The organism is Micromonospora rhizosphaerae, assembly GCF_900091465.1.
In the GTDB taxonomy this organism is placed as follows: Bacteria; Actinomycetota; Actinomycetes; order Mycobacteriales; family Micromonosporaceae; genus Micromonospora; species Micromonospora rhizosphaerae.
In genome coordinates this window covers 4,238,222-4,294,753 of the sequence record NZ_FMHV01000002.1, presented here as the reverse complement: position 1 = coordinate 4,294,753, position 56,532 = coordinate 4,238,222, and the positions used below count along the sequence as shown (strand labels likewise).

The window sequence follows — 56,532 nt, the reverse complement described above, 5'->3', positions numbered from 1 at the left end:
GGGGCGTGAGCCAGCCGCCGGGTCGGCATTCCGCTGGGTGGGGCCTGTCGGAGGGCCGGGGTAGCGTCCCGCGCGTGACTGGCCCTGGAGATGTCGCACCCGAGATCCTCGACCGGCTTCGGCCCGTCTGCCTCGGGCTGCCGGAGACCTACGAAGAGCCAGCGTGGGTGGGCACGCGCTGGCGGATCCGCAAACGCACCTTCGCCCACGTGCTCACGGTCGACCCCGACCACCAGGCGGCCTACGCCCGAGCTGCCGCGACCGACCAGCCACTCTGCGTGCTGACGTTCCGGTCACCGGGCGACGAGATCGCCGGGCTGATTGCCGGCGGCCACCCGTTCTTCAAGCCGGGCTGGGGAGCCGACGTCGTTGGCATGGTGCTCGACAACGGCGTTGACTGGGACGAGGTCGCCGAGCTGCTCACGGAAAGCTACTGCGTCCTGGCGCCGAAGAGGCTGGCCGCCCTGGTCGACCGGCCGTTCGAGCTCGGGTAGCGGCAGCCGCCCCCCTGGTGCCCATGGCACGAAGCGGGGACACCAAACCCCGCTTGGACCTGGAATGCTGGCCCCCATGCATGAGACCGCCCGACTGGCCGGGTTCTTTGCCGCCCACGGCATCTGGAGCGTCTCCGACGGAACGACACTGACACCACTGCTGGGCTATGAGCACGCCGGCGGTGATCGCGGCATGGACCGCTTCGCCTTCGACGACGTCGGCGCCGGCGCACAAGCCGGCCAGGAAGCGTTGCAAGCGAACCGGTACGATGCCGTTCGCGCGGTGCTGGTGGTCGACGGGTACCTGCACCTGCCAACCGGACGGACCGATGCATTGATCGTCGACGCCGTCGAGTACGGGCCGGCTCGTCGGTCCTTCAAGATGGGCGTGCCCTACCGTCCCCAGCCGAGTCCCCAGGGCTTCGCCGTGCACCGGCCCAAGTTCATTGAGGTCGTCGGCGTCAACAGGCAGGACTATCCCGAGTTGGCCGACGCCTTCTTCGCCGGAGTTGATGCCCACGAGCGCGCGGCACCTGTCTGGAACGCAAACCTCGACCCCTCCATCTGACGCCACCACATCAGCGGCGCAACCGGCGGAGAGGGAGATGCGGCATGACTGACCTGACCGGCGCCGTCTGGCGCAAGAGCACCCGCAGCGGCGGCCACGGCGGGGACTGCGTCGAGGTCGCCGACAATCTTCCCGGCATCGTCGCCGTTCGCGACTCGAAGGATCCGGCCGGTCCCACGCTCACCTTCGCGCCGGCTGCTTGGTCCGCGTTCACTGCCGCAGCCGCGCGCGGTGCCCTCGTACAAGGAACGGGCGCATGACGGTCACGACCGGCCAGGTGATCGCGTTCGCCGCGGTGATGGCGGTGGGCGCGCTCTCCCCCGGGCCGGACTTCGCGATCGTCGTACGCCGAGCTGCCGTCTCGGGACGGACGCGCGGGATGGCGACGGCGGCCGGGATCGCGGCGGGAGTCTTCATCTGGGCGGTCGCCGCCGCAACCGGCGTGGCCACACTGCTGGCGGCCTCGGCAGTCGCCTTCACGGCCGTCAAGGTCGTCGGCGCCGCCTACCTCGCCTGGCTCGGCGTCCGCGCGCTGGTCGCCGCGGCCCACGGCGGCGGTGGGACGCTCGGCGAGCCGGACGGCCGGGATGACACCACGCTACCGGCGGCGTTCCGGCAGGGGCTGTTGTGCAACGTGCTCAACCCGAAGGCGGCGGTGTTCTTCGTGGCGCTGATGCCGCAGTTTCTGCGCCCCGACGCGACGGTGGTCGACGCGGTGGTGCTGGCGACGGTCGCTGCGGCCGTCGCCCTACTGTGGTTCCTCGGCGTGGCCAACCTGGTGGCGGCGATGCGGCGGCTGCTCGACCGGCCACGGGTACGCCGGGCGATCGACGCGGTCACCGGCGTCGCGCTCATCGGACTCGGCGTCCGGCTGGCGGCGACGCGTTTCTGAGACACGACCGACCATCCGCCCAATGCAGTAAAGCGAGCTGCGGGGGCCGCCAGCACGAGGAGCCGATCGACCGGTAACCGCCCGCCGGGGCGCCCACGAACCCGGAATGGGCGTGGGCACGCCGGCGGGGCGCAACCGAGCGGCCGGCCGGGCCGGCGGTTCAGACGACGTCGAGGCGGTTGAGCTCCTCGGGCGACAGTTCAAGGTCGGCTGCGGCGACCGAGTCGCGGATCGTCCCGGGTCGCGAGGAGCCCGGAATCGGGATCACCACCGGCGCTTTCGCGAGCATCCACGCCAGGCAGACCTGTTGCGGGCTGACGCCGTGCGTTCCTGCCACGTCGGCGAACGCGGCGAACCGGGTGCCGAGGTCGGCGGCGTTGGAGATGCCGCCGAGCGGGCTCCACGGCAGGAACGCGATGCCGAGCTCCGCGCACAACTCCAGCTCCGGCTCGCTGGTGCGGAACGCAGGCGAGAACTCGTTCTGCACGCTGACCAGCCGACCGCCGAGAATCTCGTTGGCCAGCCGGATCTGGTCCGGGTTGGCGTTGGAGATCCCAGCGAGCCGGATCTTTCCCGCGTCGAGCAGGTCCCGGATCGCGCCGACGGACTCGGCGTAGGGGACGGCGGGGTCCGGCCGGTGGAACTGGTACAGGCCGATGGCGTCGACCCCCAGGCGCTTCAGCGACGCGTCGCACGCCTGCTTCAGGTACTCGGGAGATCCGTTCAAGGTCCACGAGCCGTCACCCGGGCGCAGGTGTCCACCCTTGGTGGCGATCAACACGTCGGACGTGTCGCCGCCGTAGCTTGCCAGGGCGCGGGCGATCAGTGACTCGTTGTGCCCGACCTCGTCGGCGTCGCGGTGGTAGGCGTCCGCGGTGTCGATCAGGGTGACGCCGGCGTCCAGCGCGGCGTGGATCGTCGCGATCGAACGCTGTTCGTCGGGGCGGCCTTCGATCGACATCGGCATGCCGCCGAGGCCGATCGCGCTGACGGATCTGTCGCCGATACGGCGGGTTTGCATCGCGGGCTCCTCTTCGGGCTTGTCGTCGCTGTTCCACCCTCCGCCGCCGTGGTTAAGCTGTCAAACAGAAGAATCTGATCCAAGCAATCGGCGTTGGTGATAAGTCGTGGAGCTACGTCAGCTGGAGTACTTCGTGGCGGTCGCCGAGGAGCGCCACTTCACCCGGGCCGCCGTACGGATGCACGTAGCGCAGTCCGGCCTTTCCGCGTCGATCCGCTCCCTCGAGCGCGAGCTCGGCGCGAGCCTGTTCGTGCGCAACACGCGCAGCGTGGAACTCACCGACGAAGGGCACGCGCTGCTCACCCAGGCACGCCACGCACTCGCCAACGTCGCCGCCGCCAAGGACGCGGTGGCCGCGGTGCAGGGGCTGCTGCGCGGCACCCTGGCGGTCGGCACCCTGCAGTGCCTCGGCGCCGTCGACCTGCCCGCGGTACTGGCCCGCTTCCACGCGGCCCACCCCGGCGTCGAGATCCGGTTGCGGCAGGGCGGTTCACCCGACCTGATCGAGCGGGTCCGCACCGGCGACCTCGATCTGGCATTCGTTTCCGCACCCGCAGGCGGCGCACCCGGGGTGACGTTGACGCCGATCGCGGCAGAACCGATGGTGCTGGCCTGCGGACCGGCCCATCCGCTGCGCGAGCGCGGCACCGTGGACCTGCGGGACCTTCAGAACGAGACTTTCATCGACTTCTCCCCCGGCTGGATCACCCGGGACGTCGTCGAGCAGGCAATGGCCGCCGCCGGCGTCGAACGGCGAGTCGCCTTCGAGGTCAACGACGTGCACTCGCTGCTCGACCTCGTCAGCCACGGGCTGGGCATCGCCGTCGTCCCACAGGTCTTCGCCGCCAAGAAAACGGCCGCCCGGTTCGTTTCCGTCACCGACCCGCCCCACTGGCACATCGCCGTCGCCACCGCGACCGGCCGTCACCCCAGCGCCGCCGCCAAGGCGCTGCACGCGATCTTCGCGGAGCGGGGTACGACGACGTAGTGACCTACGGCGTGTTCACCATCCGACAGCTGCGCTGACAGGCCCGCTCGTGCGTTGCGACAGTGGCGCGGCCTGGGCGCCAGCTCACCGGCTGCGGTGACGAGGCGCCGGCGGCCAGAGGGTCAGCCGGCGCGGTGGCTGAGGTGACTCTCCACCGACTCGACTGAGGGCGCCGTGTGGTGCTGGCTCGCGGTGCCTCCGAAGTACATCTGCGCGATGTCGGGGTCGGACAGGATCGCGGCGGCCGGTCGCTGTGTCACGACCCGACCGCTCTCCATCACGATGCCGTCCGTGGCCATACGCATGCCGAAGCGGACATTCTGTTCCACGATAAGGATCGTCTTGCCGCTGTCCCGCAGCACCATGACCGACTCGAACAACGTGTGCAGCGCCTTCGGGTCGAGGCCGAGTGACGGCTCGTCGAGCAGCAGCAGCACCGGATCGAGCATCAAGGACCGGGCGAACTCCACCATGCGCCGCTGGCCGCCCGACAGGTTGCCCGCCTTGTCGTTGCACCGCTCCGCCACGATCGGGAAGAGCTCCGCCACCTGGTCGTACCGCTTGCGGACACGGGAGCGGTCCCGCCGGATGATGTACGCGCCGAGAAGGACGTTCTCCTTCACGGTGAGGTTGGGGAAGAGGGCATTCGCCTGCGGCACCTGGGAGATCCCCCGCTGGAGGATCTCCGACGGCGAGCAGTGCCCGATCCGCTCTCCCTTGAGGGTGATCTCCCCTAGGCGGGGTGTCAGCAGTCCGCTGACGGTCCGAAGCACGGTGGACTTCCCGGCACCGTTCGGCCCGACGATGCAGGCGATGGCGCCCTTCTGCACCTCGATGTCGACACCTTGCAGCACGTCGCCGCCGCCGTAGCCGGCGACCACACCCTTCAGCTGAAGCATCAGTTCGCCACCTCCTGCGCCAGCTTGAAGTCGTCGCCGAGGTAGGCGTCGATCACGGCTGGGTCGGTCTGGATCTGGGCGGGCGTCCCACTCGCCATGGTCGCACCACGGCTCAGCACATGGATTGGGTCGCACAGGTCGAGGACGAACGGCATGTTGTGCTCCACGATCAGGAAGGTCTTCCCGTAAGAGTTCAGCTCGCGGATCATCTCGCCCATCCGCTCGATCAGCACCGGGTTGATGCCCCCGGCAGGCTCGTCGAGCAGGATGAGCTTCGGGTCGAGCATGAGCACCTGAGCGAGCTCGACGAGCTTCTGCTGCCCATAGGAGAGGGCGTGCGCCTTCTGGTCACGGAACGCGCGCATCCCGACGAACTCCAGCAGCTCCTCGGCCGCCTTGGCCTCCTTGCCGCTCACCGCGATGCGGCCCAGCTGCGAGAAGGAGAAGGATCGCTGCGCGGCCACCACATTCTCGAGCACCGTCATCTCGCCGAACAGCCGGGTGATCTGGAACGTGCGCCCCAGCCCTCGGTGCGCGCGCTGCCAGGATGGCAGCTTCTCGATGTGCTCGCCGTCGAAGACGATCTCGCCGGCATCAGCCGTGATCGTGTTGTCGATCAGGTTGAAGACGGTCGTCTTGCCGGACCCGTTGGGCCCGATCAGGCCCGTGATCGTGCCCTCCGGCACCACGAACGAGCAGCCGTCCACGGCCTGGAGACCGCCGAAGTGCTTCCGGAGCCCCCGTACCTCGAGGAGCGGACGAGGCTCCGCCGTGGTCCGGTCCACAACGTGCACCCGGTCGGTGAGCGAGGCGAAACTTCCGCCAGTGCCGATCCGCGCGCCCACCAGACCGGCCTTGCCGGCGGTACGACGACGCTGGAGCAGCGACTCGATGGCCGGCAGGATGCCCTTGGGCAGGAAGATCACGACGAGCACGAGCAGACCGCCGAAGAGGTACAGCCGCGCGTTGCCGCCACCGAAGTCGTTGTTGGCGATCTCGTTCAGGGGCTCGATCAGGAACGCGCCGAGCACCGGCCCCCACAGCGTCGCCTTGCCGCCGACCAGCAGCGACAGGACGAGCTGCACGCTGATCAGGATGCCGAACATTCCGCGCGGGTCGATGAAGGTCAGGTAGTAGCCGTAGACGGCGCCGGCCATGCCGACGAAGACGGTGCTCGCCACGAAGGCGATCATCTTCTCGACCGGCAGGTTGATCCCGATCGTCGCCGCCTTGGTCTCGTCCTCCCGGATCGCGATGAGCCCCATGCCGAGCTTGGTCCGGCGGATCCACCACGTCATCAGCAGCTGCAGCGCCAGGATGGCGATGAGGGCGTAGTAGAACGGCCAGTTGATGATGTCCCGGTCCCAGGACGGGAGCGGCAGGGTCAGGCCGGCCGTCCCGTTGGTCAGGCTCACCCAGTTGATCGCGATGACCTGGACCAGGAACAGGAACGCGACCGTGATGATGACGAACGATGGTCCGCGCGAGCGCAGCGAGACCAGACCGAGCACGACGGCGACGGCGGCGGCGACGAGGCCCGCCGCCGGCACCCACACCCAGGGGGAGACCGACTCGAACCGGGCTGCGAGCACGCCGATGGTGTAGCCGCCCAGGCCGATGAAGGCCCCTTGCCCGAGAGACACGTAGCCGGCGAAGCCCGTGATGATGTTCAGTCCGCTCGCACCGATCGCGAACACCAGGGACAGGATCACCATGTTCTGGTGGAAGGCGTCATCGGTGAGCAGCGGGAACGCCAGCAGCAGGACGGTGGCGACCGCCACCAGCAGGCGCCCGATCCAGAGCGGCTGGGTCAGAAGGCTGAGAGACTTGTTCACGCCGGCACCGCATCCTCACGCATCCGGGTTCCGAGCAGTCCCTGCGGACGGATCAGCAGGACGGCGAAGACGATCGCGTAGGGCACCGCCGTCGCCCACGAGGGCGAGACGTACGCCGCGGTCAGTGTCTCCGCCACACCGAACATCACCGCTGCCAAGATCGCTCCGTTCAGACTTCCCATGCCACCGAGCACGACGATCGCCAGCAGCCGCGCGATCCACTGGTAGTGAGCGCCGGCGACGAACGGGTAGAGCACTCCGACGATCGCTCCACCCGCTCCCGCCGCGGCTATCCCGAGGGCGAAGACGAGGGCCGCCACCGCGGCCACCTTGATCCCGACCAGCTCGGCGCCGGCCGGGTTGATGGCCGCGGCGCGGATCGCCCGTCCGAGCCAGGTCTTCGTCAGCACGAGACCCAACGTCACCAGAACCAGCACCGCCACGAGTCCGCCGTACACCTGGGCCTTGGGCAGGAACAGACCTGCCACCGTGAACGACTCGTCCGCGTAGCCGGGACGAATCGCGGTGGAGTTGTTCCCCCAGATGGTGCCCATCGCCGCTTCGATGACCAGGGCCAGGCCGAAGGTGAGGAGCACCGTCGACGCCATCGGCGCCGTCCGGATGGGCGCCACCATGAGCTTGTAGGCGACCCACCCGATGGCGCCGACAACCGGCGCGGTGACGAGGCTGGCAAGCAGCGGGTCGATACCGAGCGCGCTCCACAGCGTGTAGGTCAGGTAGGCTGCGAGGATCAGGAAGGCACCGTGGGCGATGTTGATCACTCGCATTACCCCGAAGATCAGGGTCAGGCCTCCTGCCACGAGGGCGTAGACCCCGCCCAGGAGCAGGCCCAGGATCAGGTTCTGGATGAACTGGATCATCAGCCAGCGCCTCCCGGCTTCCAGCCCATGATGATGTTGTCGGTGGTCGCGCTCTCCTTGGGAAGGACGAACTCGACCTTGCCCTTCTGCCACTGACCGATCAGGAACTGACCGATCGGGCTGCCGTCGTCGTTCCACTCGAGCTTGCCGAGGATCGTCTCGACGCTGTTCTTACGAAGCCAGTCCGCCATGGCGGCCTGGTCCTTGACGTTGCCGACCGCCTCGACGGCTGCCTTGAGTACCTGGCCCGCGGCGAAGGCGTCGGCCGCGTCCTCCGGCGGGAGACCACCGAACATCTCCTGGTACTTCGCCACGAACTCCTTGTTACCGGGGGTGTTCGCCTGGGGAGCATGGCTCACCGCGTACATGACGCCCTCGGTGTTCTCGACACCCACAGCGCTGGAGTACTGGTCACCGTTCGAGGGGGTGCTCGTCTGGTACAGCCAGTGGGGCTTGAAGTTGGCCTTGAGCATCGCGCGGGTCATGCCGACCCCGTCCTCGAAGACCGCGCCGTGCACCACCAGGTCCGGTGCCTTCGCCTTCATCGCGTTCACGATGGTGTCGAAGTTCTTGGTGTCGATCGCGTACGTCTGCTCGTACACGGTCTGGATCCCGGCCTTCTCGAGGATCGCCTTGATGCCCTCGACCGTAGGCACGGCGAACGGATCGTCGATGGTCGGGTAGGCCGCCGTCTTCGGGCGCTGGTCCGCGGGTAGGCCGGCGATCCAGTTGGCGAACACCTCGCCCTGCTTGTCGGCGGTCGCCTGCTGACTGAAGAAGACGTACTTGAAACCGCGGCTGAAGATCTTCGGAGAGGCACCGGCCGGCTCGACGTAGAGCATCTGGTTGCGCTCGGCGACGGCCGACGCGGGGAGGTTCAGTAGCGAGGAGAACGTCCCCAGCAGGAGGTCGACCTTGTCCTGGCTGATCAGCGCGTTGTAGTCCGCGACGATGGTGTTCTGGTTGGACGCGTCGTCCTTGATGACCAACTCCACCTTACGGCCGCGCAGACCGCCGTTCTCGTTGATCATCTTCTGCCAGACCTCGTAGCCCTCCTTGGCGGCCTTGCCCGGCTGGGAGAACTCACCGGTCAGCGGGAGCGACGTACCGATCTTGATCGGTTCGTCGGTGTTGTCGCTGCCCTTACCTTCACCGCCACCACAGGCGGCTAGTCCGAGCGCAAGGAGAGTGCTGAGCGCTACCGCCCTCACCCGACGGCTGGTCGCGGGATTCACCATTCTTCCTCCTAGGTGTCCGCAATCGATTGCGGTCTCGATGCAGTCTTGTGAAGCCCACCACACGCTGTCAAGCATCTTCACGGACCCATTTCGTTGCAAACGCTTGCACAGTCCGGCATCGTGACAACACAACTTCAAGGCGCTGAGGCAGGAGGTCGGCATGGTGATGGGCCACAACGGAGCGGGGGGCTCGGCGCCGGAGGTCGCCGACGTCGTCGTCATCGGCGCAGGGCACAACGGGCTCGCGTGCGCGGCCTACCTCGCGCGCGCCGGCCTCGACGTCGCCGTCCTCGAAGCAGCCGACCAGCTCGGCGGGAACACGCGCACCGAGGAGCTGACCCTGCCCGGGTTCGCGCACGACTCCTGCTCGAGCGCGCACGTGCTGATCCAGTCCAATCCGATGATCCGGGACGACGAGCTCGGGCTGCTCACGAAGTACGGGCTGAAGTACCTCCACACCGATCCGGCGGTGGTGCTGCCCCAGCCCGACGGCACGAGTCTGGTGATGCACCGCGATCTGGACGGGACCGCGGCGGAGATCGCGCGGTTCTCGTGGCAGGACGCCCGCGAGTTCACCGCGATGGTGACCGAGTGGGGCGCCGGCCTTGCCGCGGTGCACGGCCGCTGGAGCTCCGGGCTGGCGCTGGGAGCCGGCGCGGCGGCATCCCGCTATCGGGACCTGCGGCGGCAGAGCGCCTGGGACGTGGTACACCGGCGGTTCGCGCATCCCGCGGTCCGCTCGTTCGTGCTCTGGCTCTCGATGGCGACGATCCAGGACCCGCGGCGGCCCGGCACAGGCGTGCTCCCCTCGTCCTTGACGGCGGGCCGGCTGAGCTTCGGTTGGGCGACACCGCTCGGGGGTTCCCAGGCTCTTCCCGACGCCCTGACGGCCCTCATTCGAGATCACGGTGGAACGGTGGTGACCTCGGCCGGGGTCGACCGCATCGAGGTGGCGCGTGGGCGGGCCCGAGCGGTACGAACCACCGACGGTCGGCGTGTCGAGGCGCGCCGGGCCATCGTCTCCAGCGCCCACCTGGCCAACCTCGCGGACATGCTCGAGGGCGCCGGAACGCCGGGGGACCTCGCGGACGCGCGTGACCGGTGGCGGCCCGGACTCAGCGTGTTCGCGGTGCACGCAGCGCTGCGGCGGGACCTCGAGTACCCGTCGGCGGGCGGGCCGCTTCGCTCGCCGGCGGCAGGGCTGGGCACCACCGACGGAATGGTGGCCCAGATCGATGCGCACCACCGCGGTGAAGCCGACGCCCGGGACCCTTGGCTTCTCGTCGTCGGGCAGAGCGCCGTCGACCCGAGCCGGGCGCCCGACGGCCAGGCGACCTTCAAGATCCTCACCATCGCGCCGCACGCGCTCGCGGATGGACGGAACTGGGCCGACGCCAAGGAGGAGTACGCCGACGCGCTCGTGGAGCTGGTGCGCCGTCGAGTCGACGGGCTCGCGCCGGACGACATCCTGGCGCTCCGCGCGGAGTCGCCCGTCGACGTGGCACGGCACAATCGCCACAACGTCGGCGGGTCCTGTCACGGCGGCGAGTTCGTCACCCCCGACGGAGGCGTCATCCCGGGCTGGCCGACGTACACCACGTCGGTGCCCGGCCTCTTCCTCACCGGCGCCACGACTCATCCCGGCGGCTCGGTCTCCGGACGGCCCGGGCGCAATGCGGCTCGGGCCGTCCTGTCCGCGCTCGGCGTCGACCCGTCCACCGTGATGGGGCCGACGTAGCCGGCTTAGGCCAGGATCCGCAGGGGCCTTTCGAGCAGGCCCACGAACGCCTCCATCCACCTCGCCGCCACGACGCCGTCCACCGGCCGGTGGTCGACGGAGAGCGTCACGCGCATGACCGGTCGCACCCGCAGCTTTCCCTGGCGTGCGACCGGCTCCTCGCGGACCGCGCCGACCGCGAGAATTGCCGCCTGCGGCGGGTTGATGATCGCCGCGAACTCCTCCGTACCGAACATCCCGAGGTTCGTCACGCTGATCGTTCCGCCCTCCAGCTCCTCCTGGCGGAGCCGGCCGTCCCGGGCCCGCTCGGCGAGCTCGCGGGTCGCGCGGGACACCTCCGTCACCGTCATGGCTTCCACGCCTCGCACGACCGGGGTCAGCAGCCCGCGCTCGGTGGCGACCGCGACCGAGACGTCCACGGCGGCATACTGACGGACCGCGTCCGGCGACCAGGTCACGTTCATCTCCGGCACCAGGGCGTGGGCCCGGCCGACCGCCGTGACCACGAGGTCGTTGAGCGACACCTTCACGTCGGCGCCGTCGTTGAGCTCGGCGCGGAGCTTCACCAGCCGACGTACGTCGATGGTCGCGCGGAGGTAGAAGTGCGGGGTGCTCTGCTTGCTCTCGGAGAGCCGAGTCGCGATGGCGCGCCGCATCCTCGAGTGCGGGATCTCCGTGAAGCCGCCAGCAGCCGCCACCGCAGGCTGTGTCGAGGGCTGCTCCGCCGGTGCTCGGAGCGGTTCGTCGGAGCGGGCACTCATCCGTTCGGCAAGGGCGGCTTCCACGTCCCGTCGGAGGATGCGGCCCCCGGGGCCGGTCCCGCGGATCGTCTCGGTGGCCAGGCCCGCCTCCCGGGCGAGCCGCCGGGCGAGCGGGCTGGCGAAGATCCGGGCCCGGTGCTCGCCGTTGGGCGTCGTCACCTGTTCGGCCAGCGCGGGTTCGGGCAGGGCGCCGGCACCGGTGTTCGCCGTGCCGCCCTCGGGATCGAGACGAGCCGCCGGCTCAGCAACCGGCCCGGCTGCGTCCGCGGCGCCGACCCCGAGCTTTGTCAGGAGCGCCTCGAGGTCGCCGACCTGCTCGCCCGGGTCGCCCAGCACGGCGATGGGGGCCCCGACGTCGACCTTCGACCCCGGCGCGACCAGCCGCTTGAGGACCGTCCCGTCGGCATCGGCCTCGATGTCGACCAGCGCCTTCTCGGTCTCCACGGTGGCGATCGAATCCCGTGCCGAGAACGCGGTCCGCTCCTCCACGGTCCAGTCCTGCAGGATCGCCTCGGTGGCGTTCGCCGCGATTTCGGGCATGCGCAGCAGTCTGGCCATGTTCAGTACCTCGCCATCTCGGTCAGCTTCGCCACGACCTCCTCGGTCCGGGCGATCGCGGCCCGTTCCAGCACCTTGCTGATGCTCGGTGAGGCCTCCCCGCCCGTGACCCGTTGCACCGGCTGGTCGAGCCAGTCGAAGAACCGCCGGTGGATCTCGTCGGCGAGCCAGCCGCCGTACGACGTACCGACCGCTCCCTGTTCGGCGATCAGCACGTTGTTGGTCTTCTTGATGCTCTCGCCCAGGGTGTCCCAGTCGAGGCTCGCCCGGTCGAGCCAGCGAAGGTCCACCACCTCGGTGTCGATGTCGACCTGCTCGACCGCTTCGAGCACGTAGCGCACCATCGCGAGGTAGGAGATGACCGTGACGTCGGAGCCACTGCGCCGCACGGCTGCCTTGCCGACCGGCAGGCAGTAGTCCAGGTCGTCGACCGGGCCGAGGCCGGTGGAGCCGTAGAGGTCGACGTGCTCGAGGACGACGACCGGGTCCTTGCACCGCAGGGCACTGTTCATCAGGCCCACGTAGTCGAACGGCGTCGTGGGCGCCACGATCCGCCAGCCGGGCGCGGTGACGAAGATGCCGGCCGGGTCCATCGAGTGCTGGGAGCCGTAGCCGGTGCCCATGGCGACCTTGCTGCGGAGCACGAACGGCACGTCGCCGGCGCCGCCGAACATGTGCCGGGCCTTGCCGATCTGGTTGAACAGCTGGTCGGCCGCCACCCACATGAAGTCGGCGTACATGAACTCCACCACCGGCTTGTAGCGGCCGTCCAGGGCGATGCCGCCGCCAAGTCCCGCGAACGCGTTCTCGCTGATCGGGGTACCGAGCACCCGGTCGGGGAACCGCTCCTTGAGCCCCCGCGTGGCTCCGTTGGTACCGCCGTTGAGCCGGTGCACGTCCTCGCCCATCACCACGACGGACGCGTCGGTCTCCATCCGGCGGGCCATGACGCCGGCAACGGCGTCGATGAACTTCTGTTCGCCGAGCGCCCCGGTGAACGAATCCACGTCGGCCAGCGGGGCATTGTCGAACTCGCTCAGGTCGCCCCGCACGCCGACGTCGACGAACGCGGGGTCGGGCCACTCGCTGTCCTTGATCCGGCGCTGGCCCGGCTTTCCCCCGGGCACGGGCTCGAGCAGGACATCGGTGGTGTCGGCCATGGCCTTCCTGGCACGGGCCACGACGTCGTCGATCTCGGCTTGCGTCATGATGCCGCGCCGGAGGAGCTGAGCGGACAGCTGCTTGATCGGGTCGCGGTCGCGCCAGCGCTTTTCCTCCGCCTTGCTGCGGTAGCCGAAGGCGCTGCCCGGAAAGCCGCCGTTCTGGTGGAAGTACCGGTAGGTGTCGGCCTCGATGATCGTGGGCCCCTTACCGGCCCGCATGTGCGCGACCGCCTCCTGCATCGCCAGGTAGACGGCCAGCGGGTCCATCCCGTCGACCTTCCAGCTGGCGATGTTGAACCCCGGCCCACGAGCGGAGAGCCGGGGCTCACCGGTGGCCTCCAATACGCTGGTGGAGACGGCGTACTGGTTGTTCTCGATGAAGAAGCAGACCGGCAGCTTCCAGGCGGCCGCCAGGTTGAAGGTCTCCAGCGTCGAGCCGATGTTGACGGCTCCGTCACCGAAGTAGGTGACCGAGACCGCGTCCGTGCCGGCCTGCCGGTGAGCCCAGGCGAACCCGGCCGCCTGCGGCACGCCGCCGCCCACGATGGCGTTCGTGCCCATCGCGCCGGCTTCCTTCCACTGCAGGTGCATGGAGCCGCCGCGGCCGTGGCTGAAGCCGCGGTCCAGCCCGCAGATCTCGGCCAGCGTGCGTAGCAGCACCGCACGGATCTCGTCGGTCAGCTCCTTGGCGGGGTCGAGCCCCTTGGGCGCGACGTGGTGCAGCGCCTTCGCGAGGAACTGGTGGTGACCACGATGGGAGCCGTTCACCGCGTCCTGGCTGGTGAGGGGCAGCGCGGAGCCGACCGCTCCGGCCTCCTGACCGATGCTCGAGTGCGCCGGCCCATGGATCAGACCTGCTCCCGCAAGCTCGAGCACCGTCTCCTCGAACGTCCGGATCAGCACCAGCTGGCTGAGCATCGTGGTGAGCAACGCGGGCTCGGCGGCGTCCCAGTCCTCCGTGGTCACCACGAGCTCGACCCACGGCGCCGCGGGCTCCAGCCTCCTGTGGTCGGTCATCTACGCCTCCTCCGGTGTCTGGCGACAGACTGGCACAGCTTTGGATCCAAATCCAGATCCTGCTGGACGCTAGACATATGGCTTGCACGTGATTCAGTATCGGAGACACCGCAGGTGTGGAAGGAAGGGATCCAAAGTGGGGTTGCCCGGGCTGCGTCGACTGGACCACGTCGGCTTCACCGTGCCGGACCTCGAGGAGGCGACGCGCTTCCTCGTCGACGTACTCGGCTGTGAGTACCTCTACTCGCTCGGCCCCTTCCGGAGCGCTGACGACGACTGGATGACCGAGCACCTGAACGTGCACCCGCGGGCCGAGGTGGTGGAGAACCGGTTCTTCCGCTGCGGAGAGCAGGCGGTGTTCGAGGTCTTCTCCTACACCTCGCCGGACCAGCGGCACGCGATCCCCCGCAACAGCGACATCGGCGGCCACCACGTCGCCTTGTACGTCGACGACCTCGACGAAGCCATCGCGCACCTGGAGCGGCACGGGGTCAGGGTGCTGGGCGGACCGACGGCGAGCAAGGGTCCGGCGGAGGGCAATCGCTGGGTCTACTTCCTGTCGCCGTGGGGGATGCAGTTCGAGCTGGTCTGCTACCCGAACGGCAAGGCGTTCGACCGGGAACGTGCCGAGCAGGAGGCGACGGCATGACCGAGGGCATCATCCTGCCGGCCTCTCCCGCTGAGCCCGCCACCGGGGCAGCGAGCGCCCGGGTCGCCGACTTCCTCCGCACGGCGATCTTGAACGGAGACATCGCCCCAGGAGAACGGATTCGTCAGGAGGAGGTGGCCGAGCGCCTCGGTGCGAGCCGGCTACCGGTCCGCGAGGCCCTCCGGATCCTGGAGGCCGAGGGGCTCACCGAGCACGAGCCGCACAAGGGCGCGCGCGTGCCCAAGCTCTCCATGCACGAGGTGGACGTGATCTACCAGATGCGCGAGCGGCTGGAGCCGCTGGCGCTGAGCGAGAGCATCCCCCACCTGGGAGCCGCGGAGCTGGAGCGGCTCGAGGAGATCCAGAGCCGGATCGAGGCCGACACCGACGTGCGGTCGTTCCTCGCGCTGGACCGCGAGTTCCACCTGCTCAGCTACACCGGTTGCGGCATCGAGCAGCTGACCGGCATGGTGACCAGGCTGTGGAACTCCACCCAGCACTACCGCCGGGCGTTCATGGCGCTCGGCGGACCGGGCCGGATGTGGGTGGTCAACGCCGAGCACCGGCTCCTGCTGGACGCGATCGAGCGCCGCGACACCGTGGACGCGGAGCGCTACCTGGGTGGGCACATCCGACGTACCCGGATCGAGCTGCAGCGGCATCCCGAGGTGTTCGACGGAGAGCGGCGATGACCAGCACGTTCCGCTTCACCGTCAACGGCGAGCCGGTCACGGTCGAGGCCGACCCGGACACGACGCTGCTGTCGCTGCTGCGCAACCACCTGGACCTCAAGGGCAGCCGGTTCGGCTGCGGCTTGGGACTGTGCGGCGCCTGCTTCGTCCGCGTCGACGGCAACGTCGTACCGTCCTGCGACACGCCCCTGTGGTCCATGGACGGCCGATCGGTCGTCACCGTCGAGGGGCTCGGGTCGGACGGGCAGCTGCACCCCGTGCAGCAGGCGCTGCTCGACGAGCAGGCCGCACAGTGCGGCTTCTGCATCTCGGGCATCGCGGTGAGCGCGGCAGCGCTGCTGGCGGACAACCCGCACCCGTCGGCTGAGGAGGTGGCGCAGGCCCTGGACCGGAACCTCTGCCGCTGCGGGGTCCAGCGCCGGATCGTCGACGCAGTGGTGAAGGCGGGTGAAGCCGGGTCATGACGCTGACCGACCAGACCACGACCGGGCTGCCCCGGGACCTCGCCGCCAACCCGCGACTGTCGCGGTGGATCGGCGTCACCGCGGACGGCCGCATCGGGCTGAGGGTCGGAAAGGTCGAGCTCGGCCAGGGGATCCTGACCGCCCTCGCGCAGGTGGCCGCCGAGGAACTCGCCGTACCGCTCAGCTGCATCGACCCGCTTCCCGCGCACACCGGCCTCGGCCCGGACGAGGGACTCACGGCGGGAAGCACCTCGATCTTCGACGCCGCTCCGGCGGTCCGGCTCGTTGCGGCGCACGTGCGGGCGATCTTCGTCGCCGAGGCGGCCCGGCGCTGGGGGGTCGACCCGGCGGATGTGGTCGTCGAGGACGGAACGTTCAGCTGCCTGACGGACGAGCGGCGAACGTCGTACGCGGAGCTGGTTGGCTCGGTGGACCTCGACCGCGACGTGGATGCCGGTGTCGCGCTGATGAGGACGCTCGACATGCGGCTGGTCGGCACCAGCGCGGCGCGGATGGACCTGCCCGACAAGGTGGCCGGCCGGCCCCGCTACATCAGCGACCTCAGGCTGCCCGGCATGCTGTTCGGCCGCGTGGTGCGGCCACCGTCCCCGGGGGCGCGGCTCACCGCCGTGGGTGACGTGCTTTCCGGGCGCGCTGAGCTGCAGGTGGTCCGGGACGGGTCCTTCCTCGGTGTGGTGGGCCCGGACGAGTTCCAGGTCGCGCGCGCCGCAGTGCAACTCCGCGACGCGACCGAGTGGGACGAGCAGGACACGCTGCCGGACGAGCCCGACGTGAGCGCCTTCCTGCTGCGCGGCCCGCATGAGGACATCCCGGTGCTGGCGGAGGACATCGGCGTCACCGCACCCACCCGTCGGGTGGCGGCACGGTACAGCCGGCCCTTCCTGGCGCACGCGTCCATCGGCACGAGCTGCGGCGTCGCCCGGTGGGACCGCGGCGGAAGGCTCTTCGTGTGGAGCCACAGCCAGGGCATCCACAAGCTCCGCGACGCCATCGCTCAGGCACTCGGGCTCGACGCCGAGAAGGTCACCGTGGAGCACGCCGAGAACGCCGGCTGCTACGGCCACAACGGCGCCGACGACGCGGCCTTCGACGCCGTCCTGCTCGCGCGCGCGGTGCCGGGCGTGCCCGTCCTGGTCCAGTGGACCCGCCAGGACGAGCTCGGCTGGTCGCCCTTCGGATCCGCAATGGTGGCCGAGGTGGCGGCGGAGCTCGCCGAGACGGGGCAGGTCGCCGGGTGGACCTACGACGTGTACGGCCAGGGGCACACGGCCCGGCCCGGCTACCGGGGAACTCCCGGCCTGCTGGCCGGCGCCTACCTGGAGCGACCGCTGCCCAGCCCGGTCGCCGACGACCCGCCCCTGGCCGCCGGTGGTGGCACCACCCGCAACGCCGTTCCGATCTACGCAGTAGGCGCACGCCGGATCACCGGGCACCGTCTCATCGAGACCCCGATCCGCTCCTCCGCGCTGCGTGCGCTCGGGGCCTTCATGAACGTGTTCAGCATCGAGTCCTTCATGGACGAGCTCGCCGCGGCGTGCGAGGAGGACCCGCTCAGCTTCCGGCTCCGCCATCTCCAGGACGACCGGGCGCGGGCGGTCCTGGAGACCGCTGCGACGGTCGCCCGATGGGGCACGCCGGTTCCCGAGGGACGTGGGCGCGGCATCGGCCTCGCCCGGTACAAGGACCGGGGCGCCTACTGCGCGGTGGTCGCGGACGTCGAGGCCGAGGAGCGGGTCGTCGTCCGCAGGCTGACCGTCGCGGTCGACGTCGGCCGGGTGATCAACCCGGACGGCGTCCGCAACCAGATCCAGGGCGGCGCCACCCAGGCCACGAGCTGGACGCTCAAGGAGCGGGTGCGCTTCGACCGGCGACGGGTGACCAGCGTGGACTGGGAGACCTATCCGATCCTGCGGTTCAGCGAGGCGCCGGAGGTCGACGTACACCTGCTCGACCGGCCCGATCTGCCGTCCGTGGGCGCCGGCGAGGCGACCCAGGGCCCTACCGCAGCAGCCATCGGCAACGCGGTCGCGAGCGCCCTCGGCGTTCGCGTCCGTGACCTACCCATCACGACCGAGGCCGTGATCGCAGCCATCGAGTCACAGACCGACTGAAACTCCGCCCACCCAGAGAGGGAGTACCACCATGGCCGACCCGTACCTCAGCTACGTGCCGCTGGAGAAGATGGACGAGCGGATGCAGGAGGAGATGCACCGCTGCGCCCGCGAGGGCACCCCGCGTCCGGAGAGCTCCGCGGTACGCGCCCACGCACCGAACGCGTTCTGGGCCTTCGCCGACTCGTGGAAGGCGCTGTTCCACAGCGGCGTGTGTGACCACGCGATCAAGGACCTGTGCCGGGTCTACATCTCACGGACCGTGAAGTGCGAGTTCTGCGGAAACCAGCGCTCTGCCAAGGCTGCCGCCGCAGGCCTGGAGGAGGCGAAGTACGACGACCTCCTCAACTTCGAGTCCTCCGACAAGTACGACGAGCGGCAGAAGGCCGCCCTGGCCTACGCCCAGGCGATCGCCTGGGGAGAGCAGGACCTCGACAAGCTGTGGCAGCGTCTCCATGAGCACTTCACGGAGCCGGAGCTCGTGGAGCTCGGCTGCTGCATCGCCTTGACGTTCGGCCAGCAGAGCTGGATCCGGCTGCTGGGCATCGACCACCACCAGTACATGGCCGGCACTGACGCATCGATGGCGCCGGGCTTCCGCACCGCGGAGGAGCTGGCGGCGAGCAAGGCGCGCGACGACTACTGGGGGAAGCAGTAGGAGCCACCGGAACGCACAGCGGCGGCCATCCGCGAGGATGGCCGCCGCTGTTGTTGTGTCTGCTGCTGTTCGTGTCCGCGGTTCCTGTTGCCGCTGTTTCGCGGCCGGTGTCACCACTGCACGGCGATGTACTTCGCCTCCAGGTAATCCAGCATCCCGTGGTGGCCGCCCTCCCGGCCCACGCCGCTCTGCTTGGTGCCGCCGAACGGTGCGGCCGGGTCGCTGACCAGGCCACGGTTGAGGCCGACCATGCCGGAGTCGAGCGCCTCGCTGACCCGAAGGCCGCGCGCCAGGTCGCCGGTGAACACGTACGACACCAGTCCATACTCGGTGGCGTTGGCCAGCCGGATCGCCTCGTCCTCGTCCTCGAACGTCACGATCGGCGCCACCGGCCCGAAGATCTCCTCCTGCAGGATCGGTGCGTCCGGGGTCACGTCGAGCAGCACGGTGGGCTCGTAGTAGAAGCCCTCGCGCTCTGGACGGCGGCCACCGACCACGGCCTTCGCGCCCGCGTCGACCGCGCCCCGGACCAGCTCCTCGACCTTCGAGGCGGTGTCGCCGTTGACGAGCGGGCCTACCTGGTTGGTCTCGTCCAGCCCCGGCCCGAGGCGGAGCGCCTTCATCCGCTCGGCAAGCCGGTTGCTGAACTCGTCGGCGATGGAGGCCTCGACGTAGAACCGGTTTGCGGCCGTGCACGCCTCACCGGCGTTGCGCATCTTCGCGACCATGGCACCGTCGACGGCGGCATCCAGATCGGCGTCGGCGAACACGAGGAACGGGGCGTTGCCGCCCAGCTCCATGGAGCAGTTGACCACCTGGTCCGCGGCCTCTCTCAGCAGGATCCTGCCCACCTCGGTGCTACCGGTGAACGACAGCTTGCGAACCCGTGGGTCGTGCAGCATCGCCGAGACGACGGCACCCGAACGACGGGCGGGCAGGACATTGACGACCCCTGATGGCACGCCGGCGTCCGCCAGGATGCGGGCCATGGCGAGCGCGGTCAGCGGCGTGTCGCTGGCGGGCTTCAGCACCATGGTGCACCCGGCCGCCAGTGCGGGACCGATCTTCCGGGTCGCCATGGCCGCCGGGAAGTTCCACGGGGTGACGAGCACGCAGATGCCGACCGGCTGCTGCAACACCAGGATCTTGTTCGTCCCGGAGGGGGCCGTCACCAACTCGCCGGCTGCCCGGACCGCCTCCTCCGAGTACCAGCGGAAGAACTCGGCGGCATAGGCCACCTCCCCGCGGGCGTCGGCAAGCGCCTTCCCGTTCTCGAGCGTGATCAACCTGGCCAGGTCGTCGGCCTGCGCGGTCATCAACTCGAACGCGCGGCGGAGGATTTCGGCGCGCTGACGCGGCGCGGTCGCCGCCCACCCCGCCGCCGCCTGTTCGGCTGCGTCGACGGCAGCGATCGCGTCCTGGACGGTGCCGTCTGCGACGGCGGTGATGACCGAGCCGGTCGCCGGGTCGACCACGTCGAAGCGACCGCCGTCGGCGGCGGGCACGCCTTTGCCACCGATGTACAGGTCGGTGAGCAGGTTGGCAACCGGGAGAGGGCTGGCGGCAGAGGTGGTCTCGGGCATGGGGTGTCGCCTTTCGAGAGAAGTGGACACGAGAGAAGGAGCAGGACGTGCCACGTGAAGTCGGCTCAGTACGGGTTGGTGACCACGAGGTCCTGGGCCGGGAAGAGGGTGAGGATCCGGGGCCCCTCCGGCGTCACCACAACCTCCTCCTCGATCCGCGCCGCCGAGAAGCCGTCGCTGGCAGGGCAGTAGGTCTCCAGCGCGAACACCATGCCGGGCTGGAGCTCGATCGGCTCCTTCATGCTGTTGAGCCGGGAGATGATCGGACGCTCGTGGAGGCCGAGGCCCAGTCCGTGACCGAACTGAAGGCCGAAAGCCGCCATCTCGTTCTCGAAACCGAACTCCTCCGCCTTCGGCCACACCGCCGCCACCTCGTCGGTGCCGACCCCTGGCTTGATCATGTTGATCGAGGCGTCCATCCACTCGCGGGCCTTGGTGTAGGCGTCACGCTGGCTCGGGGTCGCACTGCCCACGCTGAACGTGCGGTAGTAGCAGGTGCGGTAGCCGTTGAACGAGTGGATGATGTCGAAGAAGGCCTGGTCCCCCGGCCGGATCAGGCGGTCCGAGAAGTTGTGCGGGTGAGGGTTGCACCGCTCACCCGAGACCGCGTTGATCGCCTCCACCTGGTCGGACCCCATCTCGTAGAGCCGCTTGTTGGCCAGAGCGACGATCTCGTTCTCCCGGATGCCGGGCTTGAGGACCTCCACGATGTCCTGGTAGACGCCATCGACCATCGCGGCGGCCTGGGTCAGCAGCATGATCTCGTCCTGGGACTTGATCTGCCGCGCGTCGAGCATGAGCTGCTGGGCGTCCACCACGGTCAGCCCCTGCCGCTGCATCTCGAAGAGGAACGGCGGCTCCACGATGTCGACGCCGACCGGGGCGTCCGCGACCCCGGCGTCCTCGAGCAGCCCCTTGATCTGCCGCACCGCCTGCTCCATCAGGCCAGCGGTGGGGGCGATGGCGCCGCGGAGCCCGAGCATGCCGGCATGGCAGTTGGTCGGGTCCAGCCAGGGCGAGTAGAGGCGGTGGTGTCGTGCGGCGGAGCCGAAGTCCCAGAGCATCGGCTCGCCGCCCCGGGTCAGCAGCGCGTAGCGGGTCATCTTGTCGCCGAGGGCACCACCGATCCAGGTCTGGGTGGTGTACCGGATGTTGTAGAAGTCGAAGAGCAGGAAGGCACCGCACTCGCTGGCCTCCAGGGAGGCCTTCGCCCGGGAGAGGCGGTACTTCCGCAGCCTGTCGAAGTCGACGCGCTGCTCGTAGTCGACGCCCATGTGGCCGGGGGCGGCCATGGGTGCGGCTGCCGGAGCCGACGGCGCCATGGCTAGCTCACCTCGTCCGCTGCGCTCAGCCCGTCGTCGACGACGACGTCCTCCGGCTTGAGCACGAGGCCTGAGGCCGCCGCCTGCTGGTCGAGGAGGATCGCGAAGTCCTCGTCGACGCGGCCGCTGCTCACCGTGGCCTGCACCAGCTGGGCGGTGGCTGCGGCGACCGGCATGGGGACGTCGAGCTGACGAGCCGCAGCAAGACCGAGGTCGAAGTCCTTCCGCAGCAGCGTCGGCGTGAAGGTGGGGGTGTAGTCGAGGTTCACGAACGCCGGCGTCTTGTACCGGGAGAACACCGAGCCCATCACGCTGTTGTTCAGGAAGTCGAGGAAGGCCGCCCGGGAGACGCCGCCCTTCTCGGCCAGGACGGTGATCTCGGCCAGCGACTGGGTCACCACGCCCAGGAACAAGTTGTGGCAGATCTTGACCAGCCGCGCGACATCGCCCTGACCGACGTACGTGACCGACTTGCCGAGGTGCGCCAGCAGCGGAGCGACGAGGTGGTAGGTCTCCTCGGGCCCGGAGACGACCAGGCTGAGCCCGCCGGCCTTGACCACCTTGCCGTTGCCGCTCACCGGCGCGGCGAGGAAGGCCACACCGCGGTCCGTGCAGGCTTCCCGCATCCGCTCCGACGACTCGGTCGAGACGGTGGAGCAGTCCACGACGACGCCGGGGACGTGGTCGCGGTCCGCAAGCAGGCCACCCTCGCCGAGGAGCACCTGCTCCAGGTCGGACGGGGTGGAGACCATCGTGAACACGACGTCGCGGTCCCGCAGCTCGGCGATCGAGTCCACCACGGTGCTGCCGACCTCGGCCAGGGGTTCGGCCTTGGCCCGGGTGCGGTTCCAGGCGGCGAGATCCACGCCCCCCTTGGCGAGCCGGCGGGCCATGGCGAAGCCCATCCGGCCGGTCCCGATCCAACCCACCCTCAGGTCGGTGGAGTCACTGTCGTTTGTCATGAGCCTGCCTTTGCAATCGTTTGTATAACAACGTAGTAACGGCTGGTTCCCGAGTCAAGCCGAGGGTCTGGGGTGTGCGGATCAGGCTCGCCCGAGCTTCCGCGCGAGCCAGTCGGCGGTGTAGGGCCGGTGCCAGGGGGCGACGTTCGCGCAGCCGTGGTTGCCGTTCTCGAGCATGACCAGCTCAACCTCTCCCCCCGCCGCACGCCGCAGTCGCTCGGCGTGCTGCCACGGAATCAGCCGGTCCTGCCGGCCGAAGACGATCAGCAGCGGGGCGGTGATCTCGGACGCGGACTTCTCCAGCGACAGGGTGAGGGCGATCTCCCGCGCCTGCGCCTCGTCGCGTGCCCGCGAGCGGACCTCGAACGTCTTGCGCGTGAGCTCGGGGAGGCCCTCCCAGCACTCCCCGAAGTTGAACGGGCCGGCGAGGGCGACGCAAGCCTTCAGCCGGTCCCCGAGCGCGGCAGCGATCCGTGGTGCGTAGTAACCGCCCAGGCTCACCCCCCACGCGGCGATCCGGTCGCTGTCCACCTCTGGCATCTCGAGGAGAGCCGAGAAAAGCGCCTCGGCGGGCGCGGTCCAGTCGCCCCTGATCGGCAGGTCGTACTCCGCCTCGCCCTGCCCGGGGCCGTCAACGCTGAAGGTGGCCAGGCCACGGTCGAGGAACGTCTCCTCCGTACTGTGCAACTCCTCCTTGGTCGAGTCCAGGCCGGGGACCATGAGCACGACCGGGTGGGGGCCTTCACCCTCGGGTAGCCGGAGTACGCCGACCAGGCTGGCTCCCTCGAACGGGATCTCCACCCGCCGGCCCGGTCGTCGCAGGTGAGGCAGCGCGTCTCGGTAGCAGCGAACCGCCCGCTCATGGGCCCGGCGCATCTGCTCGAGGTCTTCCACGAAGACGAACTTGCCGAAGTGGTAGTAGACGGCCGCCTGGGTCAGGTGCTGTCCGGCGGAGAGAAGCCGATCCTGCGCGAGGGCGTCCCGACCGAGGCGCTCGTGCTCCGCACCCACCTCGGACCATGCCCGGCACCAGTCCTCCCAGCGGGCGACGCTTGCGGTGATCCGCTGAAAGTCCCAGACGGTGACCCCGTTGGTGGTGAAGCGGGGGGCCCAGTGGGCGATGGCCGAGGCCACCCTTGCGTCCGTGTCTGCCACTCCTCGGCCTCCCGGCATCCGACTCCTGCAAACGACTGCAGTCTCTCTGCGCCCTCCGTGGCATGTCAAGCACAACGATCAGCTCGATTGCAACGTCGGGGATCCGAAACTTCGTAGCTGGACTACTGCAATCGACTGCACGTTGCGCTAGTCTGCCCAGCGACGTCAGGACGGCCGGAGAACGAGGAGACGCAGGTGGAACTGGTTGTCGGATCCTTCACCCCGTCGGTCCTGCTCGCCGTCGCGCGGCGCACTGGGCGGCTGGCGGAGCAGGGTCTCGAGGTGACGGAGGTGGCAGTGCCATCCTCCCCCGCGCAGTTCCGCTCCCTGATCGCGGGCGAGATCGACGTCGCGCTCACCAGCCCCGACAACGTGGTGGCGTACCGGTTCAGCCCGGAGAACCCGTTGGGGGTCACGGCCGACGCCCGCATCGTCAGCGCCGTGGACCGCGGCCTGGGGCTGGGGCTCTACGGCAGGCCGGGTCTTGCTCCCGAGCAGCTTCGCGGGGCTCGGGTGGGTGTCGACGTACCGACCTCTGGTTTCGCCCTCGCGATGTATGCGCTCGCCGAGTCGCTCGGCGTCGGGAGGGACGAGTACGAACTCCTGACCCTCGGCTCGACGCCCAGGCGACTCGAAGCCCTGCTGGCCGGTGAGTGTGACGCGACGATGCTCAACGCGGGCAACGAGCTGCTGGCTGAAGCAGCGGGAGCGGTGACCCTTGCCCGGGTGAGCGAGGTGTGCTCGCCCTACCTCGGCACGGTCGTCAGTGTTGTAGGCGAGCGCTTCCTCGAGCCGGCGCGTCGCTTCGGTGACGCATTGAGGGAAACGGCTCGTGACATCTGTCGCGGAACAGCCGAGACGGCGGCCGCGGAGGAGGCCGCGTCGGTGCTCGGCCTTGCCGGGGATCTGGCCCGGCGCTACGTGGCACGCCTGCGGAGCAGCAGCGAGGGCCTGGTCCTGGACACGGCGGTCGACCTGGCGGCACTCACGACCGTCGTGGACCTGCGCCGGCGCTACCTCCCGACCTGGAGGGACGGTCGGGACGTGCTTGCCGAGGCCTTGGCTCCCGAGTCGGGCCTGACGTCGTACGTCTCCTCGGAGGCCTGATGAGGGGCACCGCCTCCCGGCGCTGGTCCTCGCCGATCCGGCTGCTGCAGTACACCGCGCTCGTCAGCACGCTTGACCGTTTTGCCATGCCCCCGATGCTGGTCGCCATCGCGGTCGACCTCGACGTGCCCCTGTCCCGCGCCGTCCAGGCGGCGGGCGCCTACTTCGTGGCGTACGGCCTCATGCAGCCGGTCTGGGGGCTCGTGTCGGACCGGCTGGGGCTCGTCCGGACGTTGCGCATCACCCTCTTCCTGTCGGCGCTCACCACTGCAGCCTCGGCACTCGCCGGTTCGATGCTCGCACTGGCGGTCTTCCGCTGCCTGGCCGGCGGCTTCTTCGGAGCGGCCTTTCCCGCCGCACTGATCTACGTCGGCGACACGGTCCCCGCACCGCAGCGACAGCGCCAGATCACCCGGCTCATGGTCGGTGTCGCCCTCGGTACAGCGATCGCGTCCGCATTGGCTGGCCTCCTGGCACACGTGGCAACCTGGCGTCTGGCCTTCCTCGTCACCGGGGGCTCCGCGCTGCTGCTGGCCGGCGGCCTGGGGCGCCTCGCCGAGCCGGCGGTGACCCGCACGCACCGGACCGTGGTCGCACCGCTGGTGCAGGCGATGCGGTCGCGGGTGACCGTGCTGGTCCTCCTGCTGGCGTTCATCGAGGGTGCCGTCCTGCTCGGCGCGCTCACCCTGCTGCCGCCAGCGGTGGAGGCAACGGGGGTGAGCTCCTCGGTAGCCGGCGGCGTCACCGCCGTCTACGGCGTCGCCGTCTTCGTGTCCGCGCGCCTCGTGGGGCGTCTCTCCAGGGACCTGCATCCCGCTCGGCTGATCGGTCTGGGCGGCGCCGCAGCCCTCGTGGGCTGCATCGTCATGGCGGTGTCCCAGGCGCCGGCGGTGGCCATGCTGGTCGCGCTCCTGCTCGGCCTTGCCTGGGCCGCCATGCACTCCTCCTTGCAGACATGGGCGACGGAGGTGCTGCCGGGAGCCCGGGCGACGGTGGTGTCGCTCTTCGCCGGGTCACTCTTCGTCGGCAGCGCCGTCGCCGCCGTCGTGGTCTCCGGCCTCGCCCAGGACGACCGCTACCGAGAGATCTTCCTGCTCGCTGCTGCCACAAGCATCCCGCTCGCGCTGCTCGCCGTGTGGGGCCGTGCGACGTGGCGCCGGGCGGAGGAGGAACCGGCGTGAGGGGTGGACGATGAGCAGGCCAATACGCAAAAGGCGCACTATCATCACTGCCGTGCCCAACCCCACCCTCCGCGACGTCGCCGAAGCTGCGGGTGTTCACGCAGCCACCGCTTCCCGCGCCCTGAACCCCGAGACGCGGCGACTGGTGAACGCGGAGACGGCCCGGCGGGTGCTGAAGGCGGCTGAGTCGCTCGGATACCAGCCGAATCCCATCGCACGCAGCCTGAAGACCGCAAAGTCGCGGACGATCGGGCTCGTCATCCCGGACCTGACCAACCCGCTGTTCCCCCCGATCGTCCGCGGCATCGAGGACGTCCTCGGCCCTGCCGGCTACAGCGCCCTGATCGTCAACACCGACCACGACCCGGCCCGGGAGGAGGCCCTCGTGGCCTCACTCCGGTCGCGGCAGGTCGAAGGTCTCATCATCGCCACGGCCCGCCTCGACCACCCCCTGCTGCGGGAACTGCACCAGCAGGGCGTCCCGATGGTGCTGGTCAACCGCCGCACCGAGAACGTCGACGTTCCCTGCGTCACCCCCGACGACGCGGCGGGGGTCGCCATGGCCGTCAAGCACCTCGCGGGGCTCGGGCACACCCGGATCGCACACCTGGCCGGCCCGACCAGCACCTCCACGGGTGTCGTCCGCGCGAACGCGTTCCGCACTGCCCTGCACGAGCACGGTCTCGATGACGACCCGTCGCTGATCGTCGCCTGCGAGTACTGGACGGAGGAGGCGGGTGCGCGGGCCTTGCGGCACCTCCTGGACTCCGGAGCGGACCCGAGCGCGATCGTCGCCGGCAACGACCTGATCGCCCTCGGATGCTACGACGTCTTCGCCGAACGAAGGATCTCCTGTCCTCGGGACATGAGCGTGGTCGGCTTCAACGACATGCCCTTCCTGGACAAGCTGCGTCCGCCCTTGACCACGATCGCGGTTCCGCACCACCAGGTCGGGGTGGAGGCGGCCCGCATGCTGCTGGAGCTGTTCGAGGAGTCCGCCCGCCCCGCGCGGTCGGTTCTCCTCCCCCTGTCGCTCGTCGTGCGCGGCTCCACCGCACGCCCGTCCCGCAGGTGACAGATGACCGCAGGCACGACCAGCCCGTCCGCCGGCCCCCCGAGGTTCAGCCAGGAGGAGATGGCGGGTCGTGCCGCCGCCCTCGACGAGGTGATGCGGGAGGCTGAGGTCGAGCACGTGGTGGTGTACGGCGCCAACCGCTCCGGCAGCGGGGTGCAGTGGCTGACCGGCTGGCCGGTCACCCGGGAGGCCGTCGTCGTGCACTCGATCGGTGAGCAGGACGCGCTGCTTGTGCATTTCTTCAACCACCTACCCCAGGCGAGGCGGGTGGCCACCGAGGCCTCGGTGCGGTGGGCGGGACATACGCCGAGCAGCGTCGTGGAGGAGCTGCGAGCCCGTGGGGCCGGCGGCTCCCGGGTCGGGGTGATCGGGGCTCTTCCGTTCCAGGCCTTCCGTGTCCTGGAATCGGCGGTAGATGGCGTGGTCGACCTGAACGGTGCCTACACAAGACTGCGCCTGCGCAAGTCCGCGGCGGAGATCGAGTGGCTGAAGCGAGCAGCCGAGTTGACGGATCTCTCCTGCGCGGCACTGCAGGAGCGGGCTGCCCCGGGCTCTTCGGAGCACGAGCTCGTCGCCCTCGTGGAGGGAAGCTACCTACCTCTCGGCGGCACCAGTTACATCCACTACTTCTCGATCGCCTCCATGAACTCCCCTGACCAGTGCGTGCCTGCTCAGTGGCCGGGTGAGCGGAGACTCGCGACCGGAGACGTCCTCTCCTGCGAGCTGAGCACCAGCTACGGCATCGACTATCCCGGCCAGCTCCTCCGCACCTTCACTGTCGGAGCGGAGCCAACCCCCCTGTACAAGGAGCTCCACGCGGTGGCGGACGAGGCGCTCAACCGAATCGAGGCTCTGCTCGCGCCCGGCGTCACCCCGCCGGAGGTGGTCGAGGCGGCTGCCGTCATCGAGGAGGCCGGCTTCACGACCGTCGACGACCTCGTGCACGGCCTTGGAGGCGGCTACCTGCCGCCCGTGTTCGGCTCACGGAGTCGGACCCTGGAGCCGCTGCCCGATCTCCGGTTCGCCGAAGGCATGACCGTCGTCGTACAACCGAACGTCACGACGACCGATGGCGCGGCAGGGGTGCAAACCGGAGAGCTCTTCCAGGTGACGACGGACGGGTGTGCCCATCTCCACCGCTTCCCGCGTGGCATGGGGCGCATCGCGTAGTGCGGTGTCCACTAACGTTCACCGGGTTTCTGGTGCCTGTTGTGGATCCTCGCCTTGTGGGCGAGCGACTCCCCACCGGGTGGTGGGGCGGGCCTCCGCGGGCCAACTGATCCTCGCGCCGCCTGAAGTGGGCGGCGGGGGTCACGTCGGGACCGGCCGGCACCGGGGAGGTGTCGGCCGGCTCGACGGAGGTCCCACACCGTCCCGGAGGCCCGGCCGACCGCGACCACGGGACCCTGATCTGTCGGCGGCGGGGCGCTGCCACCTGCTGGGCCGAAGTCGGGAGGAAGGCGGCCGACCGACGGATGGCGGCAACGGGTCGGACGGGTTTAGCTGACGATGAGCGGCCGAAACCCGTAAGCAGATCGTCCGACCGAGAGGCCGCCGGTGGTCTGGTGGTGGCGGACATGTTGGCGATCCGTGGCGGCACTGCGTTCGACGGGGTCAGTCCCGTCCTGGTCGAGCGGCCCCTGGTGCTCATCGACGATGGGCGAATCGTCGACGTACAGGCCAACGGGGCGCCACCGTCGGGCGCCGAGGTGGCCGATCTGGGTGGTGCGACGCTGCTGCCCGGCCTCGTCGACGCCCACGTGCACCTGGTCTTCGACGCCAGCGCGGACCCGGTCGGTGCTCTGGCGGAACTGCCGGACGAGGAGCTGCTCAGTCGCATGCGCACCGCGGCGCGTACCTGCCTGGCTGCGGGGATCACGACGGTGCGGGATCTGGGCGACCGGGGTTATCTGGCGTTGCGGCTACGCGACGAGCTCGCCGCCGACCCGCATCCGGTCCGCAGATCCTCGCGGCCGGCCCGCCCGTCACCACCAGCCGGGGCCACTGCTGGTTCCTCGGTGGCGAGGCGGACGGGGTCGAGGGTGTGCGGGCCGCGGTACGCGCCCGCGTGGAACGGGGTGTCAACGTGATCAAGGTGATGGCGACCGGCGGCGAGATGACGCCCGGGACGCGCTCGCACGAGGCGCAGTACGGGCCGGACGAGTTGCGCGCGGCCGTCGAGGAGGCTCGCCGCCACGGGTTGCCCGTGGCGGCGCACGCCCATGGCGTACGGGGCATTGAAAATGCCCTCGCGGCGGACGTCGACACGATCGAGCATTGCTCGTTCATGACGGCCGATGGTGTGGACTCGCGCCCGGACCTGATTGGGGCGATCGCTCGGGCCGGCATTGCCGTGTCGGCGACCCTCGGGTTTGTTCCAGGATTTGCACCTCCGCCGCGGCTGGCCTCCCGGCTTGACGGTTTCGTGGCCAACCTGCGGCGGATGCGGGATGCCGGCGTCACGCTGGTGTGCGGCACCGACGCCGGTGTTGCGCCACCCAAGCCGCATGATGTCCTGCCGTACGGCGCAGCCATGTTGGTCGAATGCGGGTTCCCGCCGGTCGCGGCGCTGCGCGCGGTGACCTCATCGGCCGCCGAGGCGTGCCGGGTCGGCGAGCACAAGGGGCGGCTGGCTCCCGGCTTCGACGCTGACCTGCTCGCCGTGGAAGGCGACCCCCTCGCCGACGTCACCGCGCTGCGCGCCGTCACTGCCGTTTTCCGAGGCCATCGGGTGCGCTGACGCCGGGCTGGGCCTCAGCCAACGGCGTGCCGCATGGCCAGGTAGGCGACGGACGATCACAAACACGCCGAACCGCTGAATGCAGCGGAACCCGCCCCAGCTTTCCATCGCGTCGCCCTCTAACATGCCGCCATGTCGACCCACCTGAGCCTGGAAGATCACCTTGCGGCTCTTGTCCGTAGCGGCGCCGCCCTGCGCGAGGCCGCCGCCGCAGCCGGGTTCGACGCAACGGTCCCCACATGCCCCGGCTGGGATGTCACCGAGCTCGTGACCCATCAGGGCATGGTGCACAGATGGGCGGCGGCGAACCTGCGCGGCGACACCGACCACGACACCTCAGCATCACAAGCCGAGGGCAAGGCCGCCGCCGATCTGCTCCGCTGGTACTCGGACGGCCTCGCCGCCCTGGTCGACACATTGCACGCGACAGCGGAGGACGCCCAGGCGATGGTGTTCCTCAAGGACGCCCCACCGCCGCGCCGATTCTGGGCCCGGCGCCAGGCCCACGAGACGACCATCCACAGCGTTGACGCGATCTCGGCCGTTCATGGACGGTGGCCGAGAGCGTCGGACGTGGACATCGATCCAGTGCTGGCCGCCGACGGGATCGATGAGCTGCTGACCGGCTTCATCACCCGTGGGACGGGCAGGCTCCACTCGGCCGAACCGTACACCGTGCTGGTGAGGATCGACGATACCGGTCATGCCTGGACGGTACGGATCAGCGAAGGCCCGATAGTGACGACTCCAGTCGAGGCCGATCGGGCGGACGTGGTGTTCTCCGGCAGCGCAGTGCAGGTCTACCTGAGCCTGTGGAACCGGGCCGACGAGATCGCAACGGAGGGCCGATCCGACGTCGTCGATCAGTGGCGATCACAGATCCAGATTCGCTGGAGCTGACTACGAACGGTCGACCTGCCGCGCGAGCCGCCGAGCGTGGCCACGTAGCCACCTCGCGGGTCTGTCGGATGCACGTCACGCGCACGGCCGTCGAGCCCTGCGTTCGGGGCGGATCGGGTGGTGACGGGCGTACCGCCGGCCAAGCGACCGGCGCCCGCGCGGGATCCCACCGCCGGGACCCTTGCACGGCGTACCGGGAGAGGCAACGATAAGATCATGGCCGATGGATTGATCTTGCGGGTGGTGGCCGACGGACCGGTCACCGATGAGGAACTGGCCGAGCAGGCGCGCTATCTGAAGGACCACCTCAACCAGGTTCCGGGTGTCGAGGCGACGGAGCTCGTCAAGGAGGCCGAGCCGGGGACGCGAGATCCGGTCAGCATCATCTTCGGCGCACTCACCCTCGCCGTCTTCAGCTATCCGACCGCGAAGCGGGCGGCGGCGGACATCAGGCACCTGACCGAGGTGATCAAGCGCTACCAGGACCGCAACAAGGGCAAACGCCTGCGGATGAGCCTCCCGGACGGCACCGAGATCGACGTCCGGGACGTGTCGGAGAAGACCCTGACCGAGGTCATCAAGGCAGCATCGGTGCCCCGACAGGGCACGCCCGCAGTGACCCAAAAGGTCGATGGTGAGTGACGCAGAGGCGTCCGGACCCGGTGGGCACCCGCGGTGAAGCGTGCGCTCCTGATCGGTGTGGGCACCTACGCCAGCGAAGCACTGCCCAACCTCGACTCACCCGGCAGTGACCTCAAGGACTGGGCCCGGCTCCTCCGGGACCCCGGCCTCGCCGCCTTCGACGACGTCCGGGACTCCCTCGACGACGACTCCCACACCGCGCAGGTCACCCTGTACGACTTCCTGAAGAGCGCCGATCCCCACGACTTCCTGCTCGTGTACTACTCCGGCCACGGGCGACTGCACAACGGCCATCGCCTCTACCTGACGGCAACCGACACCGACCCGGACCGCCTTCCGCCGACCGCCGTACCGACCGACGAGCTGCGGCTCTGGATCGACGAGTGCCGGGCCAGCGGGCTGGTCCTGATCCTGGACTGCTGCCACGCGGGCGCCTTCGGCGACCTCAAGCAGCGCGGGGACCGCAGCCGCATCGTCGTGGTGTCCGCCGGGGCCACCGAGTTGGCACACGAGGGTGACGGTTACAAGCAGCACGCGCTGCCGTCCGCGTTCTCCGGCCCCTTTCTCGAGGGGCTGCGGACCGGCGCGGCCGACCGCGACGGCAACGGGATCATCAGCGTCCGGGAGGCCTTCGATTACGCGGCGGTACGGATGGTCGACCGGGAACGCCGGCAGACCCCGCAGATGCGGGCCGCCGGCGTCGGGGACCTGATCCTCAGCAACGCGCCCCGGCGGCCCGAGCTGATCCCGGGCGACCTCCTCGCGCTCACCCGCAGCGGGCTCGAGTCGGCACGGGTGCTCGCCGTGGACGAGCTGAGCAACTGGGCGCACGGCAGGAACCGGAGCCGCGAGCAGCTGGTGGCCGCGTTCGAGACGCTCGAGACCCTGGAGCGGGACCCGGCGGAGCGGGTGGCCGCGCGCGCCCGCCAAGCCCTGTCGGGCCGGCTCCGCGTCGCCCGCAGCGAGGTCGAGAACGACCCCGGCCCGGAGCCGCCGGACGACCCCAACTGGGCGGCCGGCAGCACGTTCTACGAGGTGAACGTGCGGTTCTTCTACGACTCCGACGGCGACGGCCACGGCGACCTGCGCGGCATCACCGAGAAGCTGGACTACCTGCGCCGGCTGGGGGTGAACTGCCTGCTGCTGAACCCGATCATGGCATCGCCGGCGCTGGGTGACGGTAGGGCGGCGTCCGACTTCGAGGCCATCGACGCCGGCCTCGGGCAGCCGTCGCACCTGCTGGAGCTGCTGAGCCTCGCCCGTCGGCAGGGCCTGCGGGTGGTGCTGGACCTGGTGCTCAACCACACCAGCGACGAGCATCCGTGGTTCGAGGCCTCCCGGAGCGACCCGGACGGCCCGTACGGCAACTTCTACGTGTGGCGGGACACGGGCGACGCCTACGCCGAGGCGGACGAACCGCTCAGCAGCCGTGGCGCGGGTTGGACGTACGACGGAAAGCGGCGACAGTACTACCTGCACCGCTACAGCCAACACGAGCCGGACCTGAACTACGACGCGCCCGAGGTGCGGGCCGCGATGCGTGACGTGATGGACTTCTGGCTCCGGCAGGGGGTCGACGGCCTGCGCCTGCTCACGGTGCCCTACCTGTTCGAGCGCACCGGCACGTCGAGCAAGGGACTCGACGAGACGCACAGCTACCTGCGGGACCTGCGGTCCTGGTTGGACTCGACGTACCCGAACCGGATCTTCATCGCGTGGAGTGAGGACTGGCCGGAAGGCGCCAGCTCCTACTTCGGCACCGCGGAGCACCCGGAGTGCCACCTCGTGATGTACGCCTCGCTCATGCCGAGTCTGCTGCTCGCCATGCGGCGCGAGACGCACCGGCCGGTGTCCCGGGTGCTGTCACAGATGCGGGACCAGCCGGGTGACCGCCACTGGGCGGTGTTCCTCCGCGACGGGGACGAGATGTCGCTGGGCCTGCTGCATGAGCGGGAACGCGAGGAACTGCTGCACACGTACGCGCCGCTGGCCCGCATGCGGGGCGCGACCGGCATCCGCCGGCGGACGGCCAGCCTGCTCAACGACGACCGGGGGCAGCTCGAACTCGCGTTCGCCTTGTTGCTGTCCATGCCCGGCGTTCCGGTCGTCTACTACGGCGACGAGATCGGCATGGGCGAGAACCTGTCGCTGCCCGGCAACCGGGCGGTCAACACGCCGATGCAGTGGGCACCGGACCGCAACGGAGGCTTCTCGGTGGCACAGCCGGAGAACCTGCCGGCGCCGCTGATCCACGAGTCGATCTACGGCTACATGGCGGTCAACGTGGAGAACCAACTCCGCGCCCGGTCCTCCCTGCTGCACGTGGTGGAGAAGCTGATGGAGACGCGGCACGCCTGGACGGCGTTCTCCCGCCCCGGCTGCCGCATCGTCCGCTCCACCAACCCGGCCGTGCTGGCATTCCTCCGCGGCGAGCGCGACGACGAGGTGCTGTGCCTGTTCAACTTCTCCCGGTACCCACAGACGACGACGCTGACCCTGCCCCCGTACGCCGGTCGTCGGCCCCGGGAGCTCATGGGCGGCGCCGAATTCCCGACGGTGCAGGAGTCCGGCGAGTACGACCTCGGCGTAGCCGGTCACGGCTTCTTCTGGCTCTCCCTGGCGACGGCGGAGGCCCGGCCCTCGCCCGCCTGAGGCCGGCGCTGCCGGCGGCGAATGAGCCGCGCCGCCCCCCGACAGCGCGTCCGTCAGCTTGCGGGCCGTGCCGTGGGGCCGTTGCTCACCACTTGTCCCACGGTACGGTCCAGTCGCCCACCCCGTCGGTGAGTCCCATCCGTCGCGGGGTGTTGCGCACATCGACCACGTCCCCGAGCCGGAACGTGTCGTAGAACCATCGGGCATGGTCCGGTCCGACGTTGATGCAGCCGTGCGAGGTGTTCTCCCTGCCGTGCGCCCCGATGTTCCAGTCGGCCAGGTGGACGAACTCGCCCGTGTACGAGATCCGCACGCAGAGCTTGATGACCTCGTCGTAGTAGTTGGGGTCCTTGGGATCGACGATCCCGTAGCTGGCGGAGGTCATCCGGTGCGCGGGTTCCCGGGTCATCACCACGTGCGGGCCGGAGGCCGTCCAGTAGCTGACGATCTTGCCGTCCGCGCCTACGACGGTGCCGCCCTTGCCCATGCTGACCGGGATGTCGCGCACCATCCTGCCGTCGATGTAGACCTTCATCCGGTGGGTGCTCGCGTCGGCGATAGCGATGCGGGACGGACCGATGGTGAAGTTCGTGCTGGCGTCGGCGCCGCCGTAGACGCCCTTGCCGAGATCACGGCCGAACAGGTTGATCTTCACCGAGATCTTCGTGCCCGGGGTCCAGTACTTCGCCGGCCGCCAGTGCGCGTTCCGGCTGTCGATCCAGCGCCACCGTCCCTCGACGGCCGGCGTGGTCTCCACGAGCATCGCCTGCTCGGCCTCGGCGCGGTTCTTGACCGGCTTGCTGAAGTTCACCATGACCGGCAGACCGACCCCGTACGTGCCACCGTCCCGCAGGGCGGTCAGCGCGTTGGCCTGGAACGTGACGGAAGCGACCCCGGACGGCTTGACCGTGCTGAAGCTGCTGGTGTGCTGGGTCAGCGCACCGGCGGAGTCGGCCGCCGACACCGTCACGCTGTAGGTCTTGCCGTACGCCAGCTTGCCGGTCGAACGCCAGGTCAGACCGTCTCCATCCAGCTCGCCGGCGACGGTCTTGCTCCCGGCGGCCACCGAGACATCCTTGAGCGTGCCGCCCTCCACCGCCACGACGACCTGCTCGAGCGGCGACACCTTCTTGGTATCGGCGGCCGGCGTGACGGTCACTTGCACCTGTTCCGGCGGGGCGCTGGCCGCGGCCAGACCAGGGTGCGACCACGTAGCCCCGGACGACGGTCCACGGCTGCAACCTGCGGTCACCAGACCGGCCGTGACACCCACACCGGTGGCGATCAACTTTCGACGACTGATCATCGCGTTCCTCTCCGCCGGGAGAGTACTTGTTGACGGCCCGCCGCGGGAGCCCGGCGTCCGGGGGATGGTCATCACCTTGTAGCCAAGGATTGAATGGTGGTTCAATCCTTGCGTGGTCTACCGGAGCACCGAGCGGGTGAGAGCCCGCCTGAGCGCCTCCCGGGAGCGGATCATCACCGCCGCGCTGAAGATCATGGCCGAGCACGGATACGCCGGCTGCTCGGTCGCCGCCGTGGCCGAGCGGGCCGGCGTGGCGACCGGCAGCGTCTACCGCCACTTCCCCACCAAGGCCAACCTGTTCGCCGAGGTGTTCCGGACCGCCTCGCAGCGCGAGGTGGACGCGGTCGCGCGCGCCGCAGCGCTGGAGAGCACCACCGCCGAGCGGCTGTCCGCCATCGTCGAGACGTTCGCCGGCCGCGCGCTGCAGTCGCCGCGATTGGCGTACGCCCTGCTCGCCGAGCCGGTCGACCCGGCGGTCGACGCCGAGCGGCTGGTCTTCCGCCGCGCGTACGCCGAACTGATCGCCGGGTACGTCGCGGCGGGCGTGGCGAGCGGCGAACTACCCCCACAGGACCCGGAGCTGACCGCGACCGCACTGGTCGGCGCCCTGGCCGAGGCCATGGTCGGTCCGCTGGCCGCCGGGATGGCCGGCCCGGACACCATCCCCGGCCTGATCACCTTCATCCACCGCGCGCTGGGAGTATCGCCGTGACGACGCACGAGGTGTTCAACCAGGTTCCCCCGCTGGCCGGCTATGACGCGGCGGACGACCCGGCACTGCTCGACGGGCTCGAGCGGGAGGGCGCCGGCTGGGCCGCCGCCGAGCTGCACGAGCTCGGCCGGATCGGCGGCAGCGAGCAGGCGGCGGAGTACGGGCGGCTGGCGAACGAGCACCCGCCGGTGCTGCGCACCCACGACCGCTACGGCCACCGGATCGACGAGGTGGAGTTCCACCCGGCCTGGCACGAGCTGATGCGCACCGCGGTCACGCACGGCCTGCACGCCGCGCCGTGGGCGGACGACCGGCCGGGCGCACACGTGGCCCGGGCGGCCAGGTTCTACACCTGGCGCCCCGACGCCGGCCACGGCTGCCCGATCTCGATGACCTACGCGGCGGTGCCGGCGCTACGGCACAACCCGGAGCTGGCCGCACAGTACGAGCCGCTGCTCACCGCCGCGACGTACGACTTCGGGCTGCGGGCACCGCTGACCAAGCGGGGCCTGCTGGCCGGCATGTCGATGACGGAGAAGCAGGGCGGCTCGGACGTGCGCGCCAACACCACCACCGCCCACCCCGAGCCGGACGGCACCTACCGGCTCCTCGGGCACAAGTGGTTCACCTCGGCGCCGATGTGCGACATCTTCCTCACCCTCGCCCAGGCACCGGGCGGACTCACCTGCTTCCTCGTCCCGCGCGTCCTTCCGGACGGCACGCGTAACCCGATGCGGCTGATGCGCCTGAAGGACAAGCTCGGCAACCGGTCCAACGCCTCGGCGGAGGTCGAGTACGAGCACGCGGTCGCCTGGCGCATCGGGGACGAGGGCCAGGGCGTGCGCACCATCATCGACATGGTCAACCTGACCCGCCTCGACTGCGTCATCGGCGCAGCGGCCGGAATGCGCCAAGGCGTGCTCACCGCCGCCCACCACGCCGCCCATCGGCGGGCCTTCGGCCGGTACCTCGTCGACCAGCCGCTGATGCGCAACGTGCTCGCCGACCTCGCGGTCGAGTCCGAGGCCGCCACCGTCCTCATGATGCGGCTCGCCGGAGCGACCGACCGGTCCGCGCGCGGCGACGACAGCGAGACGGCGTTCAAGCGGCTCGCCCTCGCCATCGGCAAGTACTGGGTCTGCAAGCGCTGGCCGGCGCACGCCGCCGAGGCCCTCGAATGCCTGGGCGGCAACGGCTACGTCGAGGAATCAGGCATGCCGCGGCTGTTCCGCGAGTCCCCACTGAACTCGATCTGGGAGGGGTCCGGCAACGTCGCGGCGCTGGACGTACTGCGCGCTCTCGCCAGGGAACCCCAGGTCATGGAGGCGTTCCGGGCCGAGGCGACCGCCGCTGCCGGCGCCGACCCGCGGCTCGACGCCGCCCTACGCCAGGTGCAGTCCGAGCTGTCCGACCACGGCGACCTCGAACTGCGGGCCCGCCGCGTCGTCGAACGGCTCGCGCTGGTCCTGCAGGGCTCGCTGTTGGTGCGGCACGGCCACCCCGCCGTCGCCGACGCCTTCTGCGCGTCCCGGCTCGGCGGCGACCACGGGCAGGCGTACGGCACCCTGCCGGCCGGTGTCGACTTCGCCGCGATCATCTCCCGCGCCGTACCCAAGGTGGGCTGACCGGCAGCAGGTCTCTTGCGCGGACCGCCGCCGCAGCGCCGTACGGTCTGGGTATCGTCATGCGGTGATCAATGGCGCACACGTGGTGATCTACAGCCGGGACGCCGAGGCGGACCGTGCCTTCTTCCGGGATGTGCTGGGTTACCCGAACGTCGACGCCGGGGGCGGATGGCTGATCTTCAAGCTGCCGCCGGCCGAGGTCGCCGTGCATCCCGCCGACTCCGCCTCGCACGAGCTGTTCCTCATGTGCGATGACGTTGCCGCGACCGTCGCCGAGCTGACCGCCAAGGGTGTCGAGTTCACCCAGCCGGTCAGCGATGAGGGCTGGGGCCTGAGGACGGTGCTCCGCCTACCCGGCGGCGGGGAGTTGGGCCTGTACGAGCCGCGCCACGCCAAGGCGTACGAACTCTGACGGCCGACGCGCGACGTGCTGGACGGCCGGCGACTGATTATCTGGCACACCGAGACGGATCGATGAGCAGACGCGCGACTGGATCTGCGTCATCGCCCGGAGCGACCCCCGTTTCCTCGGCCGGCCGTTCTCCTGCTGGTCGCTTGCCAAGCTGCGCGACTACCTCAGCGAGGCGGGCTACGTAGCGCCGGCCGGTGAACGACCACCGACGGTGAACAGACGGCGGGGGCGGTCAGCCCAAGGGATGTCCTTGGGCCGACCGCACCTGTCGCAGTGCCTGATCTGGCATATGCCGCCGGGTCAGTCGGTGGCGTTGGCCGCTTCGACGATGAGCTCGGTCACCACACCGGGCTGGCTGGCCATGACGCTGTGCGATGCGCCGCTCACCTCGACCACCTCGCGGGCACCAGCCCGCTCGTACTCGAATCGCTCAAGCTCCGCCGGAATCGCCTTGTCGGCGGTGGCGACCAGACCCCAGGACGGGATGGTGTGCCACGCCGCCGCCTGCGTCGGGTCGGCGAACGACTGGGCGCTGAACGGCCGCTGGGTCGCGGACATCACCGTGGTGGTCGACTTCGGCAGGTCGGCGGCGAAGACGTCACGGAACCTGTCCGCCTTGATGTAGAGGTCCGTGCCGGTCGAGCCGTCCGGGTTGGGGTACGGCACGTGGTTGAGCGCAGCCTGGATCTCACTGCCCGGGTACTTCGAAATCAGTTCCCCGAGCGTCTCGCCGTTGTCGGGCACGAAGGCCGCGATGTACACGAGCGCCTTGACGTCAGGGTCGTTGGCGGCCGCATTGGTGATCACGGCCCCGCCGTAGGAGTGGCCGACCAGGACGATCGGCCCCTCGATGCTGTCCAGCACACTGGCGAGGTAGGCGGAGTCGGTGGCAAGACCGCGAAGGGGGTTAGCCGGCGCCATGACCGGGTAGCCCTGGTCCTGGAGCCGCTTCACCACCTTGTCCCAGCTATTGGTGGCGTCGGCGAAGCCACCGTGCACCAGCACGACCGTGGGCTTGTCATTTCCCCAGCCGAACTGGTGCATCGTTGCGGCGGAAGCCGTCGAGGCGAGTACACCAGCCACAGCGACAGCTGCACCGGCGGTTGCAAGCCAGGCGGAAGGCCGCAGGAGACGGCGAAGGTCCATTGTCTGTCTATCTCTCTTTCTGGGTGGAGACACGAGGGCGCAGCGCGGCGCCCCGGCCGGTGGGAACCGGCCGAGTTGGTCAGGCATGAGGAACGGGCCGAATCAGAATCGGCAGGAATCCACCCCGGCTCGGCAGCCGCTGGTCAGCCGGCTGGACGTACCGAGGTGGCATCGGAAGACCTGGCCGCGGGGCCGTCGATCCGACGGCAGGCGACGAGGGTCTCCAGGGGCGTCGAGCTAGGACGCGCTGTTCGCTCTGCTCGCCGCGTCCTTGATCAGCGACGCCACCGCGGCGGGCTGGGACACATAGATCGAGTGGCTTCCGGCAGCCTCCGCCACCGTCGCGCCCGTACGCTCGCTCATCGCCCGCTGCGCCGGCGGCGGGATCATCCTGTCCTCGGTGGCGATCAGGTACCAGCACGGCTTGCTACGCCAGGCCGGCTCGGTCACCTGACCGCTCAGGGCGTCCACGCCCCACGGCACCTGCGAGTCAGCCATGAATGCGGCCTGCTGCGCGGGCAGGTCGGCGGCGAAGGATTCGGCGAACTTCTCCCGGTCGAGCAGCAGGAGGCCGGCCCGGGGCGGCAGGATCGGCGGGACCGGCGCGCCGGGCGGCGGGTCGGCGATGAGGGTCTGGACCGACTCCCCCTTGTCGGGAGCGAACGCCGCGATGTAGACCAGCGCGGCCACGTTGGGGTGGTTTCCGGCCTCGCTGATGACCACGCCCCCGTAGGAATGGCCGACGAGGACCACCGGACCGTCCTGTCCGTCCAGGACCCAGCGGGTGGCGGCCACGTCCCCCTCGAGCGAGACGGTCGGGTTCTGAACGATGGTGACGTTGAAGCCGTCCTTGGTGAGCTGGTCGTACACACCCTGCCAGCCGGACCCATCGACGAAGCCACCGTGCACCAGGACGACGTTCTTGGCCATCGAATCTGCACTCATTGTAATTCTCCTGTCTCTGAGCGCCACCGTGTGGCGCGGCTACGACACTAGGGCGGCGTGGTGATGGCCGATTCAGTCATTTGACTTGCATCTGGGAAGGCCCTGGGCGGACACCTGTCCTGCCCGCGCAGGCCGCATGCCTACGCATGCACGGCCCTCACCCGAGGAGCACGGCATGAATACCTGCTCTTCGCGGCCCTACTCGGTACCGGTTCTAGCTTTCGGGCCCCCTGCGCCCGGCCGCCTATTCGTCCTTCCGCGGTGGTTCGCCGATCTCTTTCGCCGACTGTTCGGTGAGGGCGTCCCGCAGACCGGCGCGAGAAGTGACGCCCAGCTTGGGGAACAGCTGGTACAGATGGGTGGCTACGGTGCGAGGGGAGAGAGCGAGCCGGGCGCCGATCTGTTTGTTCGTCATGCCCTGCGCCGCGAGCATGGCGATCTGCTGTTGCTGGGGAGTCAGCACTGCGAGTTGTGGGGCGACGCCTGTAGGGATGGCCAGGCCCGTTGCTCGCAGCTCGGCGCTGGCGCGCTCGACCCACGGCTCCGCCCCAAGCCGTTGGAAGGTCTCGAGCGCCTGGGTGAGATGCCGTCGACCTTCTGTGGTGGCCTTGGTGCGACGGAGACGTTCCCCGTAGATCAGGTGGACCCGGGCCAGGTCGAACGGCCAGCGCTGCGTACCCGGCACCGAGAGCGCCTCCTCGAACAGCTCGACGTCCCTCCCCGCGGGAGCGGCGACAGCCGCGGCGGCGGCCACGAGCAACGCCAGACGTGGAGAGATGGCAGCGATCCCCGCCTGCCGTGCCGCAGCGGCGTGCGCTGCGGCCTCCCGGTGCCGGTTCGTCCGGGCAGCAGCCTCGGTCAGGTCCAGCACGAGCCACATCGCGTGGGGGTTGTGGGAGGCCAGGACTCCTGCGGGGCTGACCGCAGCCGTGTACTGGTATGCGGCCTCGACGTCCCCTTCACCGAACGCCGCCAACGCCCGCACGTGAGCGGCATAGCACTGCACCAGGGCGACGCCCCTGGGGGTGGCCCATCCGGTCATCTCGTCGGCCTGCGACGACGCTACGTCCGTCCGCCCCCGAGCAGCGTGGATGAGCCCTCGCAGGAAAACCCCGGGCCAGGTCAGCACTCGATATCCGTGGTCGTCACACAGTTTGAGGCCTTCCTCGATCGCGGCAAGGGTCCGGTCCCACTCCCCCGTGAAGAAGCCGTCGTTGCCGAGCAGGAACAATGCCTCGATCGCCGAGGCAACCGCACCGCCGGCACGTCCGCCTTCCACCACTCGCCACAATGCGGCGCGGCATGAGGCCAGCCGGTCGACGTAGGCGCAGGCAATGCCGAGCCGGACGATCCGGCTCGGGTTCGCCTCGCTCTCCAGACCGGGCAGCATGGCGTCGAGCCGGTCAAGGGCTTCTCGTGCGGTACGAGCCGGGTCGGCGACGGTCCTTCTGGTGACCCAGAGGAGCTCGGGGGTCCGGGAGCCGAGTTCGCTGAGCACGGCGTCGAAGGGCGCGTACAACTCCGGCCGGCCGCCAAACAGGCAGACCAGGAGAAGCGTGTGCAACGCCTCGACGAGGTTCTTCTCCTCAGCCAGATCTATGTCGCTCTGCATCTCCAAGGCGCTGACGAGCAACCGGTGCGCCGTGTCGACGTCACCGTCACCGTTCAGCAGGAGCGACGAGGCCGCGACTGCTGCGGCCATGGAATTCGCACGCCCCGGGTCGGTTCGGCGAATCTCGTCGAGCAGTTGGGTAACGCGGCGCAGGTCCCCGGTGATGTTCGCCGCGAGATACGCGGCCTCGGCCGTCCGGCGGCTCCGCTCGCGACCGCGAGGACTTACTTCGACGGCGTGCAGCATGGCGGTGACCGCCCCTACCGCATCGCCACGCTGGAGGGTGGCGTCTGCGACTCCCTCCAGGATGGAAGCGACCTCCGGGTCCGGCGTCACCGCAGCATCCAGCAGATGCCATGCCCGCCGGTCGGGTTGGTCCTGGTAGTGCTCTGCCAGCCACCGGTGCGTCTCTCGGCGCTCCTCGCTTGTGGAGAGTTGGACAACAGCGGACCGCGTCAGCGGATGGCGGAACAGCAGTCGATCCTCATCGCGGTCCAGTCGCACCAGCTGAGCCCGTTCGGCCGCCGCGAGATTCGTCGATAGGTGCCCGACAGGGATGCTGCGCAGTACGTCGAGGTCTCCTGTCCCATCGAGCACGGCGGCCAGCAGCAGGCGGCGGGTCGGCGCTGGCAGGCCCGCGATCCTGGCGGCGAACATGTTCTGGAGCCGCCGGCTCAACGGCAGTAGCGCCGGCAGCCGAGTCTGCGCGGTGCGCTGCGGGCCGGTGAGCGATGCCGGTAGCTCCAGCAGGGCCAGCGGATTTCCCTGAGCTTCCGCTACCAGGCGTTGCCGAACGGGTGCCGCCAGCGTGGGGAACCGATCCGTCAGCAGGGCGGCTGATGCTGCGTTGTCCAGTGGATCAACCTCGTACTCGTCGATGCCGGTCCGATCGAAGAATCCTTCCTCGCCGGAGCGGAGAGCAGCGAGGAATGCGATCCTGCTGGCGGCCAGCCGGTGCGCGATGAACCCGAGCGTGACCGAGCTCGCCCGGTCGAACCAGGGAAGATCGTCGACCATGATCAGCAGTCCGCGCTCGCCGGCCGCTTGGTGCAGCAGGTCCAGCACGGCTGTCGACAGTGCCAGGTGGCCCGGGGGTGATCCGCCGCTCAGACCCAGAGCGACGGTCAGGGCCCGACGGTGCGTGGCGGCGAGCCGGTCGATGTCGTCGAGCAGGGGGTACAGGAGCTGGTTGAGCCCTGCGTAGCTCAGATCGGCCTCGAACTGCGCCCCGGCCGCAGTCAACACTGTCGCGCCGGTTTCCGTCGCGTATTGGGAAGCCGACTCCAGCAACGCTGTCTTGCCCACCCCAGCTTCCCCCGTCAGCACGAGGGCACCGCCGGTGGAGAGGGCCCGGTCGACGAACGCACGAAGCAACCCGACGTCGGCCTCGCGCCCGACGAGTCGGCTGCCGGCGCCACCCCCGGTGGTGTCACGACCCGTCATCGCAGCCTTCCCTGACACCAGCCTTTTGGCTGTCTAGGGTCAAGTCCGACGAGGTCGGCGGCAGCTTCGCCGATCCGGTCTGGTCAGTTGTCACGGGCGTCCGAGGGCAGCTTCGCGAGTGCGTCGCGCAGCTCGGCGCGAGATGTGACGCCGAGCTTCGGAAAGATCTGATACAGGTGTGTTCCCACCGTTCGCGGCGAGAGAAAGAGCCGTTCGGCGATCTGCTTGTTGGTGAGGCCGGTCGCCGCGAGGTGCGCGATCTCCCGCTGTTGCTCGGTGAGCGCGGCGCGCCCCGCCGGCTGGGTGCCGGTGGAGCGCCCGGCCGCCCGTATCTCACGAGCTGCTCGCCGCTCCCACGGTTCGGCACGTAGCCGCTGGAAGATGCGCCGGGCCGCGGCAAGGGGCTCTCGCGCCTCTTCGACCGCCTTGCTCCTGCGGAGATATTCGCCGTGGTAGAGCGTGATCCGGGCGAACTCGAACGGATGGCGGTCCGCGCCGGGCACGGCGAGTGCCTCCTCGAACAGGTCTCGTTTGCGGTCATCCGGCGCGGCGATCGCTGACGATCCGATGGCGATGAGCGCGAGGCGGGGCGAGATCTCGCGGAGCCGGGCACGTTCGGCGGCGGCCGCGTGCGCTGCCGCTTCGCGGTGCCTTCCGGCGAGGGTGGCGGCGTCGACGAGGTCGAGGATGGCCCACATCGCGTACGGCAGGTGTGAGGCGAGGGTTCCCGCGGGGCTGACGGCGTTCGCGTGCTGGAACGCCTCGTCAGCCTGGCCCCGCCCGAGGGCGGCCAGGGCTCTGATGCCCGATGCGTAGGCGGTGACCAGCCCCACCCGCCTCGGCGTCGCCCAGGTGTCCAGGTGGTCGGCAACAGCGCGTGCTTCGTCGTTGTCGCCTCGCGCGGCCGCGATCATCGCCCGTTGGTGCATGATCGGCCAGCTCAGCAGCCGGTAGCCGTGACTCTCGCACAGTTCGAGACCCTCGCCGCACAGCTGCGACGCCCTGTCCCACTCGCCGGCGGTGAAGGCGTCATTGCTGAGAAGCAGGAGCGCTTGGATCGCGGCAGTGATCGCCCCGCCGGTCCTGCCGTGTTCGACGACGCGGGACAGGGCTGCGCGGCAGGCGGGCAACCGATCGACATGCCCCGCCGCGATCGCCACCCGGACGATGTGGCCCGGGTCGGTGTCGCTGGTCAGGCGCGCGACCGCCGTGTCGAGCCGGCCGAGCATGGGCAGCGCGAGCCGAACCGGGTCAGCGTAGGTCGTCGCAAGGAGCGCCAGGAATTCCGGGGCGCGCGGACCGAGCCGGTCGATCGCCGCGTGGACCGGTCGCCACAGTTCGTCACGAGCACCGAACGACGAGATCGCGACCAGGTAGTAGAGAGCTTCGATGAGAGTCTGATCCGGCGCGTCGCGGTCGGGGAGCGCATCGATGGCGGCTATCACCGTACGGTGCGCGGACTCTATGTCCCCGTCGATGTGGAGCCGGTGCGAGGACAGCGCGACAGCCGAGGCCAGGGACTGCGTCGAGGCGGCGTCCGCACGCCGCGCATCGTTCAGCAGATCGGGCACTCCGCGCAGATCACCGGTCACGTCCGCGCGGAGATAGGCGGCCTGGGCAAGCCGGCGGCTCTCGTCCCCGCCGTGCGGGCTGAGCTGTGCAGCCCGACATAGGGCGCTGACGGCACCCACCGGGTCCCCGCGTCGCTGCATCTCCACCGCGGCCCGTTCAAGGAGGCCCGCCACGTACTCGTCCTTGTCGTCGGTTGCCTCTGCCAGGTGCACCGCCCGGCGGTACGGCTGGTCGTGCAACTGTTCGGCCAGTGCCGCGTGTGCCGAGCGTTGCTGGTCCGGGCTGGCCATCTGGACCACGGCAGACCGGACCAGGGCATGCCGGAATTCGAGTCGCGAGCGGCTCGTGTCGACATGCACCAATTCGGCGCGTTCGGCGTGCGGGAGGCTGCTCACACCACCCTCCGCAGCAGAGGCAGCCTCGAGCAGGCCGATGTCCCCGGTGCCCTCGAGGGCGGCGAGCAGGAGCACCTTGCGGGTGTTGTCGGGGAGCTGGCCGACCCGCGCGGCGAACATCCCCTCAAGGCGCTGGCTGAGCGGCAGGACGGCAGGACCTGGCGGCACCACCGCACCCTCCGGTTGGCTGAGCACTCGGGACAGCTCGAGCAACGCCAGCGGGTTGCCCTCCGCCTGATCAAGGACGACCTGACGTGCCCGCAGGCTCAAGGCCGGGAACCGTGTCGTCACCAGGCAGGCAGCGGCGTCGTCGTCGAGTCGCTTGAGCTCCAGCTCGCCGAGTCCAGCGCCTTCGAAGCAGCCCCCCTCCCCCAGCCTGAAGGCGGCGAGGAAACCCACCCGACTGCCGGCGAGTCGACGGGCGACGAAGGCGAGCACCGTGGCGCTGACCGCGTCGATCCAGGGCAGGTCGTCCACGATCACGAGCAGCGGCTTGTCGGCCGCTGAGTCCCGCAGCAGCGACAGCGCCGCGTTCGCCACCGCCAACTGGCTCGGAGGCTGCCCCTCGGTAAGCCCCAGGGCGACACCCAGCGCCTGTTCCTGCGGCGGGCTCAGCCGGTCGAGCCCGGCCAGCAGCGCGGCCAGCACCCGGCGCAGACCGGTGTAACTCATGTCCGACTCGAACTCGACACCCGCCGCGCGGAGGACGCGGAATCCGCGTACCGCCGCTCGCGCCGCAGCCAGGTCCAACAGGGCCGTCTTACCGACACCCGCCTCCCCCGAGACCAGCAGGGCAGCACCACCGGTCGCGCTGCCGGCGAGGAAGTCATCGAGCAGAGCTGCTTCCCCGCTGCGTCCGATCAGCTCGACTTCTGCGTGTTCCTGCGCCGTGCCGTCCCGCGCCGGGAGAGTGGACCTCATCTTGCCGCCCCTGCTCACGGCCTTGATCGTACTCACGGCCGCCCTGACCAGCGGCCGGTTCGCTCACGGGTCCCCCGCAGCCGGGGCCGCAGCGACCAGGCGACAGGCTCCGCACCACGTGGCGGCGTGGGTGCCCGCACCCGCGAGGTAGCAGGCAGAGCAGTTTTCGCAGTTCCCACGTCTTGGGCTCGGTCGATCCCAATCGATCACCGAGGTACTCCGGCGCCGCTCATTACCGCCATGGCCACGCGCATCAGTGTCGATTGCCGCGCCGGGACAGCCAGAGCGCCATTACTACAGCGGGCAGTGCGAGGAACATACCGATCACATGGGCTGCCCAACCCCAAGGAGCGAGGCCGGCCCGGTCGACCATCCCCGCCTGGTCGATGAGCAGCGCCCCGCCACACGGGACGAACAGGAACGCCATCGCAACGGCACCCACCCACAGCAGAGCCATCGAACGACGGATAGCGGCCGTCATCAAGACGATCGTCACTGCGGCCGGCACGCCCAACCACACGCTCGCCTGGCTCCAGTCGATACCCTGCCGGCCGGAGCTTCCAATGCGAAGATCCGCGTCAACCAATGCCCAGCTCCAACCGGCCGCGATGTTGGCCAGGCTGAGAAACGCACCCGCAAACATCAACCACACGGCTCGCATCGCGAAAGCATAATCACGGCTGCCCGCGGGTCCGTTTTCGGCGTTGCGGTTGGCCCGCGCGCTGTAGGCCTTGTCGACGCACAGATGGACCAGCCGCTTGCACGCCGGCCAACGCCTGCGGGCCGGGGCACCGCCACCGCGCGGCCGTTGTCGTCCGCGCACGACGAAGTGGTGTCATCGGCGACGCGGTGTGATCAGCCCCGACTCGTACGCCCACACGACCAGCTGGGCACGGTCGCGGCAGTGCAGCTTGGTCATCGCCCGGTTGACGTGTGTCTTGGCGGTCAACGGACTGATCACCATCCGCTCGGCGATCTCGTCGTTGCTCAGCCCCCGGGCGACGAGCTCGACGATCTCCTGTTCGCGGGCGGTCAGCACGTCGCGTCCGGCCGCCGGGTCGGCCGGCGGCGGGCCGGCGACGAACTCGCTGATGAGCGTACGCGTGACCGCCGGCGCGAGCAGCGCGTCGCCGCGCGCCACGACGACGACGGCCTGCAGCAGGTCGGCGGGGTCGGCGTCCTTGAGGAGGAACCCGCTGGCACCCGCGCGGAGTGCGGCGAAGACGTAGGAGTCGAGCCCGTAGTTGGTGAGGATGAGGACGCGGACCGCGGCGAGGTCCGGATCGGCGGCGATACGTCGGGTGGCTCCGATGCCGTCGAGTCCCGGCATCTGCACGTCCATCAGCACGACGTCCGGCCGCAGGCGTCGCGACAGCTCGACGGCCGAAGCGCCGTCGGCGGCCTCGCCGACGACCTCCAGGTCGTCCTCGGCGTCGAGCAGCGCCCGGAATCCGGCCCGCATCAGAGCCTGGTCGTCGGCGAGCAGGACCCGAATCACGCCGGACCGTCCAGCGGGAACGTGGCCCGTACCGCGAACCCGCCGCCGTCGCGGGCGGCGACGTGCAGCGTGCCGCCCAGTCCGGTGACCCGTTCCCGCATGCCGCGCAGGCCCACGCCCGGTGTCACCGGCCGAACCGGCGACGCCTGGCCGTCGTCGGTCACCGAGACGGTCAGCTGTGCCGGGGCGTACTCGACGTGGATCTGGGCGGAGGCGGGGCCGGCGTGGCGGGCCACGTTGGTCAGGGCCTCCTGGACGACGCGATACCCTGCCTGGCCGACCTCGGCGGGCAGGTCCCGGGGCTGACCGGTGACGGTCACCTGCACCGGCACGCCGGCCGCCCGGGTCCGCTCGGCGAGCTCGCCCACCCGGGCCAGCCCGACGCAGTCCCCGTCGGTGGCTGAGCGCAGGACGCCCAGCGTCGCCCGCAGTTCCCGCATCGCGGCGCCGCTGGCCTCCTGGATCGCCAGCAGCGCGGCCGCCGGTTCCTCCCCGTGCTTGCGGGCCAGATGCACGGCGATCCCGGCCTGCACTTTGATCACGGAGATGCTGTGGGTCAGCGAGTCGTGCAGATCCCGGGCGATGCGCAGGCGCTCTTCCCCGGCGCGGCGCAACGCCATCTCCTCGCGGGTGCGTTCGGCCTCGATCGCCCGCTGCTCGACCTGTTCCAGGTACGCCCGGCGCTGCCGCGCCACGAGCCCGGCGACGTTGGCCGCCACGAACCAACCCAGCAACAGGGAGGTCCGCTCGGCGATCAGCTGGCCGGGCCGGTCGGCCGGCGCGACCGAGATGTCGCGGGCCAGGAAGCCGCCGAGGAATACGAGGCTGGCCAGTGCGGCGGCCGTTCGGTGTCCCCGCCAGGCGGCGACGTAGACCGCGCCGAGGACGGCGAACGCGGCGGACACCCCAGGGTGCACCCGGACGTGGAGGGTCAGCATGGCGACGGTCACCCCGCTCAGCGCCACCACCGGATACCGCCGGCACACCGCCAGGGCCGCCGCCATGACCAGGACCAGGGCGACGTCGACCGCCCGCACCGGTGCAGCGTCCGGCGCGAGCGCGGCGTTGCCGAGCAGGAAGACGCCGAGGGCGAGGCCGCTGAGGGCGTACGGGAGATCGCGGCGCATGATCGCACTGTAGAACGGGGCGTCACCAGGGAGCATCCCGCGTCCGCGGTAGATGAGGCGTACTGCGGACGCGGTATCGACGCCGGGCAAGTGTCTGCGGCGGCACGACGCTTTCCCGGTTCGCCGAGGCAAGCATCGAGCCCATGACATACCGCTTCTTCACCCCCGCTCCGGTGAAGGCTGCGACCGGTCTCACCGCGGAGGTCTACCGGCACCTGCGGGACGAGTTCCTCGGGCCGGTGCCCACCTTCCAGGCGCTCTCGGCCGCGCCGGATTTACTGGCCGCGACCTGGGCGCTGCTACGCGAGGCCCTGCTCGCCGGGGACGCGTCCCGGGTCGACCGCGAACTCGTCGCGTCGGCGGTGTCGCGGGCCAACCGCTGCCGGTTCTGCGTCGACGCCCACGTGATGCTGCTGCATGCGCTCGGCGAGCACTCGCTGGCCGAGGTCATCGCCCGGGGCGAAACACCACCGGAGCCGAGACTTGCCCAGCTCGCCGCCTGGGCCGAGGCCAGCCGCAGCCCCCGGGCCGCGGCCTGGAGCAGCCCGTACGGCCCTGAGGTCACCGGCACCCTGCTCGCCTTCCACTTCATCAACCGGGGCGTCTCGGCGCTGCTCGACCCGGATCTGCTGCCCGGCGGCCTGCAGCGCTCCCCGATAGTGCGATCAGTCGGAGGCCGGCTCTACGCCAAGAAGGCCCGGGAGCCGAAGGAGCCCGGCCGCAGCCTCCCGCTCCTCGGCGCCGGCACGACGGCGCCACCGGGTTGGGCCGGGGGCAGCCCGGTCGGCGTCGCGTACGCGTCGTTGAAGAACGCCGCCATGCAAGGCGGAAGCCTCCTGAGTGACCTGGCGCGCCAGACCGTCACGGCGACCGTGCGCTGGGAGGACGGACGACACCCGGCCCGGCCCGCGGAGTGGGCCGCCGATCTGATCCGGGACCTGCCCGGCCCGGACCGCGTCGGGACGCGGATCGCGCTGCTGGCGGCGTTCGCGCCCAGCGCGATCCGCTCGGGCGACGTCGCCCTCTGGCGGCTGTCCCATCCGGACGACGCCGACCTCGTGCGGCTGGTCGCGTACGGGGCGATCACGGCCACCGATCACGTCGCCCAGGCATTGTCCCCGGCTCACCTCTAGGAGGTCACCATGCGCAAGGCCCTCGTCATCGTCACCACGGTGCTGCTCGTCGCGTTCGCCCTGCAGTTCGTCTTCGCCGCCGTGGGCGCGTTCACGAAACCCGCGGGTGAGGGCGCATACGCCCTGCACAGCGTCACCGGGATGGTCGTCATCCCCGTCCTCACCCTGCTCACCATCCTGCTCGCCGTGCTGGCGAAGGCGCCGGGCCGGCTCATCGGACTGGCGGCCTTGCCGCTCGGTCTCGTCGTCCTGCAGGGGCTCATCGCCATGCTCGCCAACGCGTCCACCGACGCCGCCGGCGCCAGCACTCCGTTCGGCCTGACCATCGCCGGGCTGCACGCGGTCAACGGAATCATCGCGGTGCACGTCGTGGTCGCCGTCCTCCGGGCAGCGCGCAAGCTGACCCACCCGGCACCGGCCGACGCCACCCCGGTGACCGTCCGGGAAGGGGAGCCGGTATGACCGTCGGTTCGCTGCTCGCGGCCGACCTCGTGATCGCGGTCCTCGCGGCCGCCGGGTGGCTGGGCGGCGGCGCCGCGTCGGCCGCCCGGCACCGTCGGCCCGCGCTGGGACTGGCCGCCTTCGCGCTGCTCGCCACGTTCGCCCGCGCGATCACGATCACCGCGCTCGCCCGCGCCGGCTGGTGGTTCGCGGCGGAGAAGGTCCTCATCGCCGCGCCACTGTCGCTCGCGGCGGTGGTCGTCGCCGGGCCGCGGCTGCTGCGGGCCCCGGGCGACATTCGGACCGTCGCCCTCCCGCTTCTCTTCGCCGGGTACGCCGAGAGCAGCGCCCTGCTCGTGACCGTCCTGCACGGCTATCCGGCGTCGGCAGGCGTGGGACTGCTCGCGGTCGCCGGGGTCGTCGCGGCGACCGCGGTCTCGTGGCGCGTCCTCGGCGCGCGCCCGTCCCGGACGGTGTCCCGGGCGACCCTCGTGGTGGCGGTCGCGGCGCTGGTGACCGGAACCGGGCTGGCCGCCGCCCCGGGCGCTGCTCCTGCCGTACTACATGATCATGAATATCGGGATGCGCGGACCGTGGGCGAACCGACCAGGCGGTTCACCCTGACGGCCGGGACCGCCACGGTGAGCGTGAGCGGCCGTGACGTGGCGGCGTGGGCGTTCAACGGGCAGGTTCCCGGGCCGGAGCTGACCGCCACCGTCGGCGACGTCCTGGAGGTGACGCTGCGCAACCGGGACATCGCGCGGGGCGTCACGCTGCACTGGCACGGGTACGACGTGCCGAACAGCCAGGACGGCGTGCCCGGCATTACGCAGGCGGCGGTGCTGCCCGGACAGGAGTTCGTGTATCGGTTCCGCGCCGATCAGGCCGGGACGTACTGGTACCACACGCATGCGGTATCCGACGTCGGCGTGCGGATGGGACTCTACGGCGTCCTGGTGGTGCACCCGGCGCCGGTGACCGGCGTCGACGTCACGGTGCCGGTGCACACGCTGGCCGGCCTTCCGCTGCCCGCACCGAGAACGGAGCCGGTCGAGGCGGGGATGCCCGTGCGGCTGCGGCTTGTCAACACCGACAGCACGACACACCGGTACGCCCTGGCCGGGACCCCGTTCCGGGTCGCCGCGATCGACGGATCCGACCTGCAGGGCCCGACGCCGCTGGTGGACACCGCCGTGCTCATCCCGGCCGGGGGACGCTACGACCTGGTGTTCACCGCGCCCGCCACGCCGGTGGCGCTGTTCGTCGACGGACGGGCGGTCTACTCGACCGGACCGGTGTCGACGGCGACCGGCGGCTGGCCGGTGCTGGATCCGCTCACCTACGGCGTCGGTTCTCCGGTGCCGTGGTCCCGGTTCGACAGGGAGTTCACCCTCGTTCTCGACCGCGGCCTCGACCTGCGCGGACTGCTTCCGCGGTACGCCCACACCGTCAACGGCGCGGCCGATCCGGACATCCCGCCCCAGGTCGTACGCCTCGGCGACGTCGTCAAGTTCACGATCGTGAACCGATCACTGGTGGTGCACCCGTGGCATCTGCACGGCCATCACGTCCTGGTGCTGTCCCGCAACGGAAAGCCGGCGACCGGAAGTCCGTTGTGGCTGGACTCCTTCGACGTGCGCCCCGGCGACGTCTGGGAGGTGGCGTTCCCAGCCGACAACCCCGGAATGTGGGCCAACCACTGCCACAACCTGGCACACGCCGACGCCGGGATGACGCTGCACCTGATGTACGCGTGAGCCTCCGTTGTGGACACGGGTCGCGGCTCACTCAATCTGCCCGGACCGGTGCCTCCGCCCATGCAGTCCGGCGTCGACGTGGTCTGCATCGGGCGCGGTGCGGAGATGGAGGAAGTCCGTCACGCCGATCATCCCGACGACCTGGCGGACGACCGGCGGCATGTCCTGGCGGGTGGGGTCGTGCACGAGGCGGGGACTCGTGAGGCGCGCTCGCCGGCCACGGATCTCCACCTCACAACCGCCGGCCGCGAGCACGTTTCTCGCCCAATCGGTGACCCCGTAGGTCAGGGCGGCGACGTAACCGTCGGACGTCCGGAAGATGTTGATCGGCGTCCGGTACTCGCGACCGGAGCGGCGGCCCCGATGGATGATGACGCCGAAGCCGGGCAGCCACCCGGCCAGCGGACCGGTCACGCGGTTGGTCACGACCCGGTTGAACCGCGCCAACCGTCTGGATAACACCATGGCCCCATGGTCCCGCGTTCAGGTGCCGCTCACCGTTCACCGCGCCGACCCGATTGTCCGTTCGCGCGTCTCCGCGCCGCCGTCGCCCACCCGGGCGGTTGCTACCATCTGGAGCCACTCGACGCGCCGCTCTGGCGCGGCCCTTCGGACACCAGACCGCCGCCGCAGCGCCACTGCCCGGTCATCTCGGCCGTGCAGGCTTCGCGTCGGTTGATCTACCTGGAGAGGAAACCGATGCGACGCGCTCATATCGCAGTCCTTGCCGGCTCCGTCGTTGCGACGGTCGCCATGGTCGCCACGTCTGCTCAGGCAACGGAGCAGCAGCGAGACGACGCGGTCACGGTCGCCTTCGCGAAGACCACGCGTTCGGCCGCCTGGCAGCAGGTGCAGAAGATCCCGCTGCGCTTTCCGACGTACCACCCGCAGGGCTTCGCGCTCGTCGGCGACAAGATCTTCATGTCGACGGTCGAGATCATCGAGCGGCCGGTGCCCTATCCGCAGCCAGTCGATGGATACGACCGCACGCCGGGCAGGGGTGTCGGGCACGTGCTCGTCCTGGACCGACAGGGCAACCTGCTCAAGGACGTGCAGCTCGGCCAGGGCACGGTGTACCACCCGGGCGGCATCGACTTCGACGGCGAGTCCGTGTGGGTACCGGTTGCGGAGTACCGGCCGAACAGCCGGGCGATCGTCTACCGGCTCGATCCGCAGACCTACCAGGTCACCGAGGCGTTCCGGGTCGCCGATCACATCGGCGGGGTGGTCCGGGACCGGGTGAGCGGCGAGGTGCACGGCGTCAGCTGGGGCTCGCGCACCGAGTACTCCTGGACGGCGAACGGCCACCAACTGAGCAAGCAGGCAAACCCGGACCACCTCGTCGACTACCAGGACTGTGACTACAGCGGCTGGCGTAAGCAGATCTGCTCGGGCATCACCGCGCTGCCGCGTTCGGATGGCGGAAGCTACGAGCTGGGCGGACTGGCGCTGCTGGACCTGCGGGACAACCAGATCCTGCACGAGATCCCGTTCCCGAAGTTCTCCACGGCCGGGCACGTCGCGACGCGCAACCCGGTCGCGCTCGAGGTGGCGGGCGACAAGCTTCGGCTGTTCGCCGCGCCCGACGACGGCGAGGAAGTCGCCGGCACCGAGCTGCTGGTGTACGAGGCCCCGATCGGCTGACCCTGTTCACGGGCGCCAGCGGCGCCGTACGCACGAGGGCTCTTCCCCGCGACAAGCGGGGAAGAGCCCTCTGCCGCAGCGCGGTGCTCGCCCGGCACGGCCCGGACCGGTGCCTCGGCCCACGGCCGAGGCACCGGTCCCTGGGTCAGACCGCGGCCGGGGCCGGTGCGGTGACCCGGCGGCGGATCAGGGTCGCCGCGCCGCCGAGCACGGCCACGCCGGCGCCGAGCAGCAGGACCACGTCGGCGCCGTGGGCCGAGAAGCCGGCGGTCTGGCCGGCCGGCAGCAGGCTGGAGGCCACGGTGATGCTGGCGGCGACCCCGAAGGCGGAACCGACGTAGCGGGCGGTGTTGTTGGCGCCGGAGCCCATCGCGACCCGGTCCAGGGGGACGCTGGTGACGGCGAGCCGGGCGAGTGCCGCGTTGAGCAGCCCGCTGCCCGCCCCGGAGATGAGCAGGCCGGGGATGGTGCGGGCCCAGGAGTGCGCATCGGCGTAGCCGAGCATGGCCAGGTAGCCGGCGGCGGTCAGGGCGAAACCGAGAGCGAGTTGCCGGGTGGGCGCGAAGCGCGTGCCGTGGTGGCGCATCTGGTTGCTGACCACGAACGAGGCCCCCGCCCAGAGGAAGGCCAGGCCGGCGCCGCCCAGCGCGCTGATGCCGACCAGCCGCTGCACCAAAACGGGCAGGACGGTGCTCGGGCCGATCGCGGCGAGCCCGGTGAAGAACGCGCCGATGGTGGCGATCCGGAAGTCCGGCCGCCGGAACAGGGCGAGGTCGAGCATCGGCGCCCGGCCGCGGGCCTCGATCACCACGAAGGCGGCGAGCAGCAGCGTCCCGAGCACCAGGGGGATCAGCACCGCGGGCCGCAGCCAGCCGATGCGCCCGGCGGTGATGGCGACGAGCAGCAGCGACAGGCCCGCGCCGAGGGTCAGCACCCCGGGTACGTCGATGCGGGCCGGCCGCTCGGCGCGGGACTCGGCGAGCAGCCGGCCGGTGAGCGCCGCCAGCACCGCGGCCACCGCCGCGAGCATCAGGTGGGACCAGCGCCAACTGCCGAGGGCGGTCAGGACGGCCGCGGTCAGCGGTCCGAGGGCGATGCCGGCGCCGAGCATCGACGCCCAGCGGGCGGTGGCGTGGGACCGTCCATGGTTGGTGTGGAAGGCGTGCCCGAGCAGGCCGAGCCCGGCGGCGAGGATCGCGGCGCTGGCCACGCCCTGCAGCACCCGGGCGGCGACGAAGGTGCCGGCGTTGGGGGCGACGGCGGCGCCGAGGGTACTGGCGGCGAGCAGCGCGAGGCCCGCCCGGAATATCCGGCGCCGTCCGAAATCGTCGCCGAGGCTGCCAGCCACCAGCAGGGTGGCCGCGAGCCCGAGGGTGATCGCGTTGATCAGCCAGGTCTGGGTGGTGAGGCCGGCCCCGAGGCTCCGCGCGGTCTGCGGCAGTACGGCCACCGGTGCGGTGTAGTTCATGAGGACGAGCAGGGTCGCGGCGCAGACCGCGAACAGGGCCCGGGAGCCGGTGCGGGTCGCGTCCGCGACCGGGGCGGCGGACCGGGCGGTGGCGCCAGCAGGTGTCGACATGCAGAAGGCCTCTCGGTTCGGTGAGTGAACCGACCTTACCAGAGTCGGTTCGTTGAATGAACCAACCAGGTGTAGGATCGATTCCATGGCACTGGGGAAGAACTACGAAGGGCAGCACTGCTCCCTGGCCAGGGCGCTGGAACTGGTCGGCGAGCGGTGGACGCTGCTCGTTGTCCGCGACGCCTTCTACGGCGTACGCCGCTACGGCGACTTCCTCGCCCACCTGGACATCCCCCGGGCCGTGCTCGCGGACCGACTCGCCACCCTCGTCGAGGCGGGCATCCTCCAGCGCCACCGCTATCAAAACTCCCCACCCCGGGACGAATACCTGCTCACCGACCGGGGCACCGAGCTCTGGTCGGTGATCTTCCCGCTGATGCGCTGGGGCGAGCGGCACTTCGGCACCGGCGAGCCGCTGCGGATCTTCCGGCACGCCGCGTGCGGCGCCGACCTCGACCCGGCCGGCCGCTGCCCGGCCTGCGGCCACGCCGACGTGCCACCCGGCGACGTCGAGGCCCACGCCGGGCCGGGCGTCCCGGCCCAGCCGCGCCCGGACCCGGTCAGCGTCGCGCTGCGCCAGCGCCCGCACCGGCTCCTGCAACCGCTGCTCTGAGCCGGCCCAGCCGTCGACGCGGTCGCCGGGGCGCGATCGGGCTCATCGACGATTGCCGCACGAGTGCTGGGGCGCTGTCGCTGAACATCCGCTATGCCGCCGACCGGCTGTCACGGTACGTGCGAAGAAGCCGCAAGGAGCGGCAGCGCCCGATGCGCGGTCGTGCCGAGACCAGTGCGTTGGAGGTATCTCGGTTGCCCAGACGGATCTTGGCCAAGAGGATGCGGGACATACTCGCCGATCTGTGGCCTCAATACGGTCTCACCATCGTCACACCGCACCTGCAGCTGCGCCTACCAGGCGGGGCGGAACTCGCTGAGCTTGCCGACCTCGCAGGCCACGGCGTGGATCGTCCCGGCGAGCGGCCGTTCCTGACCCCATGGACCGACGGCACCTATACGGACCGGGCGCGGTTCGTCTTGCAAGAACACTGGCACCAGCTTGCCTCCTGGAACGTGGCAGCGTGGCGGCTCGGGATGGGCGTCTTCCGCGCGGGCCGGCCGATCGGCGTCGTCACGCTTCGCGCACGGGACTTCCCGGTGGTGAGACAGGTGACGACCCCGGCTTGGCTCGGCATAGATCATCAGGGCAAAGGCTATTGGAACGGAAGCGAGGGTCGGACTGCTCACCCTTGCTTTAAGATCATCTCGGCGCCACCGCCGCACTGACCGAGGTGTTCCAGGA

Annotated in this window: 49 protein-coding genes and 1 pseudogene; 29 read left to right on the top strand and 21 right to left on the bottom strand. The window is 70.2% G+C overall.

All coding sequences use genetic code 11. From position 1 onward, the window contains the following. Positions 1 to 74: 74 nt before the first annotated feature. The 4 genes from GA0070624_RS20065 (at position 75) to GA0070624_RS20050 (ending at position 1,954) form a co-directional block, all read left to right on the top strand. Positions 75 to 494: an MmcQ/YjbR family DNA-binding protein gene (locus tag GA0070624_RS20065; RefSeq protein ID WP_091343337.1), complete on the top strand. Its 420-nt coding sequence runs from the start codon at positions 75 to 77 to the stop codon at positions 492 to 494. Positions 495 to 570: 76 nt separating this feature from the next. Next, on the top strand, positions 571 to 1,062 hold the full coding sequence (locus GA0070624_RS20060) for a hypothetical protein (RefSeq protein WP_141715102.1): 492 nt from the start codon (positions 571 to 573) through the stop codon (positions 1,060 to 1,062). Between the two features lie 44 nt (positions 1,063 to 1,106). After that, a complete protein-coding gene (locus GA0070624_RS20055; RefSeq protein WP_091343335.1) occupies positions 1,107 to 1,322 on the top strand; it encodes a DUF397 domain-containing protein in 216 nt (71 codons plus the stop codon). After that, positions 1,319 to 1,954, top strand: coding sequence for a LysE family translocator (locus GA0070624_RS20050; protein ID WP_091343334.1), 636 nt, complete (start codon positions 1,319 to 1,321; stop codon positions 1,952 to 1,954). The genes GA0070624_RS20055 and GA0070624_RS20050 overlap by 4 nt, the downstream gene beginning before the upstream one ends. 160 nt (positions 1,955 to 2,114) lie before the next feature. Here GA0070624_RS20050 and GA0070624_RS20045 read toward each other — a convergent pair whose 3' ends face one another. Beyond that, positions 2,115 to 2,975, bottom strand: a complete 861-nt coding sequence (locus GA0070624_RS20045) for an aldo/keto reductase (protein ID WP_091343333.1) — start codon at positions 2,973 to 2,975, stop codon at positions 2,115 to 2,117. A 106-nt stretch (positions 2,976 to 3,081) separates the two neighbouring features. Here GA0070624_RS20045 and GA0070624_RS20040 point away from each other — a divergent pair, with 106 nt between their 5' ends. Continuing rightward, positions 3,082 to 3,963: a LysR family transcriptional regulator gene (locus GA0070624_RS20040; RefSeq protein WP_091343332.1), complete on the top strand. Its 882-nt coding sequence runs from the start codon at positions 3,082 to 3,084 to the stop codon at positions 3,961 to 3,963. Between the two features lie 122 nt (positions 3,964 to 4,085). Here the strand turns inward: GA0070624_RS20040 and GA0070624_RS20035 are convergent, their stop codons facing one another. The 4 genes from GA0070624_RS20035 to GA0070624_RS20020 are packed head-to-tail and all read right to left on the bottom strand — an operon-like array spanning position 4,086 to position 8,816. Further along, entirely contained in the window at positions 4,086 to 4,862 is a 777-nt protein-coding gene (locus GA0070624_RS20035) for an ABC transporter ATP-binding protein (RefSeq protein ID WP_091343331.1), read from the bottom strand. Beyond that, positions 4,862 to 6,697: a branched-chain amino acid ABC transporter ATP-binding protein/permease gene (locus tag GA0070624_RS20030; RefSeq protein ID WP_245718891.1), complete on the bottom strand. Its 1,836-nt coding sequence runs from the start codon at positions 6,695 to 6,697 to the stop codon at positions 4,862 to 4,864. The genes GA0070624_RS20035 and GA0070624_RS20030 overlap by 1 nt, the downstream gene beginning before the upstream one ends. Then, positions 6,694 to 7,578, bottom strand: coding sequence for a branched-chain amino acid ABC transporter permease (locus GA0070624_RS20025; RefSeq protein WP_091343330.1), 885 nt, complete (start codon positions 7,576 to 7,578; stop codon positions 6,694 to 6,696). The genes GA0070624_RS20030 and GA0070624_RS20025 overlap by 4 nt, the downstream gene beginning before the upstream one ends. After that, positions 7,578 to 8,816: an amino acid ABC transporter substrate-binding protein gene (locus GA0070624_RS20020; RefSeq protein ID WP_091343329.1), complete on the bottom strand. Its 1,239-nt coding sequence runs from the start codon at positions 8,814 to 8,816 to the stop codon at positions 7,578 to 7,580. The genes GA0070624_RS20025 and GA0070624_RS20020 overlap by 1 nt, the downstream gene beginning before the upstream one ends. 160 nt (positions 8,817 to 8,976) lie before the next feature. On the opposite strand from GA0070624_RS20020, the gene GA0070624_RS20015 reads away from it, so the two are divergent. Further along, positions 8,977 to 10,554 (top strand): phytoene desaturase family protein, encoded by a 1,578-nt coding sequence (locus GA0070624_RS20015; protein WP_091343328.1) that lies wholly within the window; start codon positions 8,977 to 8,979, stop codon positions 10,552 to 10,554. Positions 10,555 to 10,559: 5 nt separating this feature from the next. On the opposite strand, the gene GA0070624_RS20010 is transcribed toward GA0070624_RS20015, so the two are convergent. Beyond that, positions 10,560 to 11,873, bottom strand: coding sequence for a dihydrolipoamide acetyltransferase family protein (locus GA0070624_RS20010; RefSeq protein ID WP_091343325.1), 1,314 nt, complete (start codon positions 11,871 to 11,873; stop codon positions 10,560 to 10,562). A 2-nt stretch (positions 11,874 to 11,875) separates the two neighbouring features. Further along, positions 11,876 to 14,053 (bottom strand): alpha-ketoacid dehydrogenase subunit alpha/beta, encoded by a 2,178-nt coding sequence (locus tag GA0070624_RS20005; RefSeq protein WP_091343322.1) that lies wholly within the window; start codon positions 14,051 to 14,053, stop codon positions 11,876 to 11,878. Between the two features lie 136 nt (positions 14,054 to 14,189). Here GA0070624_RS20005 and GA0070624_RS20000 point away from each other — a divergent pair, with 136 nt between their 5' ends. The 5 genes from GA0070624_RS20000 to GA0070624_RS19980 are packed head-to-tail and all read left to right on the top strand — an operon-like array spanning position 14,190 to position 18,648. Next, positions 14,190 to 14,702 carry a VOC family protein gene (locus tag GA0070624_RS20000; RefSeq protein ID WP_091343320.1) on the top strand — a complete coding sequence of 171 codons (513 nt, stop codon included), beginning with the start codon at positions 14,190 to 14,192 and terminating at the stop codon, positions 14,700 to 14,702. Beyond that, positions 14,699 to 15,394 (top strand): GntR family transcriptional regulator, encoded by a 696-nt coding sequence (locus tag GA0070624_RS19995; RefSeq protein WP_091343316.1) that lies wholly within the window; start codon positions 14,699 to 14,701, stop codon positions 15,392 to 15,394. Before GA0070624_RS20000 ends, GA0070624_RS19995 begins: the two co-directional genes overlap by 4 nt. After that, positions 15,391 to 15,858, top strand: a complete 468-nt coding sequence (locus GA0070624_RS19990) for a (2Fe-2S)-binding protein (RefSeq protein ID WP_091343313.1) — start codon at positions 15,391 to 15,393, stop codon at positions 15,856 to 15,858. The genes GA0070624_RS19995 and GA0070624_RS19990 overlap by 4 nt, the downstream gene beginning before the upstream one ends. Then, positions 15,855 to 17,990, top strand: coding sequence for a xanthine dehydrogenase family protein molybdopterin-binding subunit (locus tag GA0070624_RS19985; protein WP_091343311.1), 2,136 nt, complete (start codon positions 15,855 to 15,857; stop codon positions 17,988 to 17,990). The genes GA0070624_RS19990 and GA0070624_RS19985 overlap by 4 nt, the downstream gene beginning before the upstream one ends. 31 nt (positions 17,991 to 18,021) lie before the next feature. Further along, positions 18,022 to 18,648 (top strand): carboxymuconolactone decarboxylase family protein, encoded by a 627-nt coding sequence (locus GA0070624_RS19980; protein ID WP_091343308.1) that lies wholly within the window; start codon positions 18,022 to 18,024, stop codon positions 18,646 to 18,648. A gap of 110 nt (positions 18,649 to 18,758) precedes the next feature. Here the strand turns inward: GA0070624_RS19980 and GA0070624_RS19975 are convergent, their stop codons facing one another. The 4 genes from GA0070624_RS19975 to GA0070624_RS19960 all read right to left on the bottom strand — a co-directional run bounded on the left by GA0070624_RS19975 (position 18,759) and on the right by GA0070624_RS19960 (position 23,670). Next, positions 18,759 to 20,231 (bottom strand): NAD-dependent succinate-semialdehyde dehydrogenase, encoded by a 1,473-nt coding sequence (locus GA0070624_RS19975; protein WP_091343305.1) that lies wholly within the window; start codon positions 20,229 to 20,231, stop codon positions 18,759 to 18,761. Positions 20,232 to 20,296: 65 nt separating this feature from the next. Continuing rightward, positions 20,297 to 21,553, bottom strand: a complete 1,257-nt coding sequence (locus tag GA0070624_RS19970) for a M24 family metallopeptidase (protein WP_091343302.1) — start codon at positions 21,551 to 21,553, stop codon at positions 20,297 to 20,299. Positions 21,554 to 21,555: 2 nt separating this feature from the next. Continuing rightward, positions 21,556 to 22,515, bottom strand: coding sequence for an NAD(P)-dependent oxidoreductase (locus GA0070624_RS19965; RefSeq protein ID WP_091343299.1), 960 nt, complete (start codon positions 22,513 to 22,515; stop codon positions 21,556 to 21,558). An 81-nt stretch (positions 22,516 to 22,596) separates the two neighbouring features. Continuing rightward, positions 22,597 to 23,670, bottom strand: coding sequence for an alpha/beta hydrolase family protein (locus GA0070624_RS19960; protein WP_218105218.1), 1,074 nt, complete (start codon positions 23,668 to 23,670; stop codon positions 22,597 to 22,599). 195 nt (positions 23,671 to 23,865) lie between these two features. On the opposite strand from GA0070624_RS19960, the gene GA0070624_RS19955 reads away from it, so the two are divergent. From GA0070624_RS19955 to GA0070624_RS19920, 9 genes and pseudogenes are all read left to right on the top strand, one after another. After that, positions 23,866 to 24,777 carry an ABC transporter substrate-binding protein gene (locus GA0070624_RS19955; protein WP_091343294.1) on the top strand — a complete coding sequence of 304 codons (912 nt, stop codon included), beginning with the start codon at positions 23,866 to 23,868 and terminating at the stop codon, positions 24,775 to 24,777. Then, positions 24,777 to 25,958: an MFS transporter gene (locus GA0070624_RS19950; RefSeq protein WP_091343292.1), complete on the top strand. Its 1,182-nt coding sequence runs from the start codon at positions 24,777 to 24,779 to the stop codon at positions 25,956 to 25,958. The genes GA0070624_RS19955 and GA0070624_RS19950 overlap by 1 nt, the downstream gene beginning before the upstream one ends. Before the next feature lie 52 nt (positions 25,959 to 26,010). Continuing rightward, entirely contained in the window at positions 26,011 to 27,033 is a 1,023-nt protein-coding gene (locus GA0070624_RS19945) for a LacI family DNA-binding transcriptional regulator (protein ID WP_218105217.1), read from the top strand. Between the two features lie 3 nt (positions 27,034 to 27,036). Beyond that, positions 27,037 to 28,203: a M24 family metallopeptidase gene (locus GA0070624_RS19940; protein ID WP_091343288.1), complete on the top strand. Its 1,167-nt coding sequence runs from the start codon at positions 27,037 to 27,039 to the stop codon at positions 28,201 to 28,203. Between the two features lie 305 nt (positions 28,204 to 28,508). Beyond that, positions 28,509 to 28,904, top strand: a pseudogene (locus GA0070624_RS36635) (hypothetical protein); the annotation flags it as partial. After that, on the top strand, positions 28,892 to 29,773 hold the full coding sequence (locus tag GA0070624_RS19935; protein ID WP_342672768.1) for an amidohydrolase family protein: 882 nt from the start codon (positions 28,892 to 28,894) through the stop codon (positions 29,771 to 29,773). The pseudogene GA0070624_RS36635 and the gene GA0070624_RS19935, both read left to right, overlap by 13 nt. 132 nt (positions 29,774 to 29,905) lie before the next feature. Further along, entirely contained in the window at positions 29,906 to 30,673 is a 768-nt protein-coding gene (locus GA0070624_RS19930; protein WP_091343286.1) for a maleylpyruvate isomerase family mycothiol-dependent enzyme, read from the top strand. A 216-nt stretch (positions 30,674 to 30,889) separates the two neighbouring features. Next, entirely contained in the window at positions 30,890 to 31,315 is a 426-nt protein-coding gene (locus GA0070624_RS19925; RefSeq protein ID WP_091343284.1) for a hypothetical protein, read from the top strand. 33 nt (positions 31,316 to 31,348) lie between these two features. After that, on the top strand, positions 31,349 to 33,967 hold the full coding sequence (locus tag GA0070624_RS19920; protein ID WP_091343282.1) for an alpha-amylase family glycosyl hydrolase: 2,619 nt from the start codon (positions 31,349 to 31,351) through the stop codon (positions 33,965 to 33,967). Between the two features lie 85 nt (positions 33,968 to 34,052). Here GA0070624_RS19920 and GA0070624_RS19915 read toward each other — a convergent pair whose 3' ends face one another. Next, on the bottom strand, positions 34,053 to 35,126 hold the full coding sequence (locus tag GA0070624_RS19915) for a L,D-transpeptidase (RefSeq protein ID WP_245718890.1): 1,074 nt from the start codon (positions 35,124 to 35,126) through the stop codon (positions 34,053 to 34,055). A 259-nt stretch (positions 35,127 to 35,385) separates the two neighbouring features. Between GA0070624_RS19915 and GA0070624_RS19910 the strand changes: the two genes are divergently transcribed. From GA0070624_RS19910 to GA0070624_RS19900, 3 genes are all read left to right on the top strand, one after another. After that, positions 35,386 to 35,985 (top strand): TetR/AcrR family transcriptional regulator, encoded by a 600-nt coding sequence (locus GA0070624_RS19910; protein WP_091343278.1) that lies wholly within the window; start codon positions 35,386 to 35,388, stop codon positions 35,983 to 35,985. Then, positions 35,982 to 37,610, top strand: a complete 1,629-nt coding sequence (locus GA0070624_RS19905; protein WP_091343276.1) for an isovaleryl-CoA dehydrogenase — start codon at positions 35,982 to 35,984, stop codon at positions 37,608 to 37,610. Before GA0070624_RS19910 ends, GA0070624_RS19905 begins: the two co-directional genes overlap by 4 nt. A gap of 64 nt (positions 37,611 to 37,674) precedes the next feature. Continuing rightward, entirely contained in the window at positions 37,675 to 38,022 is a 348-nt protein-coding gene (locus tag GA0070624_RS19900; RefSeq protein ID WP_091343272.1) for a VOC family protein, read from the top strand. A 300-nt stretch (positions 38,023 to 38,322) separates the two neighbouring features. On the opposite strand, the gene GA0070624_RS19890 is transcribed toward GA0070624_RS19900, so the two are convergent. From GA0070624_RS19890 to GA0070624_RS19860, 7 genes are all read right to left on the bottom strand, one after another. Then, on the bottom strand, positions 38,323 to 39,105 hold the full coding sequence (locus GA0070624_RS19890; protein ID WP_245718889.1) for an alpha/beta fold hydrolase: 783 nt from the start codon (positions 39,103 to 39,105) through the stop codon (positions 38,323 to 38,325). Between the two features lie 300 nt (positions 39,106 to 39,405). After that, on the bottom strand, positions 39,406 to 40,113 hold the full coding sequence (locus GA0070624_RS19885) for an alpha/beta hydrolase (RefSeq protein ID WP_176731788.1): 708 nt from the start codon (positions 40,111 to 40,113) through the stop codon (positions 39,406 to 39,408). 244 nt (positions 40,114 to 40,357) lie between these two features. Continuing rightward, positions 40,358 to 43,168 carry an ATP-binding protein gene (locus GA0070624_RS19880; RefSeq protein ID WP_091343264.1) on the bottom strand — a complete coding sequence of 937 codons (2,811 nt, stop codon included), beginning with the start codon at positions 43,166 to 43,168 and terminating at the stop codon, positions 40,358 to 40,360. Between the two features lie 83 nt (positions 43,169 to 43,251). Next, positions 43,252 to 46,056, bottom strand: coding sequence for an ATP-binding protein (locus GA0070624_RS19875; protein ID WP_091349138.1), 2,805 nt, complete (start codon positions 46,054 to 46,056; stop codon positions 43,252 to 43,254). A 253-nt stretch (positions 46,057 to 46,309) separates the two neighbouring features. After that, positions 46,310 to 46,717, bottom strand: coding sequence for a hypothetical protein (locus tag GA0070624_RS19870; RefSeq protein WP_091343261.1), 408 nt, complete (start codon positions 46,715 to 46,717; stop codon positions 46,310 to 46,312). 174 nt (positions 46,718 to 46,891) lie between these two features. Continuing rightward, the gene (locus GA0070624_RS19865) at positions 46,892 to 47,554 is read right to left on the bottom strand and encodes a response regulator (protein ID WP_091343259.1); all 663 of its coding nucleotides are present in this window, start codon (positions 47,552 to 47,554) and stop codon (positions 46,892 to 46,894) included. After that, positions 47,551 to 48,681: a sensor histidine kinase gene (locus tag GA0070624_RS19860; RefSeq protein ID WP_091349134.1), complete on the bottom strand. Its 1,131-nt coding sequence runs from the start codon at positions 48,679 to 48,681 to the stop codon at positions 47,551 to 47,553. The genes GA0070624_RS19865 and GA0070624_RS19860 overlap by 4 nt, the downstream gene beginning before the upstream one ends. A 143-nt stretch (positions 48,682 to 48,824) precedes the next feature. Here GA0070624_RS19860 and GA0070624_RS19855 point away from each other — a divergent pair, with 143 nt between their 5' ends. Genes GA0070624_RS19855 through GA0070624_RS19845 form a run of 3 tightly spaced genes read left to right on the top strand, consistent with a single transcriptional unit; the run spans position 48,825 to position 52,012 of the window. Beyond that, positions 48,825 to 49,814, top strand: coding sequence for a carboxymuconolactone decarboxylase family protein (locus tag GA0070624_RS19855; RefSeq protein WP_091343256.1), 990 nt, complete (start codon positions 48,825 to 48,827; stop codon positions 49,812 to 49,814). Between the two features lie 9 nt (positions 49,815 to 49,823). Then, on the top strand, positions 49,824 to 50,276 hold the full coding sequence (locus tag GA0070624_RS19850; RefSeq protein ID WP_091343254.1) for a DUF6220 domain-containing protein: 453 nt from the start codon (positions 49,824 to 49,826) through the stop codon (positions 50,274 to 50,276). After that, positions 50,273 to 52,012 (top strand): multicopper oxidase family protein, encoded by a 1,740-nt coding sequence (locus tag GA0070624_RS19845; protein ID WP_091343252.1) that lies wholly within the window; start codon positions 50,273 to 50,275, stop codon positions 52,010 to 52,012. Before GA0070624_RS19850 ends, GA0070624_RS19845 begins: the two co-directional genes overlap by 4 nt. Before the next feature lie 27 nt (positions 52,013 to 52,039). Here GA0070624_RS19845 and GA0070624_RS19840 read toward each other — a convergent pair whose 3' ends face one another. Beyond that, positions 52,040 to 52,477 (bottom strand): nitroreductase family deazaflavin-dependent oxidoreductase, encoded by a 438-nt coding sequence (locus GA0070624_RS19840; RefSeq protein ID WP_091343249.1) that lies wholly within the window; start codon positions 52,475 to 52,477, stop codon positions 52,040 to 52,042. A gap of 234 nt (positions 52,478 to 52,711) precedes the next feature. Between GA0070624_RS19840 and GA0070624_RS19835 the strand changes: the two genes are divergently transcribed. Beyond that, positions 52,712 to 53,656: a DUF6454 family protein gene (locus GA0070624_RS19835; protein WP_091343246.1), complete on the top strand. Its 945-nt coding sequence runs from the start codon at positions 52,712 to 52,714 to the stop codon at positions 53,654 to 53,656. Between the two features lie 145 nt (positions 53,657 to 53,801). On the opposite strand, the gene GA0070624_RS19830 is transcribed toward GA0070624_RS19835, so the two are convergent. Then, the gene (locus GA0070624_RS19830) at positions 53,802 to 55,235 is read right to left on the bottom strand and encodes an MFS transporter (RefSeq protein ID WP_091343244.1); all 1,434 of its coding nucleotides are present in this window, start codon (positions 55,233 to 55,235) and stop codon (positions 53,802 to 53,804) included. An 85-nt stretch (positions 55,236 to 55,320) separates the two neighbouring features. Between GA0070624_RS19830 and GA0070624_RS19825 the strand changes: the two genes are divergently transcribed. Next, entirely contained in the window at positions 55,321 to 55,848 is a 528-nt protein-coding gene (locus tag GA0070624_RS19825; RefSeq protein ID WP_091343241.1) for a winged helix-turn-helix transcriptional regulator, read from the top strand. Between the two features lie 221 nt (positions 55,849 to 56,069). Beyond that, the gene (locus GA0070624_RS19820; RefSeq protein ID WP_176731787.1) at positions 56,070 to 56,516 is read left to right on the top strand and encodes a hypothetical protein; all 447 of its coding nucleotides are present in this window, start codon (positions 56,070 to 56,072) and stop codon (positions 56,514 to 56,516) included. Positions 56,517 to 56,532 lie beyond the last annotated feature (16 nt).

What these genes read in the sequence shown, in the direction of transcription:
- GA0070624_RS20060 (WP_141715102.1), top strand. Translation starts at nt 571, where the DNA reads ATGCATGAGACCGCCCGACTGGCCGGGTTCTTTGCCGCCCACGGCATC.
- GA0070624_RS20055 (WP_091343335.1), top strand. Translation starts at nt 1,107, where the DNA reads ATGACTGACCTGACCGGCGCCGTCTGGCGCAAGAGCACCCGCAGCGGC.
- GA0070624_RS20050 (WP_091343334.1), top strand. Translation starts at nt 1,319, where the DNA reads ATGACGGTCACGACCGGCCAGGTGATCGCGTTCGCCGCGGTGATGGCG.
- GA0070624_RS20045 (WP_091343333.1), bottom strand. Translation starts at nt 2,975, where the DNA reads ATGCAAACCCGCCGTATCGGCGACAGATCCGTCAGCGCGATCGGCCTC.
- GA0070624_RS20035 (WP_091343331.1), bottom strand. Translation starts at nt 4,862, where the DNA reads ATGCTTCAGCTGAAGGGTGTGGTCGCCGGCTACGGCGGCGGCGACGTG.
- GA0070624_RS20025 (WP_091343330.1), bottom strand. Translation starts at nt 7,578, where the DNA reads ATGATCCAGTTCATCCAGAACCTGATCCTGGGCCTGCTCCTGGGCGGG.
- GA0070624_RS20020 (WP_091343329.1), bottom strand. Translation starts at nt 8,816, where the DNA reads ATGGTGAATCCCGCGACCAGCCGTCGGGTGAGGGCGGTAGCGCTCAGC.
- GA0070624_RS20015 (WP_091343328.1), top strand. Translation starts at nt 8,977, where the DNA reads ATGGTGATGGGCCACAACGGAGCGGGGGGCTCGGCGCCGGAGGTCGCC.
- GA0070624_RS20010 (WP_091343325.1), bottom strand. Translation starts at nt 11,873, where the DNA reads ATGGCCAGACTGCTGCGCATGCCCGAAATCGCGGCGAACGCCACCGAG.
- GA0070624_RS20005 (WP_091343322.1), bottom strand. Translation starts at nt 14,053, where the DNA reads ATGACCGACCACAGGAGGCTGGAGCCCGCGGCGCCGTGGGTCGAGCTC.
- GA0070624_RS19995 (WP_091343316.1), top strand. Translation starts at nt 14,699, where the DNA reads ATGACCGAGGGCATCATCCTGCCGGCCTCTCCCGCTGAGCCCGCCACC.
- GA0070624_RS19990 (WP_091343313.1), top strand. Translation starts at nt 15,391, where the DNA reads ATGACCAGCACGTTCCGCTTCACCGTCAACGGCGAGCCGGTCACGGTC.
- GA0070624_RS19985 (WP_091343311.1), top strand. Translation starts at nt 15,855, where the DNA reads ATGACGCTGACCGACCAGACCACGACCGGGCTGCCCCGGGACCTCGCC.
- GA0070624_RS19980 (WP_091343308.1), top strand. Translation starts at nt 18,022, where the DNA reads ATGGCCGACCCGTACCTCAGCTACGTGCCGCTGGAGAAGATGGACGAG.
- GA0070624_RS19975 (WP_091343305.1), bottom strand. Translation starts at nt 20,231, where the DNA reads ATGCCCGAGACCACCTCTGCCGCCAGCCCTCTCCCGGTTGCCAACCTG.
- GA0070624_RS19970 (WP_091343302.1), bottom strand. Translation starts at nt 21,553, where the DNA reads ATGGCGCCGTCGGCTCCGGCAGCCGCACCCATGGCCGCCCCCGGCCAC.
- GA0070624_RS19965 (WP_091343299.1), bottom strand. Translation starts at nt 22,515, where the DNA reads ATGACAAACGACAGTGACTCCACCGACCTGAGGGTGGGTTGGATCGGG.
- GA0070624_RS19950 (WP_091343292.1), top strand. Translation starts at nt 24,777, where the DNA reads ATGAGGGGCACCGCCTCCCGGCGCTGGTCCTCGCCGATCCGGCTGCTG.
- GA0070624_RS19940 (WP_091343288.1), top strand. Translation starts at nt 27,037, where the DNA reads ATGACCGCAGGCACGACCAGCCCGTCCGCCGGCCCCCCGAGGTTCAGC.
- GA0070624_RS19930 (WP_091343286.1), top strand. Translation starts at nt 29,906, where the DNA reads ATGTCGACCCACCTGAGCCTGGAAGATCACCTTGCGGCTCTTGTCCGT.
- GA0070624_RS19925 (WP_091343284.1), top strand. Translation starts at nt 30,890, where the DNA reads ATGGCCGATGGATTGATCTTGCGGGTGGTGGCCGACGGACCGGTCACC.
- GA0070624_RS19885 (WP_176731788.1), bottom strand. Translation starts at nt 40,113, where the DNA reads ATGAGTGCAGATTCGATGGCCAAGAACGTCGTCCTGGTGCACGGTGGC.
- GA0070624_RS19880 (WP_091343264.1), bottom strand. Translation starts at nt 43,168, where the DNA reads ATGACGGGTCGTGACACCACCGGGGGTGGCGCCGGCAGCCGACTCGTC.
- GA0070624_RS19875 (WP_091349138.1), bottom strand. Translation starts at nt 46,056, where the DNA reads ATGAGGTCCACTCTCCCGGCGCGGGACGGCACGGCGCAGGAACACGCA.
- GA0070624_RS19870 (WP_091343261.1), bottom strand. Translation starts at nt 46,717, where the DNA reads ATGCGAGCCGTGTGGTTGATGTTTGCGGGTGCGTTTCTCAGCCTGGCC.
- GA0070624_RS19860 (WP_091349134.1), bottom strand. Translation starts at nt 48,681, where the DNA reads ATGCGCCGCGATCTCCCGTACGCCCTCAGCGGCCTCGCCCTCGGCGTC.
- GA0070624_RS19855 (WP_091343256.1), top strand. Translation starts at nt 48,825, where the DNA reads ATGACATACCGCTTCTTCACCCCCGCTCCGGTGAAGGCTGCGACCGGT.
- GA0070624_RS19850 (WP_091343254.1), top strand. Translation starts at nt 49,824, where the DNA reads ATGCGCAAGGCCCTCGTCATCGTCACCACGGTGCTGCTCGTCGCGTTC.
- GA0070624_RS19845 (WP_091343252.1), top strand. Translation starts at nt 50,273, where the DNA reads ATGACCGTCGGTTCGCTGCTCGCGGCCGACCTCGTGATCGCGGTCCTC.
- GA0070624_RS19840 (WP_091343249.1), bottom strand. Translation starts at nt 52,477, where the DNA reads ATGGTGTTATCCAGACGGTTGGCGCGGTTCAACCGGGTCGTGACCAAC.
- GA0070624_RS19835 (WP_091343246.1), top strand. Translation starts at nt 52,712, where the DNA reads ATGCGACGCGCTCATATCGCAGTCCTTGCCGGCTCCGTCGTTGCGACG.
- GA0070624_RS19830 (WP_091343244.1), bottom strand. Translation starts at nt 55,235, where the DNA reads ATGTCGACACCTGCTGGCGCCACCGCCCGGTCCGCCGCCCCGGTCGCG.
- GA0070624_RS19825 (WP_091343241.1), top strand. Translation starts at nt 55,321, where the DNA reads ATGGCACTGGGGAAGAACTACGAAGGGCAGCACTGCTCCCTGGCCAGG.
- GA0070624_RS19820 (WP_176731787.1), top strand. Translation starts at nt 56,070, where the DNA reads ATGCGGGACATACTCGCCGATCTGTGGCCTCAATACGGTCTCACCATC.